At 74.1% G+C, this 43,763-nt stretch carries 30 protein-coding genes, 1 rRNA gene, 2 pseudogenes and 1 riboswitch; of the genes and pseudogenes, 19 read left to right on the forward strand and 14 right to left on the reverse strand.

Annotation, left to right across the window (positions count from 1 at the left end):
• Positions 1-110: 110 nt before the first annotated feature.
• Positions 111-228 (forward strand): 5S ribosomal RNA (rrf, locus tag ABEA15_RS22625).
• A gap of 602 nt (positions 229-830) precedes the next feature.
• Complete coding sequence (locus ABEA15_RS22630) at positions 831-4,679, forward strand: transglycosylase domain-containing protein (protein WP_345558881.1); 3,849 nt, start codon at positions 831-833, stop codon at positions 4,677-4,679.
• A gap of 80 nt (positions 4,680-4,759) precedes the next feature.
• Here ABEA15_RS22630 and ABEA15_RS22635 read toward each other — a convergent pair whose 3' ends face one another.
• Positions 4,760-5,971: a cytochrome P450 gene (locus tag ABEA15_RS22635; RefSeq protein ID WP_345558883.1), complete on the reverse strand. Its 1,212-nt coding sequence runs from the start codon at positions 5,969-5,971 to the stop codon at positions 4,760-4,762.
• A gap of 125 nt (positions 5,972-6,096) precedes the next feature.
• Here ABEA15_RS22635 and ABEA15_RS22640 point away from each other — a divergent pair, with 125 nt between their 5' ends.
• Positions 6,097-7,221: a TetR/AcrR family transcriptional regulator gene (locus ABEA15_RS22640; RefSeq protein ID WP_345558885.1), complete on the forward strand. Its 1,125-nt coding sequence runs from the start codon at positions 6,097-6,099 to the stop codon at positions 7,219-7,221.
• Positions 7,222-7,783: 562 nt separating this feature from the next.
• Here ABEA15_RS22640 and ABEA15_RS22645 read toward each other — a convergent pair.
• From ABEA15_RS22645 to ABEA15_RS22665, 5 genes and pseudogenes are all read right to left on the reverse strand, one after another.
• Positions 7,784-8,881: a prenyltransferase gene (locus ABEA15_RS22645; RefSeq protein ID WP_344143540.1), complete on the reverse strand. Its 1,098-nt coding sequence runs from the start codon at positions 8,879-8,881 to the stop codon at positions 7,784-7,786.
• Positions 8,878-9,621, reverse strand: coding sequence for a class I SAM-dependent methyltransferase (locus tag ABEA15_RS22650; protein WP_345558915.1), 744 nt, complete (start codon positions 9,619-9,621; stop codon positions 8,878-8,880). The genes ABEA15_RS22645 and ABEA15_RS22650 overlap by 4 nt, the downstream gene beginning before the upstream one ends.
• 25 nt (positions 9,622-9,646) lie before the next feature.
• Positions 9,647-10,930 (reverse strand): glycosyltransferase family 4 protein, encoded by a 1,284-nt coding sequence (locus ABEA15_RS22655; RefSeq protein ID WP_345558887.1) that lies wholly within the window; start codon positions 10,928-10,930, stop codon positions 9,647-9,649.
• 314 nt (positions 10,931-11,244) lie between these two features.
• The gene (locus ABEA15_RS22660) at positions 11,245-11,796 is read right to left on the reverse strand and encodes an MBL fold metallo-hydrolase (RefSeq protein ID WP_345558889.1); all 552 of its coding nucleotides are present in this window, start codon (positions 11,794-11,796) and stop codon (positions 11,245-11,247) included.
• A 178-nt stretch (positions 11,797-11,974) separates the two neighbouring features.
• Positions 11,975-12,394 (reverse strand): annotated as a pseudogene (locus ABEA15_RS22665) (MBL fold metallo-hydrolase); the annotation flags it as partial.
• A gap of 294 nt (positions 12,395-12,688) precedes the next feature.
• Here ABEA15_RS22665 and ABEA15_RS22670 point away from each other — a divergent pair.
• Positions 12,689-13,282, forward strand: coding sequence for a TetR family transcriptional regulator (locus ABEA15_RS22670; protein WP_386699338.1), 594 nt, complete (start codon positions 12,689-12,691; stop codon positions 13,280-13,282).
• 156 nt (positions 13,283-13,438) lie between these two features.
• Here ABEA15_RS22670 and ABEA15_RS22675 read toward each other — a convergent pair whose 3' ends face one another.
• Both ABEA15_RS22675 and nadA read right to left on the reverse strand, forming a co-directional pair.
• Positions 13,439-14,905, reverse strand: coding sequence for a hypothetical protein (locus ABEA15_RS22675; protein WP_345558891.1), 1,467 nt, complete (start codon positions 14,903-14,905; stop codon positions 13,439-13,441).
• 287 nt (positions 14,906-15,192) lie between these two features.
• The gene (gene nadA / locus ABEA15_RS22680; protein WP_345558893.1) at positions 15,193-16,191 is read right to left on the reverse strand and encodes a quinolinate synthase NadA; all 999 of its coding nucleotides are present in this window, start codon (positions 16,189-16,191) and stop codon (positions 15,193-15,195) included.
• A gap of 322 nt (positions 16,192-16,513) precedes the next feature.
• Between nadA and ABEA15_RS22685 the strand changes: the two genes are divergently transcribed.
• The 6 genes from ABEA15_RS22685 (at position 16,514) to ABEA15_RS22710 (ending at position 21,859) form a co-directional block, all read left to right on the forward strand.
• Positions 16,514-17,170: an NUDIX hydrolase gene (locus tag ABEA15_RS22685; RefSeq protein WP_344143569.1), complete on the forward strand. Its 657-nt coding sequence runs from the start codon at positions 16,514-16,516 to the stop codon at positions 17,168-17,170.
• A 350-nt stretch (positions 17,171-17,520) separates the two neighbouring features.
• Complete coding sequence (locus tag ABEA15_RS22690) at positions 17,521-18,174, forward strand: HAD family hydrolase (RefSeq protein ID WP_345558917.1); 654 nt, start codon at positions 17,521-17,523, stop codon at positions 18,172-18,174.
• 109 nt (positions 18,175-18,283) lie between these two features.
• Positions 18,284-19,435 carry an ABC transporter ATP-binding protein gene (locus ABEA15_RS22695; RefSeq protein WP_344143534.1) on the forward strand — a complete coding sequence of 384 codons (1,152 nt, stop codon included), beginning with the start codon at positions 18,284-18,286 and terminating at the stop codon, positions 19,433-19,435.
• Positions 19,428-20,207, forward strand: a complete 780-nt coding sequence (locus ABEA15_RS22700) for an ABC transporter permease (protein ID WP_425579438.1) — start codon at positions 19,428-19,430, stop codon at positions 20,205-20,207. The genes ABEA15_RS22695 and ABEA15_RS22700 overlap by 8 nt, the downstream gene beginning before the upstream one ends.
• Positions 20,204-20,893: an ABC transporter permease gene (locus ABEA15_RS22705; protein ID WP_344143533.1), complete on the forward strand. Its 690-nt coding sequence runs from the start codon at positions 20,204-20,206 to the stop codon at positions 20,891-20,893. The genes ABEA15_RS22700 and ABEA15_RS22705 overlap by 4 nt, the downstream gene beginning before the upstream one ends.
• A gap of 54 nt (positions 20,894-20,947) precedes the next feature.
• A complete protein-coding gene (locus tag ABEA15_RS22710) occupies positions 20,948-21,859 on the forward strand; it encodes an ABC transporter substrate-binding protein (protein WP_345558895.1) in 912 nt (303 codons plus the stop codon).
• A 385-nt stretch (positions 21,860-22,244) separates the two neighbouring features.
• Here the strand turns inward: ABEA15_RS22710 and ABEA15_RS22715 are convergent, their stop codons facing one another.
• Together ABEA15_RS22715 and sppA are read right to left on the reverse strand one after the other, a co-directional pair.
• Positions 22,245-22,754 carry a flavin reductase family protein gene (locus tag ABEA15_RS22715; RefSeq protein ID WP_345558897.1) on the reverse strand — a complete coding sequence of 170 codons (510 nt, stop codon included), beginning with the start codon at positions 22,752-22,754 and terminating at the stop codon, positions 22,245-22,247.
• Entirely contained in the window at positions 22,751-24,535 is a 1,785-nt protein-coding gene (gene sppA, locus ABEA15_RS22720; RefSeq protein ID WP_345558899.1) for a signal peptide peptidase SppA, read from the reverse strand. The genes ABEA15_RS22715 and sppA overlap by 4 nt, the downstream gene beginning before the upstream one ends.
• Positions 24,536-24,655: 120 nt before the next feature.
• On the opposite strand from sppA, the pseudogene ABEA15_RS22725 reads away from it, so the two are divergent.
• Positions 24,656-24,757: pseudogene (locus tag ABEA15_RS22725) on the forward strand (DUF397 domain-containing protein); the annotation flags it as partial.
• Positions 24,758-24,896: 139 nt separating this feature from the next.
• Entirely contained in the window at positions 24,897-25,574 is a 678-nt protein-coding gene (locus tag ABEA15_RS22730) for a hypothetical protein (RefSeq protein ID WP_345558901.1), read from the forward strand.
• A 77-nt stretch (positions 25,575-25,651) separates the two neighbouring features.
• On the opposite strand, the gene glgB is transcribed toward ABEA15_RS22730, so the two are convergent.
• The 4 genes from glgB to ABEA15_RS22750 all read right to left on the reverse strand — a co-directional run bounded on the left by glgB (position 25,652) and on the right by ABEA15_RS22750 (position 33,295).
• A complete protein-coding gene (gene glgB, locus ABEA15_RS22735; RefSeq protein WP_345558903.1) occupies positions 25,652-27,847 on the reverse strand; it encodes a 1,4-alpha-glucan branching protein GlgB in 2,196 nt (731 codons plus the stop codon).
• Positions 27,848-27,890: 43 nt separating this feature from the next.
• The gene (locus ABEA15_RS22740; protein ID WP_344143523.1) at positions 27,891-29,300 is read right to left on the reverse strand and encodes a maltokinase N-terminal cap-like domain-containing protein; all 1,410 of its coding nucleotides are present in this window, start codon (positions 29,298-29,300) and stop codon (positions 27,891-27,893) included.
• Positions 29,301-29,321: 21 nt separating this feature from the next.
• Complete coding sequence (gene treS, locus ABEA15_RS22745; RefSeq protein ID WP_344143565.1) at positions 29,322-31,169, reverse strand: maltose alpha-D-glucosyltransferase; 1,848 nt, start codon at positions 31,167-31,169, stop codon at positions 29,322-29,324.
• 152 nt (positions 31,170-31,321) lie between these two features.
• Positions 31,322-33,295, reverse strand: a complete 1,974-nt coding sequence (locus ABEA15_RS22750) for an alpha-1,4-glucan--maltose-1-phosphate maltosyltransferase (RefSeq protein WP_345558905.1) — start codon at positions 33,293-33,295, stop codon at positions 31,322-31,324.
• A 593-nt stretch (positions 33,296-33,888) separates the two neighbouring features.
• On the opposite strand from ABEA15_RS22750, the gene glgP reads away from it, so the two are divergent.
• From glgP to ABEA15_RS22785, 7 genes are all read left to right on the forward strand, one after another.
• Positions 33,889-36,516: an alpha-glucan family phosphorylase gene (gene glgP / locus ABEA15_RS22755; protein ID WP_345558907.1), complete on the forward strand. Its 2,628-nt coding sequence runs from the start codon at positions 33,889-33,891 to the stop codon at positions 36,514-36,516.
• Positions 36,517-37,176: 660 nt separating this feature from the next.
• A riboswitch (TPP riboswitch) is annotated at positions 37,177-37,284 on the forward strand.
• A gap of 164 nt (positions 37,285-37,448) precedes the next feature.
• Positions 37,449-38,012 carry an ECF transporter S component gene (locus tag ABEA15_RS22760; protein WP_345558921.1) on the forward strand — a complete coding sequence of 188 codons (564 nt, stop codon included), beginning with the start codon at positions 37,449-37,451 and terminating at the stop codon, positions 38,010-38,012.
• Positions 38,009-39,742 (forward strand): ABC transporter ATP-binding protein, encoded by a 1,734-nt coding sequence (locus ABEA15_RS22765; protein WP_345558909.1) that lies wholly within the window; start codon positions 38,009-38,011, stop codon positions 39,740-39,742. The genes ABEA15_RS22760 and ABEA15_RS22765 overlap by 4 nt, the downstream gene beginning before the upstream one ends.
• 233 nt (positions 39,743-39,975) lie before the next feature.
• Positions 39,976-40,656: an energy-coupling factor transporter transmembrane component T family protein gene (locus ABEA15_RS22770; protein ID WP_425579439.1), complete on the forward strand. Its 681-nt coding sequence runs from the start codon at positions 39,976-39,978 to the stop codon at positions 40,654-40,656.
• Between the two features lie 195 nt (positions 40,657-40,851).
• On the forward strand, positions 40,852-41,640 hold the full coding sequence (locus tag ABEA15_RS22775) for an enoyl-CoA hydratase/isomerase family protein (RefSeq protein WP_345558923.1): 789 nt from the start codon (positions 40,852-40,854) through the stop codon (positions 41,638-41,640).
• 154 nt (positions 41,641-41,794) lie between these two features.
• Positions 41,795-42,331, forward strand: coding sequence for a YbaK/EbsC family protein (locus ABEA15_RS22780; RefSeq protein WP_344143518.1), 537 nt, complete (start codon positions 41,795-41,797; stop codon positions 42,329-42,331).
• Positions 42,332-42,775: 444 nt separating this feature from the next.
• Positions 42,776-43,763: serine/threonine-protein kinase (locus ABEA15_RS22785; protein WP_345558913.1), on the forward strand; the 988-nt coding region annotated here is incomplete at its 3' end.

The following is a 43,763-nucleotide window of genomic DNA, read 5'->3' on the forward strand; positions in this document are numbered from 1 at the left end:
TGTCCGCCGTGGATGCTGGGTGCTCGCGCATGCTGTTCTGGTTGCCCTGGCCTGTGTGGTTGGGGGTCCGTTGGTTTTCCTCTGCGCTTGTGGGTGTGGGGGTGTGGTTTTGCGGTGGTGATAGCGGGAGGGTCACACCCGGTCTCATTTCGAACCCGGTCGTTAAGTCTCTTTGCGCCGATGGTACTGCCTTCATGGTGGGGGTGGGAGAGTAGGTTGCTGCCGCATTTTTTGTTGGTGGGGGTGTGGCCCGTTTGTTCGGGTTGCGCCCCCGCCTTTTTTTATGCCCGAAAAGGCCCCGTCCGTCGCGTGGCTCGACGGGTCCGGGGACTCTGGCTGCGCGCGCCGTGCGCGCTATCGCAGAATTTCGGAGTAAGGATTCCCCGCGGTCTCCGATAGATCACGGAAACGCTGGGCGACCGGCACCGGCGAGACGGTCACCCACCGTAGTATTTTGCGGTGTCCGATCGAATCGCCGTCCCCGCCACGGGATTCCGATGGTGGTCGGGGTGATCAGTGCAGGTATCGTGTTGACCAGGTTCGGGCAAGTCCCCCGCCGTGCCGAACCTGCTCACGATACAAGATTGTGCTGAACCGATTCCCCCTGCTTGTGCGTCCTACATAGGACTGCGCCGGGCGAATCGAGAGTGCCAGGGGGCCACCAACTGAGTGATAGCACTAACGGCGACGGCGATGTCACGCCGCGCCATGACGCTGAGACGCCTGATGATGGTCGTACTGCGGGGGACGCAGTGCGCTGGGGGAGTGGCTCCGGTCGCGGTCCCGGCGAGAAGACCGACGATCGCGTGAACCGACCCGATGGTGCTGCAATGATGAACGAGAGTGACGACGACTCCAAGGGGAAGGCGCAGGGCGAGGACCGGCGGGATCCAGGACAGCCCGCCGAGGAGACCCCCGACAAGCAGGCGGGAGCGGCGGGGCCCTCTCCCACCCCTGAGGCCGGCGGCGAGGCCCCCGAGCGCGAGGCCTCTGAGGGCCCGAAAGCCGAAGGCGCCTCCGCAGGCGATGAGGGCACCCCCGCGGAGGGCGGCGGCACGAGCGCCTTCAAGGACAGCGGAAGCTTCTTCCGCGATCGGGTCGCCCGCACATTGGCGGACCAGGGCTTCAACCTGAGGGAAGACGGCACGTGGGGGCCCTCGGAGGCGTCCGCGACCGGTCCCGAGGCCCAGTCTCCCGACGCCCGGTCCGAGGATGCCGGCGAGGCCTCCTCCGGTGCCGAGCGCGCTGAGACGGCAGGCGAGGCCGCCACCGGCGCCGCCGCAAAGCCGAAGCCGGCGGCCGGCGCGGGCGACGACGCGGCTGCGGCCGCCGAGCCCGCGCCCCCCACAGCGCGCGACGAGACCCCCAAGGCCGAGACCCCCAAGACCGCGGCCACCCCCTCGGCCCCGACCCCACCCGGCAAGCCCTCCCCCTCCGCCGCCGGCGAGCCCGACGGCGCGGCAGCCTCTGAGCCGAAGGCGGAACCCGCCCCGCACACCGACCCCGCGTCAGCGCCGTCGGCGGAGTCCTCCGCTTCGCCCGCGTCCTCCGCGTCTGCGGGCGACACCCGCGACACCCGCGCCCCATCGACCGGCGCCGATGAGGCCGCTTCGGACGCAGACGCAGACCGGACCGTAGAGCAGCCGCGGTCCTGGTTCACGCCGCGGGTCGCGTCGCAGGGCCCCGCCGCGGGTGCCGCCGCGGCGGGCACACAGAGCGCCGACGACGCCGCCGCGGTTTCGGACCCGGCCGAGACCGCGTCCGAGACCGAGACCGAGACCGAGTCGACCCTTCCGCACACCCCTTCAGCGCCGAGCGCTCCGCGGGAGGACGACGCCGCCACCGCCGGTCGGCGCGAGTCGCAGTCCTCCGGATCGGCCTCCCCCGCGTCTGCCCCCGAATCCGCCGCCTCCGGCGCGGACAAGGCCACGGCAGCCGATACCCCCGCCGAGTCGCCCGCCGCCCCAGTGGACGCGACGCCTCCCACACCTCCCACACCTCCCACTCGCCCCGCGCCCGGCGCCTCCTCCGCCGCCGCGGAGCAGGACGACGGCCCGCGCCTTCCGCGCTGGGGCGAGTCCACCGCACCGGGCGGCGACGAAGCCGCCCGTCCGCAGTGGTCCCCCTACACGACACCGGACAATCCGAGTGCGGGAGACCGCCCCGCCCCGCCGGGAGACTCCTACTCCGGCGGCGACACGGCTGCGGCATCCGCGCAGGAGCAGCCCGGGAAGCCGGCCGAGCGGTCGGCGCCGGACTCCGCGCCGACCGACAGCGGTTCGGCCTCCGGCCCCGGTGAGCGTGCCGGAGGCGCGGCCGCGGGCTCCGCCGCAGCGGCGGCCGGTGCCGGTTCCGCCGCCGCGGCGGCGCAGGGCCCCGCTGGCCCCGGACCGGAATCGGCCGGCCCCGGCGCCACTCCCGGCCCCGACGCCGCGAGCGGACCGGACTTCGCCGGCCCGCAGGGCCGCAGCCCTTCCGGACCGTCCAGCCCCTCGGGCCCCTCTGGCCCCACGCGCCCCCCGGGCCCCGGCGGGCCGACGCCGCCCGGCGGCAAGGGCGGCGGCGCCCGGCCCCAGGTGCGGAAACCGCTGTGGTGGCGCATGACCCGCGCGTCGCTGGTCGCCTTCGCCGCCTGCGCCGTCCTTGTTCTGGGCGGCTTCGGCATCGCCTACGCGGTCATCGAGGTGCCCGACGTCGCCAAGGAGGCCGCGGTCAACCAGGGGTCGACGTTCTACTACGCCGACGGCGAGACGCAGTTCGCCGAGCGCGGCGTGGACCGCGAGCCCGTCGACTACAAGCAGATCCCCGACCAGGTCCAGGAGGCGGTCATCTCCGCCGAGGACCGCGGCTACTGGGACTCCCCGGGTGTCTCCCTCACCGGCACCGCCCGCGCCGTGTGGTTCACCGTGACCGGTCAGCAGGTGCAGGGCGGCTCCACGATCACCCAGCAGTTCGTCCGCAACTACTTCGAGGGGATCAGCCGGGAGCAGACCATCACCCGCAAGCTCAAGGAGATCATCATCGCCCTCAAGGTCGATCAGTCTCCTGACATGGACAAGCAGTGGGTGATGGAGCAGTACCTGAACACCATCTACTTCGGCCGCAACGCCTACGGCATCCAGTCGGCGGCCCAGGCCTACTACCACAAGGACGTCGGCGACCTCACCGGCGCGGAGTCGGCCTTCCTCGCCGCGGCGATCCAGCAGCCGTCCCTGTACGGCCAGGCCGACAGCAACACCACGCCGCAGATGGAGAGCCGCTGGCAGTACGTGGTCGACGGCATGGTCGAGGGCGGGGCCATCTCCCAGGCCGAGGCCGACAAGATGGAGTTCCCCGAGCCCAAGGCCGAGCGCCCGGCCAACAGCGTCGACCTCAGCGGCTACAAGGGCTACATGCTCCAGCAGGCCATGAAGGAGCTCAAGGACCTCGGCTACAGCGAGGACAACATCAACCGCGGCGGCTACAAGGTCGTGACGACCTTCGACCAGCAGACGATGGAGATGGCGCAGAGCGCGGTCGAGGACACCGTCGACGTGGGCTCGCTGCCCGAGGGCGTCCAGGCCGGGCTGACCGCGGTGGAGCCCTCGACCGGCGAGGTGGTCGGCTTCTACGGCGGCCACGACTACATGAAGAACCAGTACGACAGCGCCTTCAACGGCTCGGCCCAGGCGGGCTCGGCGTTCAAGCCCTACGTGCTGGCGACCGCCCTGGAGCAGGGCTACAGCCTGAACAGCCAGGTGAACGGCAACTCCCCGATCCAGGTCGGGGGCAGCTCCATCAGCAACTACGACCACACCAGCCACGGCCCGACCTCTCTCGTTGAGGCCACCCGGATGTCGCTGAACACCGGCTACGTGCAACTGGCGCAGGAGGTCGGTCCGGAGAGCGTCCGCCAGACCGCGTATGACGTCGGCATCCCCAAGAGCATGATTCAGGACGACCAGGCGGTGCCCGCCATCGCCCTGGGCGTCTCCGACGTGCGGCCGGTGGACCAGGCGACCGGGTTCGCGACGTTCGCCAACGGCGGCGAGCACGTCGAGACCCACGTCATCCGCGAGATCGTCAACAAGGAGGGCGAGAACGAGCGGCCCGAGCCCGAGAGCTCCCAGGCGATCAGCCGGGAGTCGGCCGCCAACGTCAGCTATGCCCTCCAGCAGGTCGTGCAGAGCGGTACCGGTACCTCCGCGGCTCTGCCCGACGGCCGGCCGGTGGCGGGCAAGACCGGGACGACCGACGGCAGCGTCGCCGCCTGGTTCGTCGGCTACACGCCGCAGCTTTCGGCGGCGGTCGGGGTCTACAACGGCAACAACCAGCCGTTCAGCGTTCCGGGGTGGGGCTCGCTGTCGGGCGGCACCCTGCCCGCCGCCATCTGGAACAACTTCATGACCAAGGCGATGGAGGGCAAGGAGGTCGAGCAGTTCCCGGAGCCGAGCTTCGGCGGCGAGGTGCACGACCTCGCCCCCGACCCGCCGCCGTCGCCGGAGCAGACCGAGCAGGCCCAGCCGTCCGCGCCGGCCACGCGGCCCGAGGAGCCGACCGTCCCGACCGAGGTGCCGGAGGATCCGGTGGCGCCCACGGCGCCGCCCGAGACGGCGCCGGAGGAGCCCTCGACGCCGCCGTTCGAACCCGACTTCCCGGACGGCACGGGCGGCGAGGAGAACGCGGCCAACGGGGCGTAGCGAGCCGCGCGCCGGTGCGCCGCCCCGGGTACGGCCCGCCCGCCGGGCCGGTCACCCGGGGAGGCCGTACCGGCGCGGCCTCACAGCATCACCGGGAGCGACCTCAGACGCCATGTCCCGGGGTCGGGGGCACGGTCGGGGCCGTCGCCGGCGGGTGCGAGCGCGGGGTGGCCCAGCAGCAGCGCCTCCAGCGCCGCCTGCGTCTGGACGCGGGCGAGGGATGCGCCGAGGCAGAAGTGCGGCCCGTGCCCGAACCCGAGCTGCTGCGCGCCGTCCCGCGGCCGGGTGACGTCGAGGGTGTCCGGCTCGGCGAAGGCCCGGGGGTCGCGGTTGGCGGCGGCGATCGCGGCGGTGACCGGCTCGCCCCTGCCGACGGCGACGCCGCCGATCTCCGCGTCCTCGCGGGCGAACCGCGGCATCGCCAGTAGCTGGTGCCCGCACCAGCGCATGAGCTCCTCGACCGCGCCCGGCATCAGGCCCGGGTCGCCGCGCAGCGCCGCGAGCTGGTCGGGGTGGGCCAGCAGTTCCGAGACGGCGTTGGCGATGAGGTTGGTGGGCGTCTGCCCGGCCAGCACGATGTTCCAGACCAGGGAGACCATCTCGGTGTCGCTGAGGCGGTCGCCGTCCTCGGCTTGGGCGCGGACGAGGTCGGAGACCAGGTCGTCGCCGGGTTCGGCGCGGCGGGCGGCCACGGCGGCCTTCGCGCTGTCGATGATCGCGGGTACGGCGTCGGCGAAACCCGCGCCCGCTCCGGCCGCGATGACGCCTCCGTAGGCGCGCCAGTGGGGGCGGTCGGCGGCGGGGATGTCGACAAGCTCGCAGATCACCTCGACCGGGAGCGGGCGGGCGAAGTGCTCCATGAGGTCCACCGCACCGTCCTCGGCGTGCTCGGGCAGCCGCTCCAGCAGGGCGGCGACCACAGCCTCGATGCGGGGCCGGAACGCGGCCGCGCGCCGCGGGGTGAACGCCGGAGCGACGAGGCGGCGCAGCCGCAGGTGCTCGGTGCCCTCCATCTCGCCCATGTTGCGCAGGTACGGGCGGTACTCATCGGACACCTCGGGGCGCATGGCGAAGGTGTCGGCGGTCAGCTCGAACCGCGGGTCGTTGAGCATCGCGCGGGCGTCGCCGTGGCGCAGCACCGCCCACATCGGCGCCATGCCGGGTATGAGCAGCCGGGCCAGCGGCGCGTGCTCGCGCGCCGCGCCGTAGGCGGCGAAGGGGTCGGCGATCACGTCGGGGCTGGACAGGTCGATCTCGCAGACGCCGCCGGCGTGCGCGGTGACACCGTTCATCGCTTCTCCGTTCGAGGGGGGCGGACGCACCACCGGAGCGGTGCGTGCAATTTCAGATGATGGCATCATCTGAATGGTGAGCGTACCTTAATTCCGGCCGGAGGGAAGCAGCGAAGGGAGCACGGTTGGCTCGGCTCACCAGGGCGGAGACGCAGCGGCGCAACCGGGCCCGGGTGCTGGACGCCGCGCGCGCGGAGTTCGCCGAGCGCGGCTTCCGCGAGGCCGGGATCGACGCCATCGCCGAACGCGCCGAGCTGACCCGCGGCGCCGTCTACTCCAACTTCCCGGGCAAGCGCGCGCTCTACTTCGAGGTGCTCGCGGAGCTGGCCGAGGAGGTCCCGGCCGTCGGCGGCGCGCCCGTCCGCACCGCCCGCGAGGCCCTGGGCGCGCTCGCCCGCGCCTGGGTCGCCCGCCTGCCGATGGCTACCGACGCCGACGGTCCCGCCGCCCGGATCGACGCCGGCGTGGTCCCCGAGATCCTGGGCGAGGAGTCGGCGCGGCGGGCGTATGCGCAGCTGATGCGGTTCCAGGCCGTCCTGCTGGGGTGCGGGCTGGAGCGGCTGGACCCGCCGGCCGCCGCCGGGGAGCGGCGGGTTCGGCTGGCCGAGACCGTGCTGACGACGCTGCACGGCGCGAGCCGGCTGGCCGCTGCGGCGCCCGGGTTCGGTGAGCCGTTCAACGTCGTGAGCGCCTGCGAACGCCTGGCGGATGCGGACCTGGGCGACCGGTGGGACGGGCCCGCGATCGCGCCCGAGCCGCGCGCGGCCGACGAACCGTGGGCCCCGCCCCCCGCGTTCGACGCGCTGCGCCGCGAACCGGCGCCGCTCGCGGCGGACGGCGTCGTCGCCGTCCTGGGGCTGTACCGGTTCTCCGCCGCCGAGGACGTGCTGCGCGCCGCACCGGAGGGGGCGGAGGCGACCGTGGTCGCGGTGTCGGGCTCACCCGCCGAACTGGGGCCGCTGGCGCGGATGGCCGTGGCCGAGGTCCGGGGCCTGCTGCGCCGGGCCCTGCCGCCCGGGGCGTGGCCGCGGCTGCGCGTGGTCTGCGACGAGTCGGGGGAGGTGGCGGCGGCCGCGGGTGTGGGCCGGCCCGGCGACGCGACCGAGGCGGCGGTGCGCGTGCAGGCGGGCCGGATCACGACCCGCGCCGAAGGGCTGGGTGCCGGGCACGCAGCCGCGGCCGCCTCCCGCGGCCGTGCGCACCGCAGCGAGCGGGAGCGGGGCGGTGGGCGGTCGGCGGGGGCCGGCTGACGCGTGGTCGACGGGTCCGTCCCCAGCGGGCGGCGCACTCGGGCGCGCCCTGCTCCCCGGGGCGCGAAGCGGGCGCCGTGCTGCTGCGGCGCCGCGCGTCGGCGGCGCGGCTGCCGCAGACCGTCGTCGACATGCTCGACACCAGCCGCACGACGCTGCTGTCGGTGCGCGACCCCGAGGTCGAACCCGGCCCGCGGCGCACCCACCGGCTTCTCCAGTGCCGGCGCCGACAGGGCGAGGCCGCCCGAGCGCCGGGCGGTTACGACCACCGGCCACAGCGGCCGGGTGGCGGTGGCGCGCGGCACGTCGCCGATCGCGCTGCCGTAGATGCCGCGCAGGCCGTTCTTCCACGGGGCGCTGCGACAGGGACCGGGGCCGCTCTCGCGCGGCCGGGGAAGGAGCCGGGGCCGGTCCCCCGCCGGCTCACTGCCGACGGGCGAGAACGCGGCGGTGCCGGGGCGCCCGCGGGATGACGGCGACCCCTCGAACACGCCCCCGGCTCCGGTCCGCGGGACCTCCCCCGCGGCCCCGTCCCCGAGCCCGGCGGTCCGAGCACCAGCGGTCAGCCGACCAGGGCGGCGCAGCCGCAGGTGTCGGGGTCGGGGGCTTCCGGGGTCTCGGCGCGGCCGGTGAAGACCTCGGCGCCGGGCGTCGTGCCGCTGATGGCGTCGGCGGCGAGGATGACCGCGGCCGCCGTCCAGGTGCTGCGCTCGACCGGCCAGCGCACCGACTCGGCGAACTGGTAGCCGGTCCAGTAGGCGCCGTCGTCGGGGTCGCGCAGGTGCTGGATGTCGGCGAGGAGCCGCCGCGCGCGGCCGGTCTCGCCCAGCGCGGCCAGCGCCAGGGCCAGCTCCGAGGTCTCCGCCCCGGTGACCCAGGGCTGGTCGCTGACGCAGCGGATGCCCAGCCCGGGGACCACGAAGGTGTCCCACTCCGAGTCGAGCCGCCGGTGCGCGGCCTCGCCGCGGACCGCGCCGCTGATGATGGGGTAGTACCAGTCCATCGAGTAGCGGCTCCGGTCGGCGAAGACCGACTCGTGCTCGGCCATCAGGTGGCCGAGCCGGGACGCGGCCAGCTCCCAGTCGGGCTGGGGGCTGCCCAGCCGCTCGCCGAGTGCGGCGCCGCAGCGCAGCGCGTGGTGGACGCTGGCGCAGGCGGTCAGCAGCGCGTGGTCACCGGGATTTCCGTCGGCGTCGCGCGCCCAGCGGATCTCGCCTCGCTCGGTCCCCAGACCCAGCGCGAACTCGACGCCGGCGCGCACCGTCGGCCACAGATCAGCGGCCGAGCGCTCGTCGCCGGTGACCAGCAGGTGGTGCCAGACGCCGACGGCGGGGTAGGCGGCGTGGTTGGCCTCGCGCAGCGCGCTGGCGGGCTCGTTCTGCCGCAGCTTGGCCGGCCAGGACCCGTCGGGCAGCTGGACGCGGCCGAGCCACTCGTAGGCCCGCAGCGCCGCGGCGGCGTGCCCGGCAGCGGTCAGCGCCATGGCGCATTCGACGTGGTCCCACACGTCGGTGTGGCCGCCGGGGAACCACGGGATGGCGCCGTCGGCGCTCTGGGCGCCCAGCAGGTAGCGCGCGGACAGGGCGGTGTCGGCGGCGGTGAGGACGCCGGGAAGCTCGGGGAGGGGGTGGTCGGGCTCGGAGGAGGTGCCGATGCTCATCCGTTCTTCTCCGCGCGGCCGCGGGGCGGCTTGCGCAGGTAGACGACGACGCTTTTGCCGATCAGGGGGTTGAGGAGGCGTTCGGCGGTGCGGGTGGTGCGGGGGGCCTTCATCATGTCCCACACCAGCATGCGGTGGTAGGCGGAGGCCAGGGGGTGGTCGTCGTCGGACGTGCCCACGGCGCACTTGATCCACCAGTAGGGCGCGTGGAGGGCGTGCGCGTGGTGGTGCGGTCCGACGAAAAAGCCGGCCGCCTTGAGCTTGGCCTCCAGCTCGGCGCGGGTGTAGATGCGGATGTGGCCGCCCTCGTTGGTGTGGTACTCCTCCGACAGCGCCCAGCACAGGCGCTCGGGCAGCCAGCTGGGCACGGTGACGGCGGCCGTCCCGCCGGGCCGCAGCACGCGGTACAGCTCGGCCATGGCCGCAGTGTCGTGCGGGATGTGCTCGAAGACCTCCGAGGCGATGACGCGGTCGAAGGAGCCGTCGTCGAAGGGCATGTCGAGGGCGTCGCCCTTGACCGCCTCGGCCGATGCCCCGCCCTCGGCGGGCACCTCGCCGGCGGTGCGCATGGCGGCGAACATGGCGTCGACCTCGGCCAGGTCGTTCTCGTTCCGGTCGAAGGCGACGATGTCGGCGCCGCGGCGGTACACCTCGAAGGCGTGCCGGCCGCCGCCGCAGCCGAGGTCGAGGACGCGGTCGCCGGGCCCCACGGGCAGCAGGGAGAAGTCGACGGTGATCAGTGCTGGCTCCTTCGGATCGTGCTGGTCACGGGTGAGCGGCGGGCTCGCCGGCGTGACCGCGGGCGGCGTCGATCGCGGCGGTGTAGCGCCGGGCGGTGGCCTCGGCCACGGCCCGCCAGGTGAACCTCTCTTGGACGCGGTTCCAGGCCGCCGCGCCCATGGCCCGGCGGCGGGCGGGGTCGTCGAGCAGGCCGCCGACGGCGGCGGCGAGCTCCTCGGGGTCGCCGGGTTCGGTGAGGAGTGCGGTCTCGCCTTCGGGGCCGACGACCTCGGGTATGGCGCCCGCGCGGCTGGCGACCAGGGGGGTGCCGCTGGCCATGGCCTCCACGGCCGGCAGGGAGAAGCCCTCGTAGAAGGACGGTACGACGGCGACCTCGGCGGATGCCAGCAGTTCGCCGAGTTCGCCGTCGTCGATACCGCTGACGAAGGAGACGCGGTCGCGCAGGCTCAGCTCGTCGACGAGCCGGTCGGTGGGGCCGCCCGGGGTGGGTCTGCTCACGACGGTCAGCGAGACGTCGCGCTCGGTGGCCAGCTTGGCGGTGGCGCGCAGCAGGGTGGCGACGCCCTTGAGCGGGCTGTCGGCGCTGGCCACGCACACCAGGCGGCCGGGGACCCGCTCGGCGGCGGGGCGGGGGTGGAAGCTGCCGGTGTCCACGCCGAGCGGGACGACGTCCACGGCCGAGCGGCGCACGCCGAACTCGCGGACGATGTCCTCGGCGGAGGACCGGGAGGGGACCAGCACGGGGTCGAGGCGGCGGGCGACCCGGCCCTGCATCCCCACGAAGCTGTACCAGCGCCGCTTGCTGATCCGCTGCCAGCCGGTGGCCTGTTCGACCTCGATGCGGCGGTCGACGGTGATGGGGTGATGGATCGTGGTGACCATGGGCAGGCCGGCGGCCCGGATGCCGAGCTGTCCGTAGCCGAGGGTCTGGTTGTCGTGGACGACGTCGAACTCGCCGCGCCGCCGGCGCAGCTCGCGCAGTGCGCGCAGGGAGAAGGTCAGCGGCTCGGGGAACCCGGCCGTCCACATGGTGGCGACCTCCAGCACGTCGATCCAGTCGCGCCATTGGCGCAGCGGGGGCGCTTTGAAGGGGGCGGCGTCGTTGTAGAGGTCGAGGCTGGGGACCTCGTCCAGGCGCACCCCGGCGTCCAGCTGGGGATAGGGCTGGCCGGAGAGGACGGTGACGTCGTGGCCCAGCGCGGCCAGCTCGCGGGAGAGGTGGCGCACATAGACGCCTTGGCCGCCGCAGTGCGGCTTGCTGCGGTAGGAGAGCAGGGCGACGCGCAGTGGGCGGTCGGCGTGCGGCATAGGACTACCCCATCGACAGCGTGGTGGAGGATGGCAGGTGCCCGCGCGGAGCGCGGCGGAGCGGACCCGGGTCCGGGGCGGGGCCGGAACCCGGCGGGCCGGTGCTGCGGGGGCGCGGTGACGCTGGTCGCACCGGCAGGGTCACTGCTTCACCTCGTTCGTCGCTCGCGCGCTCGGCCACCTCTGGTCGCCGGATGGGACCGCCGGAAGGGCGGGTACGATCGCGCGCCCGCATGTTACTCACCAGTTTAAGGCCTGGCTCCGGTGTCCGGGATGGTCGGGCCCGGCCGCGACCGCGAGCGGCGGCGCGGGTATCAGGACCGCCCCGGGGCCTGCGGTGCGGCGGCGTCCGCCGGACGCCAGCGCGGGGGGCCGCCGGCGCCGTCGGCGCGCACCGCCAGCCCGCGCCGCTCCAGCGTCCGCACGTGGGCGGCGGTCTCCGCGGCGGCCATGCGGCGGGAGGCGACCTCCATCCCGTCCCAGCCGCGCTTCCAGGGCAGGCGCGCGCTCAGCTCCCACAGCGTGGCGCCGCCGCCTTCGAGCAGCCGGGCGAGCTCGTCGAGCTTGGCCTCGTGGTGCTCGGCGATCTCGGCGGCGCGCCGGGCGGCGCCGGTGAAGCGGTGCTCGTGGGCGGGCAGCACCCGGGTGTCCTCGGGGGTGTCGGCGAGCTGTGCGAGGGAGGAGAGGTAGTCGCCGAGGGGGTCGCCGCCGTCGTCGGAGCCGTAGAGGCCGATGTTGGGGGTGATGCGCGGAAGCAGGTGGTCGCCGGTGAACAGCCGGTCGGAGTCCGGCAGGTGCAGGCAGATGTGGCCCGGGGTGTGGCCGGGGGTCCACACGGTGCGCAGTCTGCGGCCGGGCAGGTCCACCGGTTCGCCGTCGGAGAGCTCGCGGTCGGGCGGCGCGGGCGGCCTGGAAGAGGGGTGCCGATTCCGCGAGCCGCTCCAGCTCGGCGGGTGTCGCCCCGGCCTCGGCAGCGCGGCGCAGCTGCCGGGCGTGCTGTTCGTCGGCGCCGATGCGGGCGAAGCCGCGGACCAGTTCCGCGTCGGCGCGGTGCATGGCGACCCAGGCGCCGGAGGCCGCGCGCACGCGTCCGGCGAGCCCGGCGTGGTCGGGGTGGAAGTGGGTGACCACAACGCCGTACACGTCGCCGACCGAGGCGCCCGCGGACTCCAGCCCGGCGGTGAGGGCTCCCCAGGAGTCCTCGTGGTTCCATCCCGCGTCGACGAGCACCGGTCCTCGCGGGCTTTCCAGCACGTAGACGAGGGTGTAGCCGAGGGGGTTGCCGGGGATGGGCACGGGCACGCTCCACACGCCCTCGCCCAGATCCTCCACCGGTGGCAGCGGCCGCATGGCATCCTCCTCCTCAACCGAAAAACAGAATCGGATTCTATTCGGGGCGGGGGCGCGAGCGGTCCGCGGGGCGGGTGCGAAGCGGTCGCGGACGCCGACTAGAACACATTCCATTCCGTGTCCGGCTATATCGGTACGGCGCCTGTCGCGCGAGCGTGGATCGGGTCATCTCCGGGTGAAGAGGCCGCATGCCCAGTTGTGGAGGATCGGGCCGGTGGGGGATGCTTGGATAACGTGTTCTTGTAGGGGCGCCGTCCGGCGGCCCGGGCGATGCCTTCCGGGCGAAGCGGCCCGCAGGACCCGCGCCCGGCGCCGACCGGCCGCCGGCTCCGCGCGGGCCGGCGGGTGCGCCGCGCGGACGACGACGATGGGAGATCCGGCGTGGCGGTCCAGCAGGCGGCGATCGGAATGCGGTCCCGGAGTCAGAACCAGCGCCGCAAGCGGATCGTGCAGACGGCCGCGGCCCTGGCGCTGCGCGGCGGCGTCGAGGCGATGCAGATGCGTGCGGTCGCCGAGCGCGCCGGAGTCGCGCTGGGCACCCTCTACCGCTACTTCCCCTCCAAGATGGACCTGGTCGTCGCGGTGGTCACCGAGGAGCTGGACCTGCTGGAGACCAGCATCAGCCGCCGCCCGCCCACGGCCGAGACCGCCGCCGGCCGCGCGGTCGACGTGCTCATGCGGGCCACCCGCGGGCTGATGCGCGAGCCCGAGCTCGCCGACGCGCTGGTGCGCTCGCTCATCATGGCCGAGGCCAAGACCGAGCTGGGCGCCCGCATCACCGACCTCCTCTGGCGCGTGGCCACGGGCGCCGCCGCCGCGGACGGCCAGGACTCCGGCCCGGCGGAGCCGCCCGACCGCACCGACCCCGCCTACGTCCGCGTCGCCTCGCTGGCCAGCGTGTGGGTCTTCGAGGTCCTGGAGCTCCTCAAGGGCGACCGCGGTCTCGACGAGGTCCAGCGCCGCATCGAGATCGCCGCCGAGCCCCTGCTCGCCCACTGCTGAGCCCGCAGGCGGCGCGGCCGTCGACCGCGCCCAGCGGCTCCCGCGGGGGCGCCGGGGCCCGGTCTCCGGCGGCCGTTGGCGGTGCCGAGCCGGTGCTGAGGCACGGCCGGGGCCGGCGAGGGCGACCGTCGTCCGCCTTCGGGGTCACCGGTGCTCTCAGGCGGGCGGGTCGGTGCCGCCGCCGCTGAAGAGGCCGAAGAGACCGTCGAAGAGCCCGGAGATCCCGTCGCCGCCGTCCTCCGACCCGCCGGAGTCCTCCTCGGAGCCGGAGTCTCCGCTGTCCGAGCCGCCCTCCGGCCCTTCCGCCGAGCCGCCGCCCTCGCCCTGCTCCTGACCGCTCCCGCCATCCGGGGCGCCGGCGGTCGGGGAGGGGGCGGCCGCGCCGCCGTCGTCGGAACCGGGCGCGCCGGAGGGATCTCCGCTCGGCCGCGGCTCCGCCGGCGGTGCGCCGTCCGGTTCCTGGGAAGGCGCGACGGAGGTGCCCTCCATCGCCCCGGGGCGGTGCTCCTCCGCTTTCCCCGGGCCGTCGGAGACCGCGGACGCCGCACCGGGCCGCTCCTCGGCGGACGGTACGGCCGCGGGCGCCTCGGCGGGACCGGCCTCGGCGACCGGGCCGCCGGCCCGGCCGCTCACGGCGGCCACCACTCCCCACAGGCAGACCATGACGGCCGCGGCGGCCAGCAGCGCGACGACCGGGACGGGCATCCGCCGCCTTCGGGTGCCCGCGGCGCCGCCGGGACCCGCAAGCGGCTCGGGCTCGGCCCGGGCGGGCACGTCGCCGGTGGTGACGCGGTCCTCCGGAAGCAACGTCGCCCCGGCGTCCGGGTCGGCCGGGTCTTCGCCTGCCGCGGCAAAGGCGTCGGACTCCTTCTCGGCACCCGCCGCACCGCCGGTCGCGGGCGTGCGGTTGCGGTGCAGCGGGAAGCCGTCGTCGCCCAGCGGAGCCAGGGCGTAGGCCGCCGCGCGGCGCTCGGCTCGGGCCAGCGGCGAGGCGCAGTCCTGCAGCACCCGTTCCCGCAGACCCGGCGGCGGGCCGGGGGGTTCGAGCTCGGCGAGCACCGCCCGCACCCCGCGATCGGTCCCGCGGCCTTCCGGCTGCTCGGGTGCCCGGGCATAGCGCGCCAGCTGGTCGGCCGCGTGCAGCACCGCCGTGCGGCACAGCTCCGCGGCGGTCTCGGCGCCCAGGCCCAGCACGCGGGCGATCAGGGGCGTGGGCAGCCCGTGCCTCAGGTACAGCTCCAGCAGCTCGCGGTGGCTGGGCGGCAGCCGCTGCGACAGCCGCACCGCCGCCTGCTCGTTCTCGGTGGTGGCCAGCTCGGCGTAGGGCGATCGGGGCGCGAACCCGCGCCGCCGCGCGGCCGTGCGCACCAGTGCGAACAGCCAGGCGGCGAACTCGCGGTCGTCGCGCAGCGCGTGGATGCGGTCGGCGGCGGCCAGGAACGTCTCGTGCAGCGCGGCCGCCGCGCGGTCGGGCTCGGCGGCGCCGCCGCCCGGACCGACCAGCGACCAGCAGTAGCGGTAGAGCTGGTCGGCGAACAGGTCGTAGCACCGGCCGTAGCCGGCGCCGCCGCGCAGGGCGGCGGCCAGCTCGGCGCCGGGTGCGGCGCTGTGCCGGCCCGCCATGGCGCGCGACGACCGGCCCGGCGGCGCCGGCCGGGCCGCACGTGCTGTGGTTCCCCCCGAAGCCGGGGACTGCGATGTCACGTTCCCTCCCCAAAGCGCGACACGCACCGGCCGGTGATGCCCGCATCGGGGCGATAGGCCGGAGTTGTCCGGTAACGCTAGCGATCCAGGTGGAACGTTGTCCGGTACATTGGACAGTTATAGCGCGAAGGTAAGTCTTTTGTTACCGATTTCGGTGGCACGGGCTCCGCTCCGCCCCGAAAAAACTCCGGGACGCGAGCGCGCGCTCACTCCCTGCCGCGCGAGGGCGTGCCGATGGCGACCATCCGCTCCACCGAGCGGCGCGCCTTGGCCGCGGTGTCGTCGTCCACGCGGATCTCGCCCGTGCCGTCGCGCAGCGTCGCGAGCAGCTTCTCGGCGGTGATCATCTTCATGTAGTGGCACTCGGCGCGCGGGTTGACCGGCTCGAAGGCCGTGACGGGGTTGGCGGCGCGCAGTTGGTGCAGCATGCCGGTCTCGGTGGCGATGAGGACCTTGTCCGCCTTCGACTCCTCCGCGGCGCTGAGCATGCCGCCGGTGGAGAGCACCTTGACGCGGTCCTGGGGCACGGCGCCCGAGCCCACCAGGTACAGCGCCGAGGTGGCGCAGCCGCACTCGGGGTGCACGTACAGCTCGGCGTCGGGCTCGGCGGCCACCCGCTCGCGCAGGGTGTGGCCGTCGATGCCGGCGTGCACGTGGCACTCGCCCATCCACACGTGGATGTTCTCGCGGCCGGTGACCCGCTTGACGTGGGCGCCCAGGAACTGGTCGGGCAGGAACAGGATCTCCCGGTCCTCGGGGACGGAGCGGACGACGTCGGCCGCGTTGGAGGAGGTGCAGCAGATGTCGGTCTCGGCCTTCACCGCCGCGGAGGTGTTGACGTAGGCCACCACGACGGCGCCGGGGTGCTCGGCGCGCCAGGCGCGCACGTCCTCGGCCGTGACGGTGTCGGCCAGCGAGCAGCCGGCCGCGAGGTCGGGCAGCAGGACGGTCTTCTCCGGCGAGAGGATCTTGGCGGTCTCGGCCATGAAGTGGACGCCGCAGAAGACGATGGTGCTCGCGTCGACCTCGGCGGCCAGGCGCGAGAGCGCGAGGGAGTCGCCGGTGTGGTCGGCGACGTCCTGGATCTCGGGCCGCTGGTAGTTGTGCGCGAGGATGACCGCGTCGCGGCTCTCGGCGAGCCTGCGGACCTCGGCGGCCCAGTCCTGGGAGAGCGTGGTGTCTGCTGCGGCGGGGGCGGTAGCCATGTCCGTGTTCTTCCTTCGAGAGACGGGCCCGGTGGTCCGGTGCCCGGAGGTCGCCGGCTCTCGTGCCGGCTGCGGCGATCGGGCCGCATCCGGTTTTTGTCTTGCAGGCAAAAACTCATGACACTCTAACATGGGGAGTCATGGCGGCGACAGGGGAAGTGAGCGCGACCACACTGGTACGACCCGCGGGGGCGCCCGCGAGCGGCGGCGCGGCCGGGAGGGCGCACCGGTGAGCGGCGCCGAGACCGAGCAGCAGGCGGCCCTCGCACGGTCGGACCCGGCGGCCGGCGGCGCGCCGGTCGGTGCACCGGCCGGCCACGAGGTGCTGGCCGTCGTCTTCCAGATCCGCGCCGACCGGCTGTGCGTGCTGCTGTGGCGGCGGGCGCGACCGCCCTACGAGGGGCACTGGGTGCTACCCGGCGGACGGCTGGGCGGCGCCGAAGGGCTGGACGCCTCCATCCGCCGCCAGCTGGCACAGAAGGTCGACGTACGCGACCTCACCCACCTGGAGCAGCTGGAGACACGCGGCGACCCCGGCCGCCACCCCCAGGGGCGGATACTGGCCACCGCCTACCTCGGTCTCGTGCCCGCCGACATCGACCCGGTGGTGCCCGAGGACACCAGCTGGCACCCGGCCGCGGAGCTGCCCGAGATGGGCTTCGACCACGCCGCGATCGTGCACTCCGGGCGCCGCCGGCTGCGCGCCAAGCTGTCCTACACCAACGTCGGCTTCGCGCTCGCGCCGCCGGAGTTCACCGTCTCGCAGCTGTCGCGCTACTACCGCGCCGCGCTGGGCCACGACGTCGCGGCCACCAACCTGCGCCGCGTGCTGCTGCGCCGCGGCCAGATCGAGGAGACGGGCGGCTTCGTGCCCTCCGGGCGCTCGGGCGGCCGCCCGGCGGCCCTGTTCCGCTTCCGCGTCCGCCGCCTGGAGATCACCGACGCCTTCGCGGTTCTGCGCCCGCCCGCGGGCGGGTAGGGCGTGTTCGGCGGGGTCCGTCCGAGGCGGGCGGCGCACCAGGTGCGCCCCGCGCCCCAGGCGCTGTTTCATCCGGCGCGGGGCGCTGCGAGGGGGAGCGGTGCCGCTCCCGCACGGCCGGGGAGGGAGTCGGGGGGGGGCCGGCCGACCGGTGAGAACGCACGGGAGCGGCGCCGGGGAGCCGCGCTGGAGGACGGCGACCCGTCGGACACGCCCTGCACCCGGCCTCGCTCGGCGCCGGAACGGTGCGGGCGGCCTGCGGCGCGGGCCGGTCCAGGCGGCCGGGGCCGCCTGCGGCGACGGCGCCCCCGGTGGTGTCGGTGCCCCGTGTTAGCGTCCTTTTCGTGAAGATTCGCAGTGTCGTGCTCGACGTGGGCGAGACCCTCGTCGACGAAACCCGCATCTTCGAGCGGTGGGCCGACCGCCTCGGGGTCCCGCGGCTCGCCTTCTTCGGCCTCATGGGCGCCGTGCTCGCCGAGGACCGACCGTTGATGGACGCGTTCCGCCTGGTCAAACCCGGATTCGACCTCGACGTCGAGTCCGCAGCCTGGCTGGCCGACGAACCCGGGTCGCTGCGCGAGAACTTCGACGCCGACGACCTCTACGCCGACGTCCGCCCCGCGCTGTCCGAGCTGCGCGCGATGGGCCTGAGCGTGGTCGTCGCCGGCAACCAGCCCTCCGCCGCCGGGCCGTCCCTGGCGGCGATGGACCTGCCCGCCGACCGGATCCACGTCTCCGAGGACTGGGGCGTGTCCAAGCCCGACCCCGCCTTCTTCGCGCGGGTCGTAGACGCCGCCGGCGCCACCCCCGCCGAGGTCCTCTACGTCGGCGACCGCCTCGACAACGACGTGCTGCCCGCCAAGCGGGCCGGGCTGCGCGCGGCCCTGCTGCGCCGCGGGATGCTCGGCTACCTGCACGCCGGGCGGCCCGAGGCCCGTCAGGCCGACACCGTTCTCGACGGCCTGGCCGACCTGCCCGGCTGGATCGCCGACCAGGCCGACTGAGCCGCCGCCGACTCCCGCGCCCGCGCAGTTTGGCCCGTACCGGGCCGGGTACACGCAAGCGAACGACGGACCGGCGTGCGACGCCCCGAGGAGAGACAGCACCGAGCAGATGATCACCTTCGAGGGCGTGAGCAAGCGTTACCCCGACGGCACCGTCGCCGTCGACGACCTCGACCTCACCGTGCCCACCGGGCACACCACGGTCCTGGTCGGATCCTCCGGCAGCGGCAAGACCACCGCGCTGCGGATGATCAACCGCTTGGTCGAGCCCACCGCCGGCACCGTGGCCATCGACGGGAGCGACGTCCGCGGCCAGGACCCGCCCGTCCTGCGCCGATCCATCGGCTACGTCATCCAGCAGGCCGGGCTGTTCCCGCACCGCACGGTCGCCGACAACATCGCCACCGTCCCCCAGCTGCTGGGCTGGTCCAAGCGGCGGGCGCGCGAGCGCTCCCGCGAGCTCATGGAGCTGGTCGGCCTCGAACCCGCCCACGCCGCCCGCTACCCCCACCAGCTCTCCGGCGGCCAGCAGCAGCGCGTGGGCGTGGCCCGCGCCCTGGCCGCCGATCCGCCGATCCTGCTGATGGACGAGCCCTTCAGCGCCGTCGACCCCGTCGTGCGCGCGGGGCTCCAGGACGAGCTGCTGAGGCTGCAGGCCGAGCTGCGCAAGACCGTGGTCTTCGTCACCCACGACATCGAGGAGGCGGTGAAGCTGGGCGACAGCATCGCGGTCCTGCGCCCCGGTGGCCGCCTGGCCCAGGTCGACAGCCCCGAGCGGCTGCTGGCCGACCCCGCCGACGACTTCGTCGAGGCCTTCGTGGGCTACGACCGGGGAGTCCGCCGGCTGTCCTTCTTCCCCGCCCGCGACCTCCCGCTGCGCAGCGACGTCATCCTCAGCGAGGGCGCGACCGCCGCCGGCGCCCGCGAGGTCGCCCGCACCACCGGCGAACCCTGGCTGCTGGTGGTCGACTCCCGGCGCCGCCCGCTGGGCTGGGCCTCGGCCGACGTGCTGGCCGCGGCCGCCGACGACCGCGACGTCGCCAAGCTCGACCTGGTGGGCTACGGGCACATCTTCACCGTCTCCACCGACTCGCTGCGGGCCGCGCTCGACGCCGCCGTCCTCTCCCCGGCCGGACGCGCGGTCGGCGTTGCCGACGACGGCACGGTGCTGGGCGCCGTCGCCCAGACCGAGCTGGGCTCGGCGATCTGGGCCGCGGGCAGCGACGACGACCACTCCGGCGCGGAGGACGGCCGTGGCTGAGTCCGTGCGGGCCGCCGCCGGCTCCGCCGAACCCCTGTGGGGCTGGGCGGTGCAGAGCTGGCAGTGGGGTTGGAGCAACCTCGACGACCCGGTCGGGCCGATGCTGGCCGAGCACGTGCTGCTCTCCTACGCCTCGGTGCTCATCGGGCTGGCCCTGGCAATCCCGCTCGGCGTACTCAGCGTCCGCTACCGCGTCGTCTACCCGCCGGTGCTCAGCGGGGTGAACGCGCTCTACGCCGTCCCGTCGCTGGCGCTGTTCTTCCTGCTGCTGCCCTACACCGCGTTCACGCCGTGGACGGCCATCATCCCGCTGGCGCTGTACACGCTGGCGATCCTGGTGCCCAACGTCGTCGACGGCCTGAACCAGGTGCCCGACCACGTGCGCCAGGCCGCGGTGGCCATGGGCTTCGGCCCGCTGCGCCGGCTGCTGCGCGTGGAGCTCCCCGTGGCCGTCCCCGTGATCATCGCGGGCCTGCGGGTGGCCGCCGTGGCCACCATCAGCATGGTCAGCGTCGCGTCCCTGGTGGGCCTGGGCGGACTCGGCGGCGTCATCCTGACCTACGGCTTCGCGCGCGACTTCGCCGCACCCGTGGTGGTGGGGATCGCGCTGTCGGTCGCGCTCGCCTTCGCGACCGACGGCCTGCTGGTGCTGGCCCAGCGCGCGCTGACGCCCTGGGCCCGCGACCGCGGCCCCGCCCGGCGCGGCGGCCGGACCGCGCGGCGCCGGACCTCCGGGACGGCCGCCCGAGCCGGAGAGGAGGCGGCGGCGTGAACATCGCCTCCGAGGTGGCGTCCTGGTTCGCCCAGCCGCAGAACTGGAGCGGGTCCGGCGGTATCCCGGTCCGCTTCGCCGAGCACGTCTACTACTCGGTGCTGGCGCTGCTGGCAGCCGCCGCGATCGCGGTCCCCGTCGGCCTGCTGACCGGACACACCGGCCGCGGCGGGTTCCTGGCCATCAGCCTGGCCAACTTCGCCCGCGCGCTGCCCACCATCGGCGTGCTCACCCTGGTGGTGCTGGGCATGGGCCTGGGGCTGGTCCCGGTGCTGGTGGCGCTGGTGGCCCTGGCCGTGCCGCCGATCCTGGTCAACACCTACGAGGGCGTGCGCGGTGTCGATCCGCAGGTCACCGACGCCGCCCGGGGCATGGGCATGCGCGGCGGCGAGGTCCTGGCCCGGCTGGAGGTGCCCATGGCCATGCCGCTGATCCTGCTCGGGCTGCGCACCGCCGCCATCCAGGTCGTCTCGACCGCCACCATCGCCGCCTACGTGGGCATCGGCGGCCTGGGGCGGTTCATCGTCGACGGCCAGTCCCAGCAGCGCATCGAGCAGATCCTGGGCGGCGCGCTGCTGGTGGTGGTGCTGGCGCTGGCGGTGACCGGGCTGTTCACGCTGCTGCGCCGCTGGGTGGTGGCGCCGGGGCTGCGCCGGCGCGCCGCCGCGTCCTCCGCAGCCTCCTGAAACGGGGCCGCACACGCGCCCGCATCAGCATCCGCACACGAGAAGGGTGAAGTCATGCGCAATCCGATGCGACCGGCGGCCGCCGCCGCGCCGCTGCTCCTGTTGGCCGCCTGCGGCGGGGGAGGGGACCCCTACTCCGGCGGAGGCGGCGACGGGGGCGGCGGCAGCGGGGACGCCATCGTCGTGGGCTCGGCGAACTTCCCCGAAAGCACGCTGCTGGCCCACATCTACGCCAAGGCGCTCGAAGCCGAGGGCATCCCCGTCGAGACCCAGCTGGACATCGGCAGCCGCGAGGTCTACTACGACCAGGTCGCCGAGGGAAACCTCGCGGTGTTCCCCGAGTACAACGGCGGCATCCTGTACTACCTCGACCCCGAAGCCGAGTCCGGCACCACCGAGGAGACCAACCGGGCGGTGCGCCGGGAGCTGCCCGAGGACCTCGCGATCCTGGAGTCGGCGCCCGCCCAGAACAAGGACTCCATCACCGTCACCGAGGAGACCGCCGAGGAGCACGACCTCACCGCCATCGGCGACCTCGAAGGCACGGCCGGCGACATGACGCTGGGCGCCCCCGCCGAGTTCGAGACCCGCCCCCAGGGTGTGCCCGGGCTCAAGGACGCCTACGGGGTCGAGTTCGGCGGGTTCCGGCCGCTGGAGGGCAACCTGCTGGTCGAGGGACTGCGCGGCGGCGACGTGGACGCGGCGAACCTCTTCACCACCAACCCGGCGTTCACCACCGGCGACTTCGTCGCGCTGGAGGACCCGCAGAACCTCTTCGGCTCGCAGAACGTCACCCCCCTGATCAACAAGGAGGCGGTCGGCCAGGACGCCCGCGACGTGCTGAACAGGGTCTCGGCCGAGCTCACCACCGAGGCGCTGATCGACCTGGACGCGCGCGTGCAGATCGACCACGAGGAGGCCGACGAGGTCGCCGCCGACTGGCTCTCCCAGGCCGGACTGGACTGAGCGGCCGGAGGCCGCGGCACGGCATGCGGCGGCGCGGCACGCTGTCCCCGCGGGGCGGGCGGTGCCGCGCCGCCGGCGCCCGTGGCGGACGCGCGGTGCCTGGCAGCGCCGCGGAGGAGCACGGTCCGCGGCGGTGCGGGCGGCCTGCTGTCGGTGGGAGGGGTCGAAGGCGGGCGCGCCCGCGGCCCATGGAGGTTCGCGGCCGCGGGGTCGGCGATCAGAGGATCATGGCCAGGATGAGCCCGGCCACCAGGATTCCCAGCACGGTGTAGAAGCCATCCATACTTCCATTGGACGACGCCCCGCCCGCGCGGTGAACTAGCCGCACTGCACAGAAACCGGTGGCGGCGGGAACGCGAAGAGTTATCTCTCTAGCGAGTTTGGCTCAGCCCGAAGCGCGGTATCGGCCGCCGTAGCGGATCAGCGGCCGCACCTCGTCGGGGCGCTGCGGCCGCACCGCCGGCAGGGTCTCGACGGCCGCGATGTAGACGACGTGGTCGCCCGCCGCCACCCGCTGCTCGACGCAGCACTCCAGCGCCGCGATCGCCGTCTCCAGCACCAGCGCGCCGGTGTGCTCGCCGCGCCGGTGCGCCTCGCCCTCCAGCAGCAGCCGCGCGCTGGGCCGGCCCTCGGCCGCGAACCGGCCCGCCACCGCGCGCTGCCCCTCGCCCAGGACGTTGACCGCGAACCGGCCCTGGGAGTCGATCACCTCGCACAGGTAGCTCTCCTTCGCGACCCCCACCATGACCAGCGGCGGCTCGGCCGAGACCGACGTGAAGGCGCTGATCGTGCTGCCGATGTCGTCGCGGCCGTCGCGCACGGTCACCACGGTCACCCCCGTGGCGAAGCGGGCCATCGTCTCCGTGAACTCGGCCGGTCCCGGGGCCGGGCTCATCTGATCTCCCAGCCGCCCGGCATCAGCAGAGGTGCCGAGGACGGCAGTCCCGCGCGCGCCGCCAGGTCCTCCAGACCGCTCGCCGCGCCCAGTCCGGCGGCCAGCTCCGGCGCCGTCTGCTGCGGCGCGGAGGTGCGGTCCTCGCTGGACTCGGCCGGCATCAGCCGCTCCCACGGTCCGCCGGCGGGGAACGAGCGCAGCCGCCCGCCGGGCAGGCCCGCCTTCTCCCGCGCCAGGCGCACGGCCGCCGGCAGCCCGCCCAGGTCGTCGACCAGGCCGCCGTCGTGCGCGTCGCGCCCGGTGAGGATGCGCCCGCGCGCCACCGCGTCGACCTGCTCGGCGCTCAGTCCGCGCGCCCGGGCGACCTTGCCGGTGAAGTCGGCGTAGGTGCTGTCGAGCATGGCGTTGACCCGGTCCCACTCCGACTCGGTGAATCCGCGGTCGGGGCCGAACATCGCGGCGTGCGCGCCGCTCTCCACGTTCTCGTTGGTGATCCCCATGCGCTCCAGCAGTCCCGTGAGAACCGGCTTGCCGCTGTAGACGCCGATGGACCCGGTGAGCGTACCGGGGCGGGTGACGATCGCGTCGGCGTCCATCACGATGTAGTAGCCCCCGGAGCCGGCGATGTCGCCGAGCGAGGCGACGACCGGCGTGCCCGCCTCGCGGGTGAGGGCGACCTCGCGGCGGATGACGTCGGAGGCCACCGCCGAGCCGCCGCGGCTGTCCACGCGGAGGACGACGGCGCGCACGTTCCTGTCGCGGCGGGCGGCGCGCAGGGCGGCCGAGACGGTGTCGGCGCCCATGGACCTGCCGCCCAGCGCCGAACGGCGGCTGCGTCCGCTGGTGATGATGCCGGTGGCGGTGATCAGCGCGATGTAGCCGCCGGGGCGCACGGGCACCCGCTCGGTCATCGAGGCGCGGTGGTGGTAGCGGCCGACGTAGAGAAGCCGCGCGCCGCCCCGGCCGGAGTCCTCGCCCGCAGCGGCCGGCTCGGCGGCGCCGTCGGGGCCGTTCCCGCCGGCGTCGGGGGTGTAGCGGGCGCGCAGGTCGGCGTAGACCTCGTCGCGGTAGGCCAGCCGGTCGACCAGCCCGGCCTCCAGTGCCTCGGCGGCCAGCAGCGGCCCGCGGTCGATGAGCTCGCGCACACGCTCGGCGCTCAGCCCGCGCCCCTCGGCGACGCCTTCGGCGACCTGCTCGCTCAGCGACTCCACCAGCCGCTCGGTGATCTCGCGGTGCGGCTCGGTGAAGCCCTGCTCGGTGAACTGGTTGGGGGCGTTCTTGTACTCGTGGCGGGCGCCGCCCTCGAAGCGCACGCCCAGCCGCTCGGCCGCGCCGCCGAAGAACGTGGTGCCCACGCTGAGCCCGGTCAGTCCCACCGACCCGGTCGGCACCACCGCGATCTCGGCGAAGGAGCAGGCCAGGTAGTAGGGGACGGTCCCGGGGCCGAACTCGCCGAAGGACTCCGCCCAGGCGACCGTGTCCTTGCCCGCGGCGCGGAACGCCGACACCGCGGCGCGTACCTCCTGCACCCGGGCGAAGCCGAGCGCCCGGCCGTCGATGCGGGCCACCAGCGCCTTGACGCGCGGGTCCTTGGCACCGCGGCGGATGCCCTCGACGACGTCGCGCAGCTGCTGGTGGCGCCGGGCCAGCACTTGCCCCAGCGGGTCGCTCGGCGCCTCCTCCGCGAGCCCGTCGGTGAGGTCGAGCTCCAGTATCAGCGGGCCGCTGCGCCGCTCCTGGAGACGTGAGAAGGGACCGAGCAGCTTGACCGGATGCACCATGCCCTCAGGCTAGACGAGGGTGCCCGCTGCTGCTGAACGCCGCACGCCCCCGCCCCCACAACCCCCCAGCACAGCGCGCGGGCGGTCCCGCCGTGCGAGGGCCCGGGCTCCCGTAGGACCACCGGTCGCCGGGACTGCGTGGAAGCCGCTCGACCTCCGCGAACGGGGGCCGAAGTGCGGGACACCGAACGCCGGGGGGACGGGCACTTCCTGTTCGCCGCCGCCGAATGGCAGGGCGTTCCTGGAGGCGGCGCGAAGTGGGGGGCTCTCTGGTGGGTCCGGAATCCGTACCGGTGTGGCGCGGTGGTCGGTTCGGGCCGCTATCGTCGTGGGGTCAAGCGTGGACGCAGAAGGGAAGCCCATGTCCGGCACGTCCGGTTCTCGGCGGTCCAGGACCGTGGCCGCGGCAGCCGCCGCGGCGCTGGCGCTGTTGGCGTCGGGGTGCGGAGGCGGCTCCGGCGGCTCCGCCGCGCCCAGCCCCGACTCCACCTACAGCGCCGTGGTCGCGGCCGCCGAGCCGCCTTCGACCGCCGCCGGTTTCAGCACGGTCGAGATCCAGGGCATCAGGATCGGTGCGCCCAAGAACTGGAGCATCGACAAGACCGGCGGGCAGCTGTGCATGCGCCCGCCGGGCCAGGACTCCTGCGGCTACGGCGCGGTGAAGGTCATCCCGCACGTGGCCGAGAACGACCCGAACAAGTGGCCCAAGAAGCAGTACAACAACCCTGACGGCTGGGCCTCCGACCCCGCGTCCTGCCGCAGCCTGGGCACCGCCGCGTCGGGCGGCACGGGCGTCACCGGCGCCGAGCAGGTGGATGTCGACAACCCCCAGGGGCTCACCCAGCACGCCGACGGCCTGAAGTCCCACCACCGCGTGTGGGAGGTCACCTGCCAGAACGGCGACACGTTCGAGGTGCGGCTGTGGTTCCTGCCGCAGAGCGACATCGCGGTCTACGCGTGGTCGGTCGACACCCGGTACTCGACGCTCTACGACAAGATCGCCGAGTCCATGAACACCGACGACTACAAGCGCGACTGAGCGGCGCCGGGGCGGGCGGGCGGCCGGGGCGGGCGCCCCCGGACCGCCCCGCCCGCGCCCGATGCGTCCCGCCGGGATCAGGCCGGCGCCAGCCAGACCGCGGCCAGCGGCGGGACCGTCACCTTCGCCGAGGCCGGCTGGCCGTTCCACTCCACCGCCTCGGCCCGCACGGTGCCCGACCGGCCCGCGGCGCTCACCCCGCTGCCGCCGAAGTCGCGGGAGTCGGTGTTGAGCACCTCGCGCCACCTCCCGGCGCGCGGAAGGCCGATCCGGCGGCCGGTGTGCGGCTCCGTCGAGAAGTTGACCACGCACGCCAGCGCGGACCCGTCGTCGCCGTGGCGCAGGTAGGACAGCGTGTTGCCCGCCGCGTCGCCGCCGTCCAGCCAGGTGAAGCCGGCCGGGTCGGTGTCGAGCGTCCACAGGGCGGGGGTGTCGCGGTAGACGCGGTTGAGCTCCGCGACCAGCGCGCGCACCCCGCGGTGGTAGGCGTGGTCGAGCAGCCACCACTGCACGCCCGCCTCGTGCGACCACTCGTCGCCGTGGCCGATCTCGCCGCCCATGAACAGCAGCTGCTTGCCGGGGTGGGACCACATGAACCCCAGCAGCCCGCGCAGCCCCGCGAACCGGCGCCACTCGTCGCCGGGCATCTTGTACAGCAGGGAGCCCTTGCCGTGCACGACCTCGTCGTGGGACAGCGGCAGCACGTAGTTCTCGCTGTAGGCGTAGACCATCGAGAACGTGATCTCGTTGTGGTGGTGCTGCCGGTGGATCGGGTCGCGCTTGACGTACTCCAGGGTGTCGTGCATCCAGCCCATGTTCCACTTGAAGCCGAACCCCAGGCCGCCGTGGTCGACGGGGCGCGAGACCCCGGGCCAGGCCGTGGACTCCTCGGCGGCCATGATGATGCCGGGGTTGCGGCGGTAGGCGGTGGCGTTGAGCTCCTTGAGGAACTCCAGCGCGTCCAGGTTCTCCCGGCCGCCGAATTCGTTGGGCGCCCAGTCGCCGCCCTCGCGCGAGTAGTCCAGGTAGATCATCGAGGCGACCGCGTCCACCCGCAGGCCGTCGATGTGGAACTCCTCCAGCCAGTACAGCGCGTTGGCGACGAGGAAGTTGCGCACCTCGGTGCGCCCGTAGTCGAAGATCAGCGTGTCCCAGTCGGGGTGCTCGCCCCGGCGCGGGTCGGCGTGCTCGTAGGTGGGCGAGCCGTCGAAGCGCGCCAGCGCCCACTCGTCCTTGGGGAAGTGCGCCGGCACCCAGTCCACCAGGACGCCGATGCCGGCTCTGTGCAGCTCGTCGACGAGGGCGCGGAAGTCGTCGGGCGAGCCGAAGCGCGCCGTCGGCGCGTAGTAGGAGGTGACCTGGTAGCCCCACGAGCCGCCGAAGGGGTGCTCGGCCACGGGCAGCAGCTCCACGTGAGTGAAGCCCATCTCGCGGACGTGGGCCACCAGCTGGGTCGCCAGTTCCAGGTAGGACAGCCCCGGCCGCCACGAGCCCAGGTGCACCTCGTAGACGCTCATCGGCCGGCGGTCCCACTCGCGGGTCTTGCGCTCCGACAGCCAGGCGTCGTCGCGCCAGCGGTAGTGGGAGGTGTAGACGACCGACGCGGTCTCGGGCGGGCGCTGGGCCGCGAAGGCCATGGGGTCGGCCTTGTCGCGCCACACGCCGTCGCGGCCGAGGATGCGGAACTTGTACAGCGCCCCGTCGCCGATGCCGGGCACGAACAGCTCCCACACGCCGCTGGAGCCCAGCGACCGCATGGGGTGTGCGGTGCCGTCCCAGTGGTTGAAGTCGCCGACCACGCGCACGGCCTGGGCGCCGGGGGCCCACACGGCGAAGCCGACCCCGCCGACCTCGCCCATGGGTGTGCGGTAGGTGCGCACGTGCGCGCCCAGGGCCCGCCACAGTTCCTCGTGGCGGCCCTCCCGGATCAGGTGCAGGTCCAGCTCGCCCAGCGTGGGCAGATAGCGGTAGGGGTCGTCGCCGAAGGTCTCGACGGTTCCGCCGCGGCCGTCGTCGTAGGCCACGGCCAGCCGGTAGTCGCCCGGCTCGGCGCCGGGCAGCGTGGCGGCGAAGACGCCCTGGTGGAGGTGGGGCAGCTCGACGCGGCGGCCGTCCTCCAGCACCGCGTGCACCGTGCGCGCCAGGGGGCGCAGGGCGCGCAGGGCGGTTCCTCCGGCGACCGGGTGCGCGCCGAGCAGGCTGTGCGGGTCGTGGTGGCGGCCGGCGGTCAGCCGGTCGATCTCTGCGGTCAGTTCCGCTGCGGAGACGCTCATGGGTATCGCGGCCATCCTGGGGTCGTCGTGGTGGTCGGTCGGTTCACGCGGCCAGCGCCGCGATGGAGTCCAGCGGGATGCGCAGCCACGAGGGGCGGTTGTGCGCCTCGTAGAGCACCTCGTAGACGGCTTTGTCGTATTCGAAGGCGCGCAGCACGGTCTGGTGCTTCTCGGGGTCGACTCCGCCGCCGAAGGCGTAGCCCGCGCTGAAGGCGTCGCGGTTGCGCTGGGCCCAGGCGCGCGCGGTCGGCGCCAGCTCGGGCGCCGAGGAGGAGCCCACGAGCTGGTAGCGCGCGGCGTAGTCGAACGAGCGCAGCATTCCGGCGACGTCGCGCAGCGGGCTGGAGGGGCGGCGGCGCTCCTCGACCGGGGCGGCGGGCTCGCCCTCGAAGTCCAGCAGCACCCACCCCGCGTCGGTGCGCACCACCTGGCCCAGGTGGTAGTCGCCGTGCACCCGCTGTATCGGCAGCGGCTCGTCGACCCGGGCCAGGGCCTCGTAGGCACCGCGCAGCACGCCGCCGTAGGGCTGCAGCTCGGGCACCTCGGCGGTGGCCCGGCGCAGCCGGCCCAGCATCGACCCGGCGAGCTCGCGCAGCGCGCCGGGGGAGAGCACGTCCGTGGGCAGCTCGCGGGCGAGCGCGCGGTGCACGGCCGCGGTGGCCGCGCCCAGCCGCTCGGCCTCGCCGGCGAAGTCGCCGCCGGCGTCGGCGGGGGAGAGGCCGGGATTGGCGTAGAGGTCGCGGACGCTGGTCGCGGCCAGCACCCAGCCGTCGGTGGCGCTGCGCATGTACTCCTGCAGCATCGCCAGGGTGGTGGGAACCGAGCGCTCGCCGTCGCTCACGTCGGTCTCGATCCAGGCGTAGGGGCGCGCCACGTAGGGCGACTCGGCCAGGGCGGCGGTCAGCTCCAGGTCGGGGTTGAGGCCGGGCCACAGCCGGCGGAAGGACTTGAGCACGTAGTCCTCGCCGTAGACCAGGGAGGTGTTGGACTGCTCGCCCTTGAGCACCAGGCTGCGGTGCCCGGTGCTCACGGCGGCCTCGGGCAGGCGCCGGAACCGCACCGGGGGCCGGGGACCGCCTCCTTCGGCGGGCGGGTGGGCGCCGGCTCCGCAGCCGTCGGCGGCCGAGAGGCGGTCCAGCAGCAGCGAGGTCAGCTCGGGGTCGTGCGAGGCGTCGTAGACGGTGCGGGGCGCGCCGCCGAGGCGGCACACGCCGATGGCGGCGTGTGCCAGCTCCTCGCGCAGCGTCCCCGCCGGGCGCAGCCCGAGGAGCACCTGGTACCGGGATACGGAGCCCCGCTGGCCGATCTCGACGACCAGGACGCTCAGTCCCGGGTCGCCGCTGACCAGCGGATGCTCCGTTCGGACCGTGACGGTCTCGATCGGCTTCCCCTTTCCGGCGAACCACCGCTGTCGTGGGATCCAGTCGGACAGGAGCTCCTCAAGCTGGGTCATCTGTGATGAGTCCTCTTCCGCTTATCGACGCGGCCTGGGGTCGGGGGTGGCCGGGGCGTCGGCGGCGGCCCTCTCGGCCGCCGGCGCGCCCGATCGGCTCGCCGCGGCCGCCTGTCGCTGCCGCGCGGTCGCCGTCCCGGGCCGCGGAGTCGTTCGCGTTTGTCGGTTGCGGTCTTCGGTGGCGGGGCCGTCGGCCTCCTCGACGGGCGGCAGCTGGAACCAGTAGAAGCCGTGGCCCGGAAGTGTCAGCAGGTAGGGCAGTTCGCCGATAGCGGGGAAGCGCACCCCGCCCATGCACTCGATGGGCGTGACGTTCTCGAACCGGCGCAGGTCGAGCTCGACCGGCTGCGGGAACCGCGACAGGTTGTTGACGCACAGCATCCGGTCGTCGCCGTACTCGCGGACGAAGGCGAGGACGCTGGGGTTGCTGGCGAAGAGCTCGGTGAAGTCGCCGGTGCCGAAGACCGGGTGGCGCTTGCGGATCTGGATCATCTTGCGGGTCCAGTTCAGCAGCGAGCCCGGGTCGTCGCGCTGGGCCTCGACGTTGAGCGCCTGGTAGCCGTGGATCGGGTCCATGATCAGGGGCAGGTACAGGCGGGCCGGGTCGCAGCGGGAGAACCCGGCGTTGCGGTCGGAGGTCCACTGCATCGGTGTGCGCACCGCGTCGCGGTCGCCCAGCCAGATGTTGTCGCCCATGCCGATCTCGTCGCCGTAGTACAGCACCGGCGAGCCGGGCAGCGACATCAGCAGGGCGGTGAACAGCTCGATCTGGTTCTTGTCGTTGTCCAGCAGCGGTGCCAGGCGCCGGCGGATACCGACGTTGGCGCGCATCCGCGGGTCCTTGGCGTACTCGGCGTACATGTAGTCGCGCTCTTCGTCGGTGACCATCTCCAGCGTCAGTTCGTCGTGGTTGCGCAGGAAGATCGCCCACTGGCAGTTGCGCGGGATGCGCGGGGTCTGGGCGAGGATCTCCGAGATCGGGTAGCGCTGCTCGCGGCGCACCGCCATGAACATCCGCGGCATCAGCGGGAAGTGGAAGTTCATGTGGCACTCGTCGCCGCCGGCCTCGAAGTCGCCGAAGTAGTCGACGACATCGGCGGGCCACTGGTTGGCCTCGCTCAGCAGCACCCGGTCGGGGTAGATCCGGTCGACCTCGGAGCGGATGCGCTTGAGGAACTCGTGGGTCTCCTTGAGGTTCTCGCAGTTGGTGCCCTCGCGCTCGTAGAGGTAGGGCACCGCGTCCAGCCGGAAGCCGTCGATGCCCAGGTCCAGCCAGAAGCGCAGCACCTCCAGGATCGCCTCCTGCACCGCCGGGTTCTCGAAGTTGAGGTCGGGCTGGTGGGAGAAGAACCGGTGCCAGTAGTACTGCCCGCGCATCTCGTCGTAGGACCAGTTGGACTGCTCGGTGTCGACGAAGATGATCCGGGCGTCGCCGTAGCGCTCGGTGCTGTCGGACCAGACGTAGAAGTCGCCGTAGGGCCCCTCCGGGTCCTCGCGCGAGGCGGTGAACCACGGGTGCTGGTCGCTGGTGTGGTTCATCACCAGGTCCGCGATGACCCGGATGCCGCGGCGGTGCGCCTGGTCGACCAGATCGACGAAGTCGGCGATCTGCCCGAACTCCGGCAGGATCTTCATGTAGTCGGAGATGTCGTAGCCGCCGTCGCGCAGCGGCGACTCGTACAGGGGCAGCAGCCAGACGCAGTCGATGCCCAGCCATTCGAGGTAGTCGAGCTTCTCGATGAGGCCGCGCAGATCGCCGGTGCCGTCGCCGTTGGAGTCGTGGAATCCGCGGACGAGCACCTCGTAGAAGACCGCGTGCTTGTACCAGTAGGGATCGCGGGGCTTCTCGTGGGTGAAGGTATCGGGCACGGCCGCGAACGGCGTGTGACTGGTGCCTGGCAACGGCTCTTGTGTGGTCACGAGGCTACTCCACGAGTTGGCTTTCCAGCGCCTGCCGCTGCGGTGGACGGTGCGCGAAGAGCGGAGCGCCTGCAGTAGGCAGAGCCCTTTGGCGCGAACCTTTATTCAGCGGGGCCGACTGTGAATATGTGTGCGGACTGGAATCGCGGGTCAAGGCGGACATAGTTCGCCTGTCCCCACCTGTAGATATCACCGGATATTTGGTCGGCGACCGTTATCCGAGCGTCGGGGCCGAACCCCAGAGCGGGCAGGTCGAGCCGCACCGTAGCCTCATGCGCGTGGTGCGGGTCGAGGTTCACGACGGCGAGGACGACGTCGTCGCGTCCGTTCTCGCCGGCCCCGGCCAGCCGTTTGGAAAAGCAGATGAGCTCCGGCCGGTCGACATGGTGGAACCGCAGGTTGCGCAGTTCTTGCAATGCAGGATGTTCGCGCCTGAGTGAGTTTAGCGTGCGCAGCAGGGGTGCGATGGTTTTTCCAGCGGATTCCGCCGCCGCCCAGTCGCGGGGGCGGTGCTGGTATTTCTCCGAGTCGAGGTATTCCTCGCTCCCGGGCTTTATCGGGGTATTCTCGCAGAGCTCGTAGCCGGAGTAGACGCCCCACGCCGGTGATCCCAGAGCGGCGAGCACGGCCCGCACCTCGAAGGCCGGGCGGCCGCCGTGCTGCAGGTAGGCCGAGAGGATGTCGGGGGTGTTGGTGAAGAGGTTGGGGCGCATGTAGGCCGAGGACTCGGCGGAGAGCTCGGTGAGATAGTCCTCCAGCTCCTCCTTGGAATTGCGCCACGTGAAATAGGTGTAGGACTGGTGGAACCCGGCGCGCGCCAGCGCCGCCATCATCGCGGGGCGCGTGAAGGCCTCCGACAGGAAGACCACGTCGGGGTCCGAGGCCGCGATCTCGCCCAGCAGCCGCTCCCAGAAGACCAGGGGCTTGGTGTGCGGGTTGTCCACGCGGAAGATGCGCACCCCGCGCTCCATCCAGAACCGCACGATCCGCAGCACCTCGGCGTAGAGCCCCTCGGGGTCGCCGTCGAAGTTCAGCGGGTAGATGTCCTGGTACTTCTTGGGCGGGTTCTCGGCGTAGGCGATCGAGCCGTCGGCGCGGCGGGTGAACCACTCGGGGTGCTCGCGCACCCAGGGATGGTCGGGCGAGCACTGCAGCGCCAGGTCGAGCGCGACCTCCAGGCCGTGCTCGGCCGCCTCGGCGACGAACTCCTCGAAGTCGGCGAGCGTGCCGAGGTCGGGGTGGACGGCGTCGTGGCCGCCCTCCTCGGAGCCGATCGCCCAGACCGAGCCGGGATCGCCGCGGCCGGCCGTGAGCGCGTTGTTGCGCCCCTTGCGGAAAGAGCGGCCGACGGGGTGGATCGGCGGCAGGTAGACGACGTCGAAGCCCATGTCGGCGATGGCCGGCAGCCGCTTGGCCGCCGTGGCGAAGGTGCCCGACCGCCAGGCGCCGGCCCCGCCGTCCATGACTGCGCCCTCCGACCGGGGAAAGAACTCGTACCAGGAGCCGACCAGTGCGCGCCGGCGGTGCACGAGCAGGGGGCGGCGCCTGGTGCGGGTGACGAGGTCGCGCAGCGGCTCGGCGGCCAGCAGCTCGGCGGCCTCGGGGCCGGAGGCGGCGGCCAAGCGCTCCTCGGGAGCCAGGGAGCCGTCGCGCAGGACGGCGGCGACGCGGGCGGGTCCGGGGCGGCGCGGCACGCGCCGGGCGGCGCGGTCGAACAGGCGCGCGCCTTCTTCGAGCGTCAGCTCGACGTCCTGGCCGAGAGGGATCTTCACGGCGGCGTCGCGGCGCCACGTGGCCACGGGGTCGCTCCAGGCCTCGACGCTGAAGCTCCACCGGCCCTCGTGGCCGACGGTGACGTCGGCGCCGTAGCGGTCGGTGCCGGGCGCGAGCTCGCGCATCGGGGTCAGCGAGTGCCTGCGGCCGCGCGGGTCGTAGAGGGCGACGGCGGCGCCCAGGGCCCCGTGGCCCTCGCGGATCACCGTGGCCCGGACGGGAACGGTCTCGCCGGCGGCCGCCTTGGCGGTGCCGTAGTCCAGGACGGGCGAGACGTCGAGAATGGGAATGCGTCCAATCACAGGTACACCATCATTGTCGTCATACCCGAGGCTTGGTCGGGTTCGTCGGATTCTCCGGGTAAACCACCCCGCGTGAGCCGCGGACGCCACGTTTCGTTCCTGTGGCGGTGTGGCGCTCCTGAGCCGTGTTCGGGCAGCCCGACACCACCGAATGTCCAGTCGATCGGCATCGGTGATTTCGGTCCGGGCCTACTCCTCTGTCTATCGTCAGGCCGGAACGCGCGATGCGCCGACAACCCGAGGCGGTTAATTTTTGTGATTGTCGTCACACCGCTTTGGTGCTCTGCTGACCTGCAGGGATGATGGGGCCGGTGGGAGTTCGGCAAATCGGGCAAAGGTGCACGTGTGAGGCATGAGTCTCGGGCGCATCAGAGGTTTCGGCCCTACACATACCGGTTACGGAAGTTCGATTGGGCGTGGTGAGATCGAGTGTCCGTAATTTCCGGTTGTGTGACTTGAATCCCGCGTTATGTGAAACTTCCGGATAATGCGTGGTCCGGTTACAGCCTGGGAACACCGTGTTATCCATGATTTTTCATAAAGCGCCGGTGACGGGTCGCACGGAGCCCGCCGATTGAGTAGCCTCACGCTCCGTGAAGGCCATTCGCAGGTTCACCGTCCGCACCGCCCTCCCCGACGAGCTGGCCGCGCTGGAGCGGCTCGCCGCCAACCTGCGCTGGGCCTGGCACGCGCCCACACGCGAGGTCTTCGCGGCCGTCGACCCCGCCGTCTGGGAGCGCTGCGGCCACGATCCGTTCCGCATGCTCGGCGAGGTCCCCGCCGAGCGCTTCGGCGAGCTGGCCCGCGACGAGAGGTTCCTCGCGCGGCTGGGCGCGGCCGACTCCGACCTGGCCGCCTACCTCGGCGACGACCGCTGGTACCAGCACTACGCCCGCGAGCGCGACGCCCCCGCCGCGGTCGCCTACTTCTCCGCCGAGTACGGCCTCACCGCCGCGCTGCCCCAGTACTCCGGCGGGCTGGGCATCCTGGCCGGCGACCACCTCAAGAGCGCCAGCGACCTCGGCGCCCCGCTGATCGGGGTCGGGCTTCTCTACCAGCACGGCTACTTCAGCCAGGCGCTCTCGCCCGAGGGCTGGCAGCTGGAGGACTACCCCGAGGTCGACCCGCGCGGGCTGCCGCTGACCCAGCTGCGCGACGGCGGCGGCGCCCCCGCCTGCGTCGGGCTCGACCTGCCCGGCGGGCAGCGGCTGAACGCCCGCGTGTGGGTGGCCAGGGCCGGGCGCGTGCCGCTGCTGCTGCTCGACGCCGCCCACGAGGACAACCCCGCCGACCTGCGAGCGGTCACCGACCGCCTCTACGGGGGCGGCAAGGAGCACCGCCTGCGCCAGGAGCTGCTGCTGGGCGTCGGCGGCGTGCGCGCGGTGCGGGCCTACTGCCGGGCGACCGGCCACCCCGCGCCCGAGGTCTTCCACATGAACGAGGGCCACGCCGGGTTCCTCGGCGTGGAGCGCGCGCGTGAGCTGGTCGACGGCGGGCTGTCCTTCGACGAGGCGGTCGAGGCCGCGCGCGCCGGAACGGTCTTCACCACGCACACCCCCGTCTCCGCCGGTATCGACAGGTTCGACCGCGAGCTGGTCGGCCGCCACTTCGCCCCCGGCGACTCCGCAACACCGGGGCTGGCCGCCGGCGACGTCCTGCGCCTGGGCGCCGAGGACTACGCCGAGGGCGACCCCGACGTGTTCAACATGGCGGTCATGGGCATGCGCCTGGCCCAGCGGGTCAACGGGGTCAGCCGGCTGCACGGCGCCGTCAGCCGCGAGATGTTCCGGGGCCTGTGGCCCGGGTTCGACATTGCCGAGGTGCCCATCACCGCCGTCACCAACGGCGTGCACGCGCGCACCTGGGTGGCCGAGGAGGCCCAGGACCTCGCCCGCCGGATGGTGCCCGACGCGGGGGAGTTCACCAGCGCCGAGGGCTGGCGCAAGCTCGCCGGCGCCTCCGAGGCCGAGCTGTGGGAGATGCGCCGCACGCTGCGCGAACGGCTCGTCGTCGACGTCCGCGAGCGCCTGCGCGCGTCCTGGCGCCGGCGCGGCGCCTCCCAGGCCGAGCTGGGCTGGGTCGACGACGTGCTCGACCCCGAGGTGCTGACGATCGGCTTCGCCCGCCGGGTGCCCTCCTACAAGCGGCTCACCCTGATGCTGCGCGACCGCGAGCGGCTCGCCTCGATGCTGCTGGAGCCGGACCGGCCGCTGCAGATCGTCGTCGCGGGCAAGGCGCATCCGGCCGACGAGGGCGGCAAGCGGCTCATCCAGGAGATCGTGCGCTTCGCCGACGACCCCCGGGTGCGGCACCGGATCGTCTTCCTGCCCGACTACGACATGGCACTGGCACGGGCTCTGGTGCAGGGCTGCGATGTCTGGCTGAACAACCCGCTGCGCCCACTGGAGGCCTGCGGCACCTCGGGCATGAAGTCGGCCCTCAACGGCGGACTCAACCTGTCGGTGCGCGACGGCTGGTGGGAGGAGTGGTACGACGGCTCCAACGGCTGGGCCGTCCCCACCGCCGACGGCGTCGAGGACCCCGACCGGCGCGACGCCATCGAGGCCGCTGCGCTCTACGACCTGGTCGAGCAGCAGGTGGTGCCGCTGTTCTACGACTTCGACGACCGCGGCCTGCCCAAGCGGTGGCTGGAGATGGTCAAGCACACGCTGGTCTCGCTGGGCCCGAAGGTGCTGGCCACCCGCATGGTGCAGGAGTACGTGACCCGGCTCTACCAGGGCGCGGCCGACTCCTCGCGCGCGCTGGCCGCGGGCGGCATGCGCGGCGCGGGCGAGCTGGCCGCGTGGAAGCGGCGCGTGCGCGGCGCCTGGCCGGATGTGCGGGTGGAGCACGTCGAGATGACCGGCTGCGAAGGCCCGCCCCTGGTCGGCGGCGACCTGCGGGTGCGCGCGTGCGTCGAACTGGGCGGGCTGGCCCCCGAGGACGTGCGGGTCGAGGTGGCCGTGGGGCGGGTCAGCGACTCGGAGTCGCTGGTCGACCCGGTCCTGGCCGAGCTGTCGGCGGACGAGGGCGCCGCTGAGGCCGCCGGTTCGCGGACGGTGTGCTACCACGGCTCGGTGCCGCTGCGGCGCGCGGGGAGCTGCGGGTTCACCGTGCGGGTGCTGCCGCACCACTCCCTGCTCGCAGACAACGCCGAGATGGGGCTGGTCGCGACCCCCGAGCCGCCCGAGGCCGTCAAGGAGGGAATGGTCCTGCGGTGAGGCCGGCGCGCCTCAGCAAGTCGGATCGTAGCCATGTCGTTCTGTGAGCCAAGGAGTTGACTGCCTGTTTTGTCTTCCTAAGCCCGCTTGGCCTCCGACTTCGCCGCGCTCCGCCGGCAGCTCGCGGCCGCGCGGCGCGGGCACCACGATGTGGCGCCGGCGTCCGTCGGGGTCGCGCCGCCGCTCGGCGAGGCCGCTGCTCTCCAGGTCGTTGACGGTCCCCGCCATGGCGTCGGGGTCGATGCCCAGCCGCCGGCCGGCTCCCGCTGTGAGACGGCGGTTCCATCGCGGCGGCCGTGGCGAGCACGGTGACGTGGCGCGCGTTCGGCCCCAGCGGCTCGAAGGCCGCCACGATCATCGCGAGCACCGTTTCGCCGAGCTTGCTGAGCCGGTGGCCGGTGTCGCCCCGCAGAGCGCTCCGGGATACCCCGCCGACGTCGTCCGCGCTGTTCATGTCCGCATGCCGGTTCCGGCTGATCGCCGCACCGCGCTGGGCCGCGGCGCCGACCGCGCCCGGCGCCCGCTGCCCGACCCGTCCCAGTGCCGCGGCAGGCATGCCGCCGTCCGCCGTCCGCCCGGGTGCGGTGGCATCACCTCCTGCGACCTGCGCATTCGGCGCCCACCTTGACCTTCGGTGTGCGTAGGTCCCCATAATGGAGGCGAAACCGACAGGGGAGCGCTTGGGCGCTGAGAGTGCGGTCCGCGACCGCAGACCCTCACACACCTGATCTGGGTAATGCCAGCGCAGGGAGTCGTGAACCCGTCCGCCGGTTCGGCGCGGCCGCGCGCCCCGATGCGCGGGCGCCCGGTTTCCGGCCGGCGCTCTTGGCCGGGTCTCCCTCGCTTCGTCTGCGAAGGGACGTCCTGTGAGTGATCAGAAGCCGCCGACCGGCAACGCGAACCCGGAGCCGGCCGCCGGTGCCGGTGCCACGGTGAGGCAGCGCTACCGCACGGTCGACATCGTCGTCCCCGCTGTGCTGGGTGTGGCCGTCGGCGTGATCTTCTGGGCGTGGAACCTGCTGTGGCAGGTCTCCGCCCCGCTGTTCGCGTTCTTCCCGCCCGCCCAGGCGGTCGTCTACGGCATGTGGCTGGTGCCCGGAGTCCTGGGCGGGCTCATCGTCCGCAAGCCCGGCGCCGCAGTGCTGACCTCCACGGCTGCCGCGTTCGTGTCCATGGTGCTCGGCACGCCCTGGGGCGTCGAGGTCGCCCTGGCGGGCTTCGTCCAGGGCCTGCTGCCCGAGCTGATCTTCGCCGCCGGCCGCTACCGCCGCTGGGGCATGCCGATCGCGCTGCTCGCCGGCGCGGCCGCCGGAATCGCGCCCGCCGTGTGGGACAACGTCCGCTACTACCCCACCTGGCCGCTGTCCTTCCAACTCACCTACGGCGTTCTCGTCGTGATCAGCGCCGCCGTCATCGGCGGCGCCGGCTCCCGGCTGCTCACATCGGCCCTGGCCAGGGCCGGCGCGCTCTCCGCGTTCCCCTCGGCGCGCGGATGAGGGCCGACCGCGGCGGCGCCCGCGTCGAGCTGTCCGGCTGGGGGTGGCGCCACTCGGGCCGCAGCGGATGGTCGCTGCGCGGCGTCGACCTCGTCGTGGAGCCGGGGGAGCGGGTGCTGCTGCTCGGCGCCTCCGGTGCGGGCAAGAGCACGCTGCTGCACGCGATGGCCGGGCTGACCGGCGGCGCCGGCGCCATCTCCGGCGACGAGGAGGGGCGGCTGCTCGTCGACGGCGGCCGCGCCGACGCCGCGCGCGGCTCGGTCGCGCTCGTCAGCCAGGACCCCGAGACGCAGCTGGTCATGGCCCGCTCGGGCGACGACGTCGCGTTCGGCCCGGAGAACCTCGGTCTGGAGCGCGCGGACATCTGGGCGCGGGTCCGCGACGCGCTGGAGGAGGTCGGCTTCGGCTACGGTCCCGACCGGCCCACCGCGGCCCTGTCCGGCGGGGAGAAGCAGCGCCTGGTGCTGGCCGGGGCCCTGGCGATGCGGCCGCGCCTGCTGCTGCTCGACGAGCCAACGGCCAACCTCGACCGCGGCGGCGCCGCCCGGATCCGGCGCGTGCTCGCGCACCTGCTGCGCAGCAGCGAGGCGACCATGGTGCTCGTCGAGCACAGCGTGGCCGAGGTGGTCGGCGCCTCCGACGCAAACGGCGCCCAGGACGCGGTGGCCGCCCTCGTCGACCGGGTCGTCGCGGTCGAACCGGGCGGAGGCGTGATCGCCGACGGTGCCCCTTCCGCCGTCTTCGCCGACCAGGGCGCCGCGCTGGCCGAACAGGGCGTATGGGTGCCCGGACGCGAGCCGCGCCCCCGCGTGCGCCCGGTCGCACTGCCGGGACCGGCGGTGATCGAGGCGGTGGACTGCGCCGCGCGGGCCCCCGGCGGCGCCGGCTTGGCGGGCGAGCCGGGCGCCGAGGTCCTGCACGGCGTCGGCGCCGCGGCGCACGCGGGCACCGCGACCGCTCTGACCGGACCGAACGGAGCGGGCAAGTCCACCCTGCTGGGCCTGCTGGCCGGGCTCGACGCGCCCCGGGGCGGAACGGTCGCGCCCCGCGGGCGCCTGGCCGAGATCAGCACCCGTCCGCTGGCGAGGTGGCCGGCCCGGCGCCTCGCCCGCCACGTGGGGACGGTGTTCCAGCACGCTGAGGACCAGTTCGTCACCGGCCGCGTCCGCGACGAGCTCGCCTTCGCGCCCCGCCGTGCCGGGCTGGGGCCCCGCGATACGCAGCGGCGCGTGGACGAGCTGCTGGAGCGCCTGCGGCTGACCGGCCTGGCCGACGTGCACCCCTTCACCCTCTCCGGCGGGGAGAAGCGGCGGCTGTCGGTGGCGACGGCGCTGAGCTCGGGCGCCTCCCACGCGCCGGACGTGCTGCTGCTGGACGAGCCGACCTTCGGGCAGGACACCCGCACCTGGGCCGAGCTCGTGGAACTGCTGGCCGAGCTGCGCTCCGACGGTCGCGCGGTCGTCACCGCCACCCACGACTCGGTGCTCCTGGACCGCTTCGCCGACGTCGAGGTCCGGTTGAGCGGCGGGTACGCCCAGGCGCCCGTCGCCCGGACGGATGCCGGCGCCGCCGTCCTCGGCGGGCAGCGGAGCGCGGGCCCCGAACGGGCGGACGGTGGATCGGACGGCGGCCCGGGTAGCCGGCCGGGAGAGGCGGCGGCCGCCGGCGGACGCGCAGGAGCGGCGCCGGGCCGAGGCCGGGGAAAGCGGAGCGGAAGGGGGCGCGGATGAGCACCGCCGGTACCTCCCGGGGGTCCGACCCCGCGGGAGCGCCCGCCCGCCGGGGTCAGCGCGGCGCCGCGGGTCCCGGCGCGCCGCGCGGGCAGCGGCCCCGCGGAAGGCCGCCGGAGGGGGCCGCCGCGCCCGGACCGCCGGAGACCGACCGCGACGGCGGCGCTTCCGCCTCCCGCTCCCGCGCCCGCACGCGGCGGGCCTGGCTGCCGAGGGCCGATCCCGCGGGCAAGATGCTGGCGGCCGGGCTCGTCGCCGCAGGGCTGATCCCGGTCGTGGACCCGGTCACCTCCGGGATCGTGCTGGCCGGCGGCCTGGCGCTGCTGCCGTTCGCCGGGCTGAACCGGGCGCGGCTGCTCGCACTGGGCATCCCCCTCGCGCTGATGGGGGCCTCGATCGGGTTCGTCAACCTTGTCTTCGGCGAGGAGGGGCCGGTCGCGGCGCTCGGCGCGGCGGTGCGGCTGCTGGCGATCTCCCTGCCGAGCCTGCTCGCCGCGATCACCAGCGACCCCACCGACATGGCCGACTCGCTGGTCCAGCGGTTGCGGGTGCCCGAGCGCCCGGCGATCGCCGTGCTCGCCGCGCTGCGTCTGGTGCCGCTGCTGGTCGAGCAGTGGCGCACGCTGGGCCGTGCCCGCCGCGCCCGCGGCCTGGACGCCGGAGGCAACCCGGCGCGGGCGGCCGCGATCTTCGCGGGAAAGGCGTTCGCCCTGCTCGTGCGCTCGATCCGGACCGGAACCCTGCTCGCTATGGCGATGGACGCCCGCGGGTTCGCCGGCGGCCCGCGCAGCCACGCCCGGCTGAGCACCTGGCGCGGGCGGGACACGGCCCTGATCGCCGCGACCGCCGCCCTGCTCGGCGCCGCCCACGCCGTCTCGGCCGCCGCCGGGACCTGGACACCGCTGAGCTTCTGACACCGCCGCCACCGCACGCGCCGCGGGCGCGGCACCGCGCGTGCCGGCGGATGCGGGGGGCGGGTCCGGGCAGTGGTAGGTATTGAGGCGCGAGCGCCGGACGGTCGGGCGCCCACGCCGGGCTGCGCCCGGGGCGCCGGGCCGAGGCGGGTAGTCGACGGCAGAAGGGCCCTGGTGACGACGGTGGACGAGGCCATTGGCGAGTTCGTCCGGGTGGAGCGCGATGGAGGCCATCCGGCGGTCGCCGTGATCCGGCTGGACCGGCCGAAGATGAACGCGATCGACGCGCGGGTGCAGCGCGAGCTGGGCGCGGCCGCGGCGCGCGTCAGCGCCGACGACGACGTGCGGGCCGTGGTCGTCTACGGCGGCGAGCGGGTCTTCGCCGCCGGCGCGGACGTCAAGGAGATGTCCGAGATGGGCTTCGCCGAGATGGCGGACCACTCACGGGTGCTGCAGGACTCCCTGACCGCCGTCGCGCGCATCCCCAAGCCGGTCATCGCCGCGATCACCGGTTTCGCGCTCGGCGGCGGCTGCGAGCTGGCGCTGTGCGCCGACTTCCGCGTGGCCGCCGAGGACGCCCGGCTGGGCCAGCCCGAGATCCGGCTCGGCGTGATCCCCGGAGCGGGCGGCACGCAGCGCCTCCCCCGGCTGATCGGCCCGGCCCGCGCCAAGGACCTCATCTTCACCGGGCGCCACGTCGCCGCCGAGGAGGCCCTGTCCATCGGCCTGGTCGACGCGGTGGTGCCGGCGGCCGACGTCTACGGCCACGCCGTGGCCATGGCCGCCAGCTACGCTGGCGGCCCCGCGCTCGCGCTGCGCGCGGCCAAGCAGGCGGTCGACGGCGGACTGGAGACCGACCTCGCCACCGGGCTGGAGATCGAGCGCATGCACTTCGCCGGGTTGTTCGCCACCGAGGACCAGAAGGCCGGGATGCGCAGCTTCATCGAGGAGGGGCCCGGTAAGGCGCGCTTCTCGGGCCGCTGACCCGGCCGGTTCGCGCACACCCCCGCGCGAGCGCCGGCCGCGGCCTCGTCCGCCGGCCGGAGGAGGGCGGGCGCCGCGCGGGAGGAGAGGACACGGCAGGGCGCGCGAGGCGGCTGATGCGCGCCGCGCTGATGCGGAGGGAGACGGAGGGACCATGTGGGGACTGAAGACCGAACCGGCCCTGGAGCGCACCGACCTGACGGCGTCGGCGGTCGCCGCCCGGCTCGCAGGCTGGGCGCCGGCCGAGCGCGTGCTGGCGGCGCCGATCGACCCGGAGTTGGCCGACACCGCCGAGTGCGCCGCCGCCTACGACATCCCGCTGGAGGCCTCGGCCAACTGCGTGGTGATCGCCGCTAAGCGGGCGGGCCAGGTGCGGATGGCCGCGTGCATGGTGCTGGCCACCACGCGCGCGGACGTCAACGGCGCGGCCCGGCGCCACCTGGGCGCGCGCAAGGCCTCCTTCGCGCCGCAGGGCGAGGTGGTCGCCGCGACCGGCATGGAGTACGGCGGCATCACCCCCGTGGGGCTGCCGGAAGGGTGGCCGATTCTGGTCGACCAGGCCGTGCTGGAGGCCGGCCACGTGGTCGTGGGCAGCGGCCTGCGGTCCTCCAAGCTCGTGCTTCCCGGCGCCGACCTCGCCGAGCTCCCCGGCGCCGAGGCGATCTCGGGCCTGGGCGTGCGCACCGACTGAACGGGCCGCCCCCTCCCTTCGGGCCGGGCCCCGCGCCGGTCGCACCGCCGCGGCGGCCCGGCTCCGGCCGCCGCGTCCGCCGCAGCCCTTCCGGGGCACCCGCGCCGCGGCCGGAACCGCCGTGCCGGGCCCCGCCCGCCTCGCGGCGAGCGGAACCACACCCCTGAAACGTGCGTCATACTCATGGGGTCGCTTGGACGGCGGGCCCCGCGCGGGGCCGGTCGCCGCCGAGGTCTTCCCGCGACCCGGCGGCCCGGCTAGTTTTGCCTCAGGGAGCCGCCCGCGGACCGGTCCGTTCCGCCGCGGTGCAGAAGGACGTGGTCGCTGTGCAGCGTGAGCGGTGGCGGACAGGCCCGTCGGCCGCGGTTTGCGGCCTCCGGCCCGGCCATCTCCAGCGGATAGGCTAGATGTCGTGGTGTGCCAGGTTGAGGGGATGAATTCGTAATGGCAATGTCGGCAGGTTTCCCCGAGGGCGAGGAGCTGCCGGAACGCGTCGGCCCTTACCGGATCCGCCGCCGGATCGGCCAGGGCGGCATGGGCGTCGTCTACCAGGCCGTCGACCCCCGTGAGGACCAGCTCGTCGCGATCAAGGTGCTGCGCTCGGAGGTCGCCGGCGACCACATCGCCCGCGCCCGGCTCGCACGCGAGGTGGCCACCATGCGGCGGGTGCACAGCGCCAACGTCGCCGAGGTCATCGACGCCGACACCGACGCCGAGCTCCCCTGGGTCGTCACCGAGTACATCCCGGGCCCCACGCTCGACTCCACGGTCACCGACCACGGCCCGCTGCGCGGCCGGGCGCTGAGCCGCTTCGTGACGGGTCTGGCGCGGGCGATCGACGACATCCACGCCGCCGACGTCATCCACCGCGACCTCAAGCCCGGCAACGTCATCATCTCCAACGGCGAGCCGATCGTCATCGACTTCGGCATCGCCCACGCGGTCGACGGCGCCAAGCTCACCCAGACCGGCACGTTCGTCGGCACGCCCAGCTACCTCTCGCCGGAGGTCATCGAGGGCACCGACCTCGGACCGGCCACCGACATCCACGCCTGGGGCGCCACGGTCGCCTTCGCCTCCACCGGTACGGCGCCCTACGGCTCCGGCTCCTTCGAGGTCATCTTCTTCCGCATCCTCAACGGCGAGATCACCCTCGACGGGATGCCCCCCCAGCTGCAGCCGCTGGTGCAGGCGGCGGTCTCGCGCGACATGTCCGCGCGCCCCACGGCCGCCGGCCTGGTCGCCCAGGCCGGTCGGCTCAACCTGGACCTCCCGCTCAGCGAGGACGTCGCCAGCTACGTGAGCAGCGGGATGACGGGCAATCACACGGTGCAGGCCTCCACCCGCGAACCCTCCGCGGACCGCGGCGGCGGGGCCGACGGCGGCGGCCGGGGCGCCCCGGCCCCGGGGGCCGCGAGCGCCGGCGGCGGCG

The sequence above is a fragment of the Streptomonospora halophila genome (genome assembly GCF_039542725.1).
Taxonomy (GTDB): domain Bacteria; phylum Actinomycetota; class Actinomycetes; order Streptosporangiales; family Streptosporangiaceae; genus Streptomonospora; species Streptomonospora halophila.

Coding starts and splice junctions, on each gene's coding strand:
- ABEA15_RS22630 (WP_345558881.1), top strand. CDS start 831: ATGATGAACGAGAGTGACGACGACTCCAAGGGGAAGGCGCAGGGCGAG.
- ABEA15_RS22635 (WP_345558883.1), bottom strand. CDS start 5,971: ATGAACGGTGTCACCGCGCACGCCGGCGGCGTCTGCGAGATCGACCTG.
- ABEA15_RS22645 (WP_344143540.1), bottom strand. CDS start 8,881: ATGAGCATCGGCACCTCCTCCGAGCCCGACCACCCCCTCCCCGAGCTT.
- ABEA15_RS22655 (WP_345558887.1), bottom strand. CDS start 10,930: ATGCCGCACGCCGACCGCCCACTGCGCGTCGCCCTGCTCTCCTACCGC.
- ABEA15_RS22670 (WP_386699338.1), top strand. CDS start 12,689: ATGCGGTCCCGGAGTCAGAACCAGCGCCGCAAGCGGATCGTGCAGACG.
- ABEA15_RS22675 (WP_345558891.1), bottom strand. CDS start 14,905: ATGGCGGGCCGGCACAGCGCCGCACCCGGCGCCGAGCTGGCCGCCGCC.
- nadA (WP_345558893.1), bottom strand. CDS start 16,191: ATGGCTACCGCCCCCGCCGCAGCAGACACCACGCTCTCCCAGGACTGG.
- ABEA15_RS22695 (WP_344143534.1), top strand. CDS start 18,284: ATGATCACCTTCGAGGGCGTGAGCAAGCGTTACCCCGACGGCACCGTC.
- ABEA15_RS22710 (WP_345558895.1), top strand. CDS start 20,948: ATGCGCAATCCGATGCGACCGGCGGCCGCCGCCGCGCCGCTGCTCCTG.
- ABEA15_RS22715 (WP_345558897.1), bottom strand. CDS start 22,754: ATGAGCCCGGCCCCGGGACCGGCCGAGTTCACGGAGACGATGGCCCGC.
- sppA (WP_345558899.1), bottom strand. CDS start 24,535: ATGGTGCATCCGGTCAAGCTGCTCGGTCCCTTCTCACGTCTCCAGGAG.
- ABEA15_RS22730 (WP_345558901.1), top strand. CDS start 24,897: ATGTCCGGCACGTCCGGTTCTCGGCGGTCCAGGACCGTGGCCGCGGCA.
- glgB (WP_345558903.1), bottom strand. CDS start 27,847: ATGAGCGTCTCCGCAGCGGAACTGACCGCAGAGATCGACCGGCTGACC.
- ABEA15_RS22740 (WP_344143523.1), bottom strand. CDS start 29,300: ATGACCCAGCTTGAGGAGCTCCTGTCCGACTGGATCCCACGACAGCGG.
- ABEA15_RS22765 (WP_345558909.1), top strand. CDS start 38,009: ATGAGGGCCGACCGCGGCGGCGCCCGCGTCGAGCTGTCCGGCTGGGGG.
- ABEA15_RS22770 (WP_425579439.1), top strand. CDS start 39,976: ATGCTGGCGGCCGGGCTCGTCGCCGCAGGGCTGATCCCGGTCGTGGAC.
- ABEA15_RS22780 (WP_344143518.1), top strand. CDS start 41,795: ATGTGGGGACTGAAGACCGAACCGGCCCTGGAGCGCACCGACCTGACG.